At 41.1% G+C, this 57,324-nt stretch carries 62 protein-coding genes (2 of these 62 running past the window's edge); 16 read left to right on the top strand and 46 right to left on the bottom strand.

Annotated features, from left to right (window positions below; genetic code table 11):
* The 3 genes from rlmD (DFR63_RS08250) to DFR63_RS08240 all read right to left on the bottom strand — a co-directional run.
* A protein-coding gene (gene rlmD / locus DFR63_RS08250) for a 23S rRNA (uracil(1939)-C(5))-methyltransferase RlmD (RefSeq protein ID WP_245954165.1) crosses the window boundary here: on the bottom strand, positions 1-1,299 show its 5' portion. It extends 96 nt beyond the left edge of the window; the window shows 1,299 of its 1,395 coding nt (coding positions 1-1,299); it begins with the start codon at positions 1,297-1,299; the stop codon falls past the left edge of the window.
* Between the two features lie 231 nt (positions 1,300-1,530).
* Positions 1,531-2,559: an NAD(P)/FAD-dependent oxidoreductase gene (locus DFR63_RS08245; RefSeq protein ID WP_115885471.1), complete on the bottom strand. Its 1,029-nt coding sequence runs from the start codon at positions 2,557-2,559 to the stop codon at positions 1,531-1,533.
* A 14-nt stretch (positions 2,560-2,573) separates the two neighbouring features.
* Positions 2,574-3,524, bottom strand: a complete 951-nt coding sequence (locus tag DFR63_RS08240; RefSeq protein ID WP_115885470.1) for an ABC transporter substrate-binding protein — start codon at positions 3,522-3,524, stop codon at positions 2,574-2,576.
* A 206-nt stretch (positions 3,525-3,730) separates the two neighbouring features.
* On the opposite strand from DFR63_RS08240, the gene DFR63_RS08235 reads away from it, so the two are divergent.
* Positions 3,731-3,937 carry a hypothetical protein gene (locus DFR63_RS08235; protein ID WP_115885469.1) on the top strand — a complete coding sequence of 69 codons (207 nt, stop codon included), beginning with the start codon at positions 3,731-3,733 and terminating at the stop codon, positions 3,935-3,937.
* A gap of 13 nt (positions 3,938-3,950) precedes the next feature.
* Here DFR63_RS08235 and DFR63_RS08230 read toward each other — a convergent pair whose 3' ends face one another.
* Positions 3,951-5,171: an iron-containing alcohol dehydrogenase gene (locus DFR63_RS08230; protein WP_115885468.1), complete on the bottom strand. Its 1,221-nt coding sequence runs from the start codon at positions 5,169-5,171 to the stop codon at positions 3,951-3,953.
* Positions 5,172-5,369: 198 nt separating this feature from the next.
* On the opposite strand from DFR63_RS08230, the gene DFR63_RS08225 reads away from it, so the two are divergent.
* The 3 genes from DFR63_RS08225 to DFR63_RS12005 are packed head-to-tail and all read left to right on the top strand — an operon-like array spanning position 5,370 to position 6,432.
* Positions 5,370-5,687: a PadR family transcriptional regulator gene (locus DFR63_RS08225; RefSeq protein WP_115885467.1), complete on the top strand. Its 318-nt coding sequence runs from the start codon at positions 5,370-5,372 to the stop codon at positions 5,685-5,687.
* Positions 5,680-6,273: a DUF2812 domain-containing protein gene (locus DFR63_RS08220; RefSeq protein ID WP_162842323.1), complete on the top strand. Its 594-nt coding sequence runs from the start codon at positions 5,680-5,682 to the stop codon at positions 6,271-6,273. Before DFR63_RS08225 ends, DFR63_RS08220 begins: the two co-directional genes overlap by 8 nt.
* 27 nt (positions 6,274-6,300) lie before the next feature.
* Complete coding sequence (locus DFR63_RS12005; RefSeq protein ID WP_281271286.1) at positions 6,301-6,432, top strand: P-loop NTPase family protein; 132 nt, start codon at positions 6,301-6,303, stop codon at positions 6,430-6,432.
* 275 nt (positions 6,433-6,707) lie between these two features.
* Here the strand turns inward: DFR63_RS12005 and DFR63_RS08215 are convergent, their stop codons facing one another.
* Positions 6,708-7,007 (bottom strand): TIGR04104 family putative zinc finger protein, encoded by a 300-nt coding sequence (locus DFR63_RS08215; RefSeq protein ID WP_162842322.1) that lies wholly within the window; start codon positions 7,005-7,007, stop codon positions 6,708-6,710.
* A 14-nt stretch (positions 7,008-7,021) separates the two neighbouring features.
* A complete protein-coding gene (locus DFR63_RS08210) occupies positions 7,022-8,038 on the bottom strand; it encodes a DUF4097 family beta strand repeat-containing protein (protein ID WP_115885464.1) in 1,017 nt (338 codons plus the stop codon).
* A gap of 311 nt (positions 8,039-8,349) precedes the next feature.
* Between DFR63_RS08210 and DFR63_RS08205 the strand changes: the two genes are divergently transcribed.
* Positions 8,350-9,309, top strand: coding sequence for a threonine ammonia-lyase (locus DFR63_RS08205; RefSeq protein WP_115885463.1), 960 nt, complete (start codon positions 8,350-8,352; stop codon positions 9,307-9,309).
* 170 nt (positions 9,310-9,479) lie between these two features.
* On the opposite strand, the gene DFR63_RS08200 is transcribed toward DFR63_RS08205, so the two are convergent.
* The 6 genes from DFR63_RS08200 to DFR63_RS08175 all read right to left on the bottom strand — a co-directional run bounded on the left by DFR63_RS08200 (position 9,480) and on the right by DFR63_RS08175 (position 16,356).
* On the bottom strand, positions 9,480-10,697 hold the full coding sequence (locus DFR63_RS08200; RefSeq protein ID WP_115885462.1) for a DUF819 family protein: 1,218 nt from the start codon (positions 10,695-10,697) through the stop codon (positions 9,480-9,482).
* 133 nt (positions 10,698-10,830) lie between these two features.
* Positions 10,831-11,658, bottom strand: coding sequence for an exodeoxyribonuclease III (locus tag DFR63_RS08195; RefSeq protein ID WP_115885461.1), 828 nt, complete (start codon positions 11,656-11,658; stop codon positions 10,831-10,833).
* Between the two features lie 40 nt (positions 11,659-11,698).
* Complete coding sequence (gene rlmD, locus DFR63_RS08190; protein ID WP_115885460.1) at positions 11,699-13,051, bottom strand: 23S rRNA (uracil(1939)-C(5))-methyltransferase RlmD; 1,353 nt, start codon at positions 13,049-13,051, stop codon at positions 11,699-11,701.
* A gap of 25 nt (positions 13,052-13,076) precedes the next feature.
* Positions 13,077-14,843 carry a 5'-nucleotidase C-terminal domain-containing protein gene (locus tag DFR63_RS08185; protein ID WP_147302212.1) on the bottom strand — a complete coding sequence of 589 codons (1,767 nt, stop codon included), beginning with the start codon at positions 14,841-14,843 and terminating at the stop codon, positions 13,077-13,079.
* A gap of 35 nt (positions 14,844-14,878) precedes the next feature.
* Entirely contained in the window at positions 14,879-15,826 is a 948-nt protein-coding gene (locus DFR63_RS08180) for a diacylglycerol kinase (protein WP_115885458.1), read from the bottom strand.
* A gap of 23 nt (positions 15,827-15,849) precedes the next feature.
* Positions 15,850-16,356, bottom strand: a complete 507-nt coding sequence (locus tag DFR63_RS08175) for a GrpB family protein (protein WP_115885457.1) — start codon at positions 16,354-16,356, stop codon at positions 15,850-15,852.
* A 121-nt stretch (positions 16,357-16,477) separates the two neighbouring features.
* Here DFR63_RS08175 and DFR63_RS08170 point away from each other — a divergent pair, with 121 nt between their 5' ends.
* Positions 16,478-17,230, top strand: a complete 753-nt coding sequence (locus tag DFR63_RS08170) for a hypothetical protein (RefSeq protein WP_115885456.1) — start codon at positions 16,478-16,480, stop codon at positions 17,228-17,230.
* 150 nt (positions 17,231-17,380) lie between these two features.
* Here the strand turns inward: DFR63_RS08170 and gatB are convergent, their stop codons facing one another.
* The 13 genes from gatB to DFR63_RS08105 all read right to left on the bottom strand — a co-directional run bounded on the left by gatB (position 17,381) and on the right by DFR63_RS08105 (position 32,002).
* Positions 17,381-18,811: an Asp-tRNA(Asn)/Glu-tRNA(Gln) amidotransferase subunit GatB gene (gatB, locus tag DFR63_RS08165; RefSeq protein WP_115885455.1), complete on the bottom strand. Its 1,431-nt coding sequence runs from the start codon at positions 18,809-18,811 to the stop codon at positions 17,381-17,383.
* Between the two features lies 1 nt (position 18,812).
* Entirely contained in the window at positions 18,813-20,291 is a 1,479-nt protein-coding gene (gene gatA / locus DFR63_RS08160) for an Asp-tRNA(Asn)/Glu-tRNA(Gln) amidotransferase subunit GatA (RefSeq protein ID WP_115885454.1), read from the bottom strand.
* Between the two features lie 15 nt (positions 20,292-20,306).
* A complete protein-coding gene (gatC, locus tag DFR63_RS08155; RefSeq protein WP_115885453.1) occupies positions 20,307-20,609 on the bottom strand; it encodes an Asp-tRNA(Asn)/Glu-tRNA(Gln) amidotransferase subunit GatC in 303 nt (100 codons plus the stop codon).
* A gap of 71 nt (positions 20,610-20,680) precedes the next feature.
* The gene (locus DFR63_RS08150; protein ID WP_115885452.1) at positions 20,681-21,889 is read right to left on the bottom strand and encodes a CamS family sex pheromone protein; all 1,209 of its coding nucleotides are present in this window, start codon (positions 21,887-21,889) and stop codon (positions 20,681-20,683) included.
* A 3-nt stretch (positions 21,890-21,892) separates the two neighbouring features.
* Positions 21,893-23,863, bottom strand: a complete 1,971-nt coding sequence (ligA, locus tag DFR63_RS08145; protein ID WP_115885451.1) for an NAD-dependent DNA ligase LigA — start codon at positions 23,861-23,863, stop codon at positions 21,893-21,895.
* Between the two features lie 5 nt (positions 23,864-23,868).
* Positions 23,869-26,043: a DNA helicase PcrA gene (gene pcrA, locus DFR63_RS08140; RefSeq protein WP_115885450.1), complete on the bottom strand. Its 2,175-nt coding sequence runs from the start codon at positions 26,041-26,043 to the stop codon at positions 23,869-23,871.
* An 18-nt stretch (positions 26,044-26,061) separates the two neighbouring features.
* The gene (locus DFR63_RS08135) at positions 26,062-26,727 is read right to left on the bottom strand and encodes a geranylgeranylglyceryl/heptaprenylglyceryl phosphate synthase (protein WP_115885449.1); all 666 of its coding nucleotides are present in this window, start codon (positions 26,725-26,727) and stop codon (positions 26,062-26,064) included.
* Positions 26,728-26,900: 173 nt separating this feature from the next.
* Positions 26,901-27,575 carry a M15 family metallopeptidase gene (locus DFR63_RS08130; protein WP_115885448.1) on the bottom strand — a complete coding sequence of 225 codons (675 nt, stop codon included), beginning with the start codon at positions 27,573-27,575 and terminating at the stop codon, positions 26,901-26,903.
* Position 27,576: 1 nt separating this feature from the next.
* Positions 27,577-28,872: an adenylosuccinate lyase gene (purB, locus tag DFR63_RS08125; protein WP_115885447.1), complete on the bottom strand. Its 1,296-nt coding sequence runs from the start codon at positions 28,870-28,872 to the stop codon at positions 27,577-27,579.
* A complete protein-coding gene (locus DFR63_RS08120) occupies positions 28,869-29,081 on the bottom strand; it encodes an NETI motif-containing protein (protein ID WP_115885446.1) in 213 nt (70 codons plus the stop codon). Before DFR63_RS08120 ends, purB begins: the two co-directional genes overlap by 4 nt.
* The gene (locus tag DFR63_RS08115) at positions 29,044-29,700 is read right to left on the bottom strand and encodes a DUF2179 domain-containing protein (protein ID WP_115885445.1); all 657 of its coding nucleotides are present in this window, start codon (positions 29,698-29,700) and stop codon (positions 29,044-29,046) included. The genes DFR63_RS08120 and DFR63_RS08115 overlap by 38 nt, the downstream gene beginning before the upstream one ends.
* Positions 29,701-29,725: 25 nt before the next feature.
* Positions 29,726-30,544, bottom strand: coding sequence for an ammonia-dependent NAD(+) synthetase (gene nadE, locus DFR63_RS08110; protein ID WP_115885444.1), 819 nt, complete (start codon positions 30,542-30,544; stop codon positions 29,726-29,728).
* Between the two features lie 6 nt (positions 30,545-30,550).
* Positions 30,551-32,002 (bottom strand): nicotinate phosphoribosyltransferase, encoded by a 1,452-nt coding sequence (locus DFR63_RS08105; RefSeq protein WP_115885443.1) that lies wholly within the window; start codon positions 32,000-32,002, stop codon positions 30,551-30,553.
* A 187-nt stretch (positions 32,003-32,189) separates the two neighbouring features.
* Here DFR63_RS08105 and DFR63_RS08100 point away from each other — a divergent pair, with 187 nt between their 5' ends.
* Both DFR63_RS08100 and DFR63_RS11650 read left to right on the top strand, forming a co-directional pair.
* Positions 32,190-33,116, top strand: a complete 927-nt coding sequence (locus DFR63_RS08100; RefSeq protein WP_115885442.1) for a manganese-dependent inorganic pyrophosphatase — start codon at positions 32,190-32,192, stop codon at positions 33,114-33,116.
* Positions 33,117-33,175: 59 nt separating this feature from the next.
* Positions 33,176-33,502 carry a hypothetical protein gene (locus DFR63_RS11650; RefSeq protein WP_147302211.1) on the top strand — a complete coding sequence of 109 codons (327 nt, stop codon included), beginning with the start codon at positions 33,176-33,178 and terminating at the stop codon, positions 33,500-33,502.
* Here the strand turns inward: DFR63_RS11650 and DFR63_RS08090 are convergent.
* Complete coding sequence (locus DFR63_RS08090; protein ID WP_115885440.1) at positions 33,490-34,464, bottom strand: nuclease-related domain-containing protein; 975 nt, start codon at positions 34,462-34,464, stop codon at positions 33,490-33,492. The two genes, DFR63_RS11650 and DFR63_RS08090, sit on opposite strands and share 13 nt — an antisense overlap.
* 233 nt (positions 34,465-34,697) lie before the next feature.
* Positions 34,698-34,982 carry an alpha-amylase gene (locus DFR63_RS08085; RefSeq protein WP_115885439.1) on the bottom strand — a complete coding sequence of 95 codons (285 nt, stop codon included), beginning with the start codon at positions 34,980-34,982 and terminating at the stop codon, positions 34,698-34,700.
* Between the two features lie 116 nt (positions 34,983-35,098).
* Between DFR63_RS08085 and DFR63_RS08080 the strand changes: the two genes are divergently transcribed.
* Positions 35,099-35,485 carry a YolD-like family protein gene (locus DFR63_RS08080; RefSeq protein ID WP_115885438.1) on the top strand — a complete coding sequence of 129 codons (387 nt, stop codon included), beginning with the start codon at positions 35,099-35,101 and terminating at the stop codon, positions 35,483-35,485.
* Between the two features lie 2 nt (positions 35,486-35,487).
* Here the strand turns inward: DFR63_RS08080 and DFR63_RS08075 are convergent, their stop codons facing one another.
* Together DFR63_RS08075 and rpmG are read right to left on the bottom strand one after the other, a co-directional pair.
* Positions 35,488-36,360, bottom strand: a complete 873-nt coding sequence (locus DFR63_RS08075; protein ID WP_115885437.1) for a bifunctional 5,10-methylenetetrahydrofolate dehydrogenase/5,10-methenyltetrahydrofolate cyclohydrolase — start codon at positions 36,358-36,360, stop codon at positions 35,488-35,490.
* Between the two features lie 108 nt (positions 36,361-36,468).
* A complete protein-coding gene (gene rpmG, locus DFR63_RS08070) occupies positions 36,469-36,618 on the bottom strand; it encodes a 50S ribosomal protein L33 (protein ID WP_035811226.1) in 150 nt (49 codons plus the stop codon).
* A gap of 242 nt (positions 36,619-36,860) precedes the next feature.
* On the opposite strand from rpmG, the gene DFR63_RS08065 reads away from it, so the two are divergent.
* Positions 36,861-37,790 carry a metal ABC transporter solute-binding protein, Zn/Mn family gene (locus DFR63_RS08065; protein WP_115885436.1) on the top strand — a complete coding sequence of 310 codons (930 nt, stop codon included), beginning with the start codon at positions 36,861-36,863 and terminating at the stop codon, positions 37,788-37,790.
* A gap of 41 nt (positions 37,791-37,831) precedes the next feature.
* Here the strand turns inward: DFR63_RS08065 and DFR63_RS11815 are convergent, their stop codons facing one another.
* From DFR63_RS11815 to DFR63_RS08045, 5 genes are all read right to left on the bottom strand, one after another.
* Positions 37,832-38,002, bottom strand: coding sequence for a hypothetical protein (locus DFR63_RS11815; protein WP_162842321.1), 171 nt, complete (start codon positions 38,000-38,002; stop codon positions 37,832-37,834).
* Between the two features lie 16 nt (positions 38,003-38,018).
* Complete coding sequence (locus tag DFR63_RS08060) at positions 38,019-38,438, bottom strand: (deoxy)nucleoside triphosphate pyrophosphohydrolase (protein ID WP_115885435.1); 420 nt, start codon at positions 38,436-38,438, stop codon at positions 38,019-38,021.
* A gap of 18 nt (positions 38,439-38,456) precedes the next feature.
* Positions 38,457-39,563 (bottom strand): iron-containing alcohol dehydrogenase, encoded by a 1,107-nt coding sequence (locus DFR63_RS08055; RefSeq protein ID WP_115885434.1) that lies wholly within the window; start codon positions 39,561-39,563, stop codon positions 38,457-38,459.
* 1 nt (position 39,564) lies between these two features.
* Positions 39,565-39,891, bottom strand: coding sequence for a TIGR04104 family putative zinc finger protein (locus DFR63_RS08050; RefSeq protein WP_115885433.1), 327 nt, complete (start codon positions 39,889-39,891; stop codon positions 39,565-39,567).
* A 66-nt stretch (positions 39,892-39,957) separates the two neighbouring features.
* Positions 39,958-40,263 (bottom strand): thiamine-binding protein, encoded by a 306-nt coding sequence (locus DFR63_RS08045; protein WP_115885432.1) that lies wholly within the window; start codon positions 40,261-40,263, stop codon positions 39,958-39,960.
* Positions 40,264-40,343: 80 nt separating this feature from the next.
* On the opposite strand from DFR63_RS08045, the gene DFR63_RS08040 reads away from it, so the two are divergent.
* Positions 40,344-40,523, top strand: a complete 180-nt coding sequence (locus DFR63_RS08040; protein ID WP_115885431.1) for a hypothetical protein — start codon at positions 40,344-40,346, stop codon at positions 40,521-40,523.
* Here the strand turns inward: DFR63_RS08040 and DFR63_RS08035 are convergent.
* The 5 genes from DFR63_RS08035 to DFR63_RS08015 all read right to left on the bottom strand — a co-directional run bounded on the left by DFR63_RS08035 (position 40,520) and on the right by DFR63_RS08015 (position 45,421).
* Positions 40,520-41,638, bottom strand: coding sequence for a CapA family protein (locus DFR63_RS08035; RefSeq protein WP_115885430.1), 1,119 nt, complete (start codon positions 41,636-41,638; stop codon positions 40,520-40,522). The genes DFR63_RS08040 and DFR63_RS08035 overlap by 4 nt on opposite strands.
* A 56-nt stretch (positions 41,639-41,694) precedes the next feature.
* Positions 41,695-42,630 carry an ABC transporter substrate-binding protein gene (locus DFR63_RS08030; protein WP_115885429.1) on the bottom strand — a complete coding sequence of 312 codons (936 nt, stop codon included), beginning with the start codon at positions 42,628-42,630 and terminating at the stop codon, positions 41,695-41,697.
* Between the two features lie 69 nt (positions 42,631-42,699).
* Positions 42,700-43,086, bottom strand: a complete 387-nt coding sequence (locus DFR63_RS08025; protein ID WP_162842320.1) for a hypothetical protein — start codon at positions 43,084-43,086, stop codon at positions 42,700-42,702.
* A gap of 32 nt (positions 43,087-43,118) precedes the next feature.
* The gene (locus DFR63_RS08020) at positions 43,119-43,667 is read right to left on the bottom strand and encodes a VanZ family protein (RefSeq protein WP_115885427.1); all 549 of its coding nucleotides are present in this window, start codon (positions 43,665-43,667) and stop codon (positions 43,119-43,121) included.
* A gap of 14 nt (positions 43,668-43,681) precedes the next feature.
* Positions 43,682-45,421 (bottom strand): ABC transporter ATP-binding protein, encoded by a 1,740-nt coding sequence (locus DFR63_RS08015; protein ID WP_115885426.1) that lies wholly within the window; start codon positions 45,419-45,421, stop codon positions 43,682-43,684.
* A gap of 99 nt (positions 45,422-45,520) precedes the next feature.
* Between DFR63_RS08015 and DFR63_RS08010 the strand changes: the two genes are divergently transcribed.
* The 3 genes from DFR63_RS08010 to DFR63_RS08000 all read left to right on the top strand — a co-directional run bounded on the left by DFR63_RS08010 (position 45,521) and on the right by DFR63_RS08000 (position 48,187).
* Positions 45,521-46,420, top strand: a complete 900-nt coding sequence (locus tag DFR63_RS08010; protein ID WP_115885425.1) for an ABC transporter ATP-binding protein — start codon at positions 45,521-45,523, stop codon at positions 46,418-46,420.
* Entirely contained in the window at positions 46,413-47,615 is a 1,203-nt protein-coding gene (locus DFR63_RS08005; RefSeq protein ID WP_115885424.1) for an ABC transporter permease, read from the top strand. Before DFR63_RS08010 ends, DFR63_RS08005 begins: the two co-directional genes overlap by 8 nt.
* A gap of 209 nt (positions 47,616-47,824) precedes the next feature.
* Positions 47,825-48,187 carry a DUF6176 family protein gene (locus DFR63_RS08000; RefSeq protein ID WP_115885423.1) on the top strand — a complete coding sequence of 121 codons (363 nt, stop codon included), beginning with the start codon at positions 47,825-47,827 and terminating at the stop codon, positions 48,185-48,187.
* Between the two features lie 67 nt (positions 48,188-48,254).
* On the opposite strand, the gene DFR63_RS07995 is transcribed toward DFR63_RS08000, so the two are convergent.
* The 4 genes from DFR63_RS07995 to DFR63_RS07980 form a co-directional block, all read right to left on the bottom strand.
* Entirely contained in the window at positions 48,255-48,434 is a 180-nt protein-coding gene (locus DFR63_RS07995; RefSeq protein WP_115885422.1) for a hypothetical protein, read from the bottom strand.
* A 52-nt stretch (positions 48,435-48,486) separates the two neighbouring features.
* Positions 48,487-49,206 carry a glucosamine-6-phosphate deaminase gene (gene nagB, locus DFR63_RS07990; RefSeq protein ID WP_115885421.1) on the bottom strand — a complete coding sequence of 240 codons (720 nt, stop codon included), beginning with the start codon at positions 49,204-49,206 and terminating at the stop codon, positions 48,487-48,489.
* A gap of 9 nt (positions 49,207-49,215) precedes the next feature.
* Positions 49,216-49,821 (bottom strand): pyroglutamyl-peptidase I, encoded by a 606-nt coding sequence (locus DFR63_RS07985; protein WP_115885420.1) that lies wholly within the window; start codon positions 49,819-49,821, stop codon positions 49,216-49,218.
* 633 nt (positions 49,822-50,454) lie between these two features.
* A complete protein-coding gene (locus DFR63_RS07980) occupies positions 50,455-51,672 on the bottom strand; it encodes a DUF418 domain-containing protein (RefSeq protein ID WP_115885419.1) in 1,218 nt (405 codons plus the stop codon).
* 135 nt (positions 51,673-51,807) lie between these two features.
* Between DFR63_RS07980 and DFR63_RS07975 the strand changes: the two genes are divergently transcribed.
* Both DFR63_RS07975 and DFR63_RS07970 read left to right on the top strand, forming a co-directional pair.
* Positions 51,808-52,479 (top strand): response regulator transcription factor, encoded by a 672-nt coding sequence (locus DFR63_RS07975; RefSeq protein ID WP_115885418.1) that lies wholly within the window; start codon positions 51,808-51,810, stop codon positions 52,477-52,479.
* Positions 52,472-53,935: a sensor histidine kinase gene (locus DFR63_RS07970; protein WP_115885417.1), complete on the top strand. Its 1,464-nt coding sequence runs from the start codon at positions 52,472-52,474 to the stop codon at positions 53,933-53,935. Before DFR63_RS07975 ends, DFR63_RS07970 begins: the two co-directional genes overlap by 8 nt.
* 31 nt (positions 53,936-53,966) lie before the next feature.
* Here the strand turns inward: DFR63_RS07970 and DFR63_RS07965 are convergent, their stop codons facing one another.
* From DFR63_RS07965 to purH, 3 genes are all read right to left on the bottom strand, one after another.
* The gene (locus DFR63_RS07965; protein WP_115885416.1) at positions 53,967-55,538 is read right to left on the bottom strand and encodes a glutathione ABC transporter substrate-binding protein; all 1,572 of its coding nucleotides are present in this window, start codon (positions 55,536-55,538) and stop codon (positions 53,967-53,969) included.
* A gap of 100 nt (positions 55,539-55,638) precedes the next feature.
* A complete protein-coding gene (purD, locus tag DFR63_RS07960; protein WP_115885415.1) occupies positions 55,639-56,889 on the bottom strand; it encodes a phosphoribosylamine--glycine ligase in 1,251 nt (416 codons plus the stop codon).
* A 19-nt stretch (positions 56,890-56,908) separates the two neighbouring features.
* Positions 56,909-57,324, bottom strand: the final stretch of a protein-coding gene (gene purH / locus DFR63_RS07955; protein ID WP_115885414.1) for a bifunctional phosphoribosylaminoimidazolecarboxamide formyltransferase/IMP cyclohydrolase. Its footprint extends 1,060 nt past the window's final position; only the last 416 of its 1,476 coding nucleotides appear in the window; its start codon lies off the right edge, out of view; the stop codon is at positions 56,909-56,911.

Raw genomic sequence — 57,324 nt, 5'->3', positions numbered from 1 at the left:
TCTCAGCCATGTAATATCTTCTGCAAATGTTTCCGGGTTGCATGAAACATAGACTACTCTGTCTGTTCCAAGCCTCGCAATACGGCGCATTACTTTGCCGCCTGCGCCCGAACGCGGCGGATCCAGCATCAGAAGGTCAGGAATCCCCCAGGTTTCGAGTATTTCATCCATGCCCCGGCGTGCATCTTTCGCAAGGAAGTAAGTATTATCAATACCGTTATCTGCAGCATTGCGTTTCGCCGATTCAATAGATGATTCAACAATCTCAATACCTGCAAGTTCTTTTACTCTTTTAGCAAACGGCAGGGAGAATGTTCCAACACCGCAGAACAGATCAATCATACGTTCATGGTCTTTCGCATCTGCCATTTCAAGTGCCAGTTCAACCAGTTTTTCCGCCTGAGTCGGATTCGTCTGGAAGAAGGTATCGAACCAGGTGCGGTATTTATATCCGTACATCACGTCATGGATATAATCCCTGCCAAAAAGTAAATGCGTATCTTCTGATTGTGTACGGTCCGCAATGTCTGTATTGACCATCCACATTAAACTTTTAAGATTATTAAATTTTGCAGTCAGTTCTTCAACGAGTTCATCGATTAAAGGTTTTAAGACACCATCCGGCTTATCAGTTGCAAATACTGCCAGCATCATTTCTTCAGTTTCCTGAGAGCGTCTGACCATTAAGTGTCGGAGCAGACCGCTGTGGTCTTCTTTATCATACCCTGGAAGCTCGTGATTACTCGCCCATTTAGACACAACAAGCATTGCATCAACCATTTCATTGTTAGCAATTAAACATGTATTAAGGTCTATAATTTTACGGAAGTTGCCGAGTTCATGCATGCCGAGTTCACCATTTTTACCGAATGTAAACTCCATTTTATTGCGGTATTCAAACGGATGCTCTTCCATGCCTATCGCAGCTTTCACCACAGAATCGTCAAAATTGTTCTTCTCCAGTTCCCGCTTAACTAAGTCGGTTTTCTCTTTCAGCTGAGCTTCGTAGCTCCAGTGCTGCCATACGCAGCCGCCGCACAATTCGAAATGCGGACACGGGGGTGTCACCCGGTCAGGGTGCGCTGTGACTATTTCTTTTGGCAGTACATTCGCGCGTTTTCGGGTCGGATTTGGCACATCAACTGTGACCGTTTCCCCTCTCAGTGTCTGCGGCACAGCAAGGTTCAGCTTACGGGGTTTATGGCCGCCGTGATCACGCAGGGCATATCCCCGGCCAGACCCCTTTTTATCCAAATCATCTATAGTTATTGTAAATGTTTCAATATGTTCATTGTTAATTTTAGCCACTTTTATCTCCTCACACATCTCTTCATTTATATAATTTTACTTATAGACACGAATTGTTGCAAGCAAAATTGATAAAAGTCTAAACCGCTGGCTAGGGTACATATGAGCGTCTGTCATCCCAACCCCAGCACTCGCGGGTACACACGAGACCTGATCATACCAACCCCCGAGGCAAAAACGGCCTGAAAATCTCAAAATACAGATTCTCAAGCCGACTAAACTTTAATACATTATTTTTTTGTTTTTATTTTTAAAACGCTGGTTGTGAGACGACACCATCGCAAACTGATCAGCTTTAGGATCGATGTAAGTTTTCGCATTGTTAACAGCATTGACAGCATCTGCATAAGCTCCCGCAATCAAGTTTACTTTGCCTGTGTATCTGATGCAGTCTCCGGCAGCAAAGATTCCCTCGACATTAGTCAGCCCCGTCGGTTCTGCTTTAACAAAAAAGTCATTTTCAAGATTAAGACCAAGATTATTTTCTCTGAACAGGAGATTTTCCTGATCGTAGCCGTGATTCACAATCAGCTCATCATAGGCATCGCTGGTAGTTTCACCAGTGTGATTATTAGTAATCTCGACATATTCCATCAAATCACCGCCGCTGATTCCAGTGACTTCAGACTTTGTCATGACTTTCACACCATTTTTCTGCAGCCGGCTGACATCCGCCTCATGTGCTGTCAAATCATCGCCCCGGTAGATAATATGAATTTCACGCGCTATCGGCGACAGATCATTTGCCCAGTCTACTGCTGAATAGCTGCCGCCGGTAATGAGTATTTTTTTATCGGTAAACCGTTTAATATCAGGTACTGCGTAGTGAAGATTTTTATTCTCAAACAGATGGGCATTCTCAAGATTAAGTTTGACAGGCTTAATCATGCCTCCGCCGCCGATTGTAATAATCACACTTTTGGAGTAATGCTTATCTCCTTCAGACGTCTCAACCGTAAAGTACTCATCATTACCTTTGTGAATATTAGTCACTATCGTATTCAATACCACTTCAGGTTCAAACGTTAACCCTTGCGCAATCGATTTCTCTATCAATTTCCCAGCTGCCAGCGGCTCAGTTCCGCCGATATCCCAAATCATTTTTTGAGGATAAAGATGCACCTTGCCGCCGAGTTTATCCTGCCCGTCAATTATTTTAGTCTTCATTTCACGAAGGCCCGCATAAAATGCACTGAACAGGCCAGCAGGTCCGCCGCCGATTACTGTGACATCATATATATTGTCCATCATTAAAAATACACTCCTTAGTTAGAACCTAATGCTTCCTCGACGTCCTGAACGATTAAACTGTTTGCAATATAGCCGCTGTACAGCCAGCTGTCTTCCCGAGTATATTCATAAACATTTCCGTTTTCTACAGCCGGAATATTTTTAAATACATCATCTGAAAATGCTGTTTCACTGTCTCCTTCACTATTGCCGATAAAGAAAATATGATCAGCTTCCATTTCAGCCAGGCTTTCAAGAGATGCTTCAATCCACGGCGTTTCATTACCCTCTGAAAGTTCTTCTACCAGGGCAGGTGCACTTAAACCTAAATCGTTATATAATACTTCACCGCTCGACTTATCTTTATTTGAGATAAAGTAAGAATCACCAGTCCACCAGATTGCGACTGCAGTTTCACCGCCGATTTCGCTTTCCAGATCAGCTGCTGTTTCCTCACTGAGTGTATTGTATTCAGCCACTTTCTCTGCTGCTAAATCTTCTTTGCCGAACACTTCAGAAACACGTGTCAGACGGTCTCTCCAATCATCGTAATTGCCGCTTTCAACGATGAATGTCGGCGCAATTTTAGAGTAGCTTTCGTATTTCTCACCTTCTGCGAGGTCCGCTGAACTGAGCAGTATTAAGTCCGGTTCTTCCTGGACAACTGTTTCAAACGGCAAATCGAAAGGCATTAAAGGCAGTCCTTCAAGACCTTCAGCCTGCAGGTATTCCTGAACGCTGTCTTCACCGATTGTCCACTGAGCCGCCGGTGTTTCTTCCAGTGTAAGTAGATCATCTTCAAGATACGTTCCTATAATACGTTCCGGATTTTCAGGAATTGCCACTTCATTTTCTGCATCGTCTGTAAGTACCTGCTCTTCAGATGCACTCTCTTCAGATGCCTGCTCACTTGTATTACTTTCATCATTTGAACAGCCTGCAGCAAAAATTGATATTCCGAGCATTAAAACCGCTAATTTTTTCATCTATTTTCTCCGTTCGAATTTTTATAAGATATTGACACTGATAATCATTATCAATAAAATTTTATGCTTTATGACACACAAAGTCAACTGTTCTTAATAAAAAATATACATTACGATTCTGTAGTAATATTCACTTATCGTTTCGTTTTTCACTATCGTGGTATATAAATAAAAAGAGAAATTTTTGCCGTTAAGGGGATGATAGTATGACTGCATACAGACATCGCGATTTTAATTCCGTTAACCGGTTCATGGCTATAGGCGCCGCAATCGGTATTATCCTCGGAATTATTACAGGTTTAATTTTCGGATACACTGCTTTTTGGATTGCTGCCGGAATCGCACTCGGAATCAGCGGCGGCGCTGCAATTGAAGCATCGATACACACGCCGCCCCGTGAAAAAGAAGGATAGCTCCCTCGAGGAACTATCCTTCTTTTGATTCTGCAGTCATTAATTTTTTATACATTTTACTAAAATCAGCTTTACTGAACATGACCGGTACAGGGTAGAGAGGATTTGCTTCTTTATACGCTGCTGCAGACAATTTCTTTAAATCTTCGGTTTTCAATTCCGGGAAAGATGTCCCGATATTCATTTTCTCATTTAAATCTTTAATACTCGCTATAAATTTCTCTGCTTTAACCGCGTCACTGTCCTCTGTCCCAGTCACTTTTGCAATATCAGCAAGGTGTGCGAGCTTGCCGTGAACCGCTACGCCGTACTCTTCTAATATGTACGGGAGAATCACAGCTACAGTCCGGCCGTGCTGGACATTATACTCAGCACCTAAGGCATGCGCCATGGCATGAATATTTCCCACATAAGCCCGGGTAAATGCCTTGCCTGCAAAATAAGAAGCCCGCTGCATATTCGTCCGCAACTGAATATCCTGACCATTTTTATACGACGGGTATAAGTTGTCATAGATCAGCTCAACTGCTTCTTCGCTCAGCATTTTCGTCTGCTTCGTGTTGCTCCGGTTAAGATAAGCTTCGACAGCATGTGCTAAAGCATCCATGCCTGAATAGGCCGTCATATCCTGCGGCAGTCCGAGGAGCAGCTCTGGGTCTAATACCGCCGCATCCGGCATCAGTTTTGTATCTATAATTGCATATTTCTCCCTGGTTTCACTGTCGGTAATCACTGCGGCGATGGTTGCTTCACTGCCGGTGCCCGCCGTTGTCGGAACAGCAACGAGATAAGGCAGTTTACTTCTCACTTTTAAGACGCCTTTAAATCGTTTAAAATACGTCGTATTTTTAGCTGCAGCGATACCGGTGCCTTTGGCGCAGTCAATTGCCGAACCTCCTCCAAATCCGATTACAGCTTCACAATTCTGCTCGTTAAACACCTTTACCGCTTCTTCTATATTTTTCGTGGTCGGGTTCGCTTTTGTACCTTTATAGATAAAATAAATAATATTTTCTTCGCTCAAACTGTCGAGCATTTTATCGAGCAGACCTGCTTTAACAATGCCTTCATCAGTTACAATCAGTACTTTTTTTATAGTTTCTTCAGTTAATTTAGGTGCCAGTTTTTCTATACATCCTACGCAGTTGATTACTGCCGGCGGCTGCCAGTTCAATAAAGGTGCAGTATTTTTCATTATCCATTGATATGCCCGGCTGTACATTTTAAATAACATAGATATCTTTCCTTCCACACGTTCAAAATAATCCGTTGCATATATTCTATATATCTTTTCCTAAATTTAAGTGAGAGTAAAATGATAAAAAGATTAAATTATCAGCTGATTTTCATAAATAATATACAGTTGACTTTTATACAGTCAGACTATATAGTTGAACTATACAGTTAGGCGATATAGTTAGAGGTGAATAATATGAGACCGAAGCTTTTACCTTTGTCAGAAACAATGCATCTGATAATGCTGGCCTTAAGAAAGCCGCTGCACGGCTACGCGATTATGCAGCTCGTAAATGAAATGTCGGACGGAGAAGTTAATATTGCTGCGGGCACGCTTTACGGGGCCCTGGATAATCTGAAAAAACATCACTATATAGAACTGATTTCTAATCCTGGAGAACGCAGGAAAGTTTATCAGGTTACAGAACTAGGTGAAGAAATACTCGCAACGGAAAATATGCGTTTAAAGAAATTTATTTCCCTTTATGAAAATGGAGATGGTTCAAATGAATAAATACAAATTTTTTCTTGACCCGTTGAAGGTAGAACAGTGGATTAACGAAATGCAAAATAAAGGTTATCGTTTAACAGATATTTCAATGGATTTCATTTATAAGTTCGAAGAAACTTCTGAAGATTATATTACCCGAGTAGATTATCAGGAGATGATGAGCATACCGAAATACGAAGAATACCTCAGTATTCATGAAGAATTCGGCTGGAAACATATTAGAGGTGGACGTTTCGGCTCGATGACACAAGTCTGGTCAAAAAAATCGGACGGCAATGATGAATTGTTTTCGGATCGCGAGTCAAAAATTAATTATTATAAAAGGTATATGAAAATGACAGGCGGACTGGCAATTCTCTTTTTATTCTACTCGATGCTTTTTCTGCCGGACAGCCCCGGAATGATATTTTTAACTCCCGGTTTATGGGATTTAGAAGACATGGAATTTTGGCGAGCATTTCTGTTTGAACTGCCCTTCGCTCTGATGAGAATTCTTCCGGCAGTACTCTTCCCGGTAACGGTGATTATACTTTTCATTGCTTATTACAGAATGGACAAAGCCAAAAAAGAACTTGAACAGGAAAATTAACAATTTAGTATCAAGCAGGATGTCTAAATGAAGTTAAGCAACACTTCCAAGAAATACTATAGCAATACTGTGCTCGATAATATTAACTTTACTCTGGACTCCAACATCACAGGTTTAATCGGTAAAAATGGTGCTGATAACAGTTTACAGTATGGATGAATACGTTTATTAGAGAATACCTGCCCCTCTACTTCCTTCCGGAAGTCACCGGTTCTCATTATTGGTTGTCCGCACACTATGTATCTTCAGCGGCCGGGATTATACTGATTGCAGTAATCGGATTGATAAAAATTCAAAAAAGAGACTATTAATATAAAAAGATCCGTCGAATTTAAATTCGCCGGATCTTTTTCGTATATCTGTGCTGGTTTTGGTAATTTCATAAATATATCAGCCGCTTATATTGATAACAGCTCGTTACATATCCAGTCTTTTCAGATTATATATTCTTTTTTTCCGCTTAATTTGACCAGTGTGATATTCAATATAACTACTGCAATTATTCCAAGCACAATCAATGTTATATGAAGCGGTAAAGGTAGACCGAAAGGAAGCGGCAGCAGCATGGTTACAGGAATAATCATGTTTACGAGGCCTGTCTGTTTTTGCGCTTTTAAACTAAGAAATTGTTCTGCCCCGCAGTAAGGACACTTTACAGAACCTGACAGGCCTTTAAATACTCCAGCCTTATCTTTAAACGTCCATTCCGTCTGACATTTCGTACAGCGTGCCAAATTAATCTCCCCTTTTAAGATAATGTTATTTTAACAGATCCCATTTCACTCATATATTCCGCCCTGTACAGCTGCTTTTCTATTTTTTTATCTGCCAATGCATCTTTTACTTTGCCGACATTTGCCCGTGCCACTATTTTTGTATATTTCGGTTTCTTGCGGTAATTTACACTGACTGATCCCATCTTGCTGAGCGCTTTCAAATCGCTGTCCGGCGTCAGATTATTCAGCGCTATTTTTCCGAGTTCCGTAAGTAAATCGTACCTTTCCGATTTTACTCCTGCAACGGTCAATTTACCCATTTCTGTATTCATGTACAGATTGCTGAAGTCACTCGATTCTATTTTCAAGGCGCCCATCTCCGACTGAAATTCTCCGTAGTTCCCCGTCAGACCTGCAGCTTCTACTGCGCCTTCCTTTGTTTTTATTTTAAATTCCTCTGCTTCGATATCATTGACAGTTACTTTGCCGATCTGATTATTCACTGTCAGTATATCGAGATTCTCTGGCCAGGTAATTATTAATTCATCTTTTTTCAGCTGTTTTCTTTTTTTCATAAAATCAATAATTGTATTAAATTTCACTTCGCCTGCTGAGCCTGTATGATATATTGTCAGCTGATTATTGTCAGTTTCATATTCCAGTTTCCCCTTACGGGTATAGCTTAAAAATTTAATACTGAGCTTCTTTCCTTTTTCAATTTTGATATCGGTGCTCTCTCCGCTGATTGTCAGCTGATTGATGCTGAAGTTTTTCAAGTCTGAGGCAAAACTTCCTGTGACAGGCTGCAAACCGGTTTTTCGAGTCTCCTGCTCAGGTTCTGCTTCTTCTTCAGCAATTTCTTCTGCGATAAATTTCTCAGCTACTTTTTTGGGTTCTCCTAATATTTTTAAAAGATATTCTTCAGTATCCCCGAGCTCTATCGCTTTTTGTATCTGCATTTCAAAATCTTTTACAAGCTCCTCACGCCGATTATCCGGCAATACATCAAGTTCTGTTTCCAGTTCTGTTATAAACTCGTTTAGCGACATTTAATTCCCCTGCTTTTCAAATTTACCGTATCGGTTATTAATCTTTAATATCATTATGCATGTCCTTCATCTTGTTCTCAACATTCGATATTTCAAATACACATTCCTTGAGAAGCGTCATCTACTCTATTATTCTTTTAACTCTTCTAAATCCATTGACGGCTTACGATCCACATACATATAAATACTCCTAAACTTTATCTATTAGTATCATTATAAGTGGAGTCAGATAATATTACCAAACATCATATATTTATATTTTCTTCTAATAGAGTTATTATTAAGATAATCATACAAAGGGAGATGCACATATGACTTTATCATTATCAGATATCAAAGCAGCGCGTGAACGTATTGCGCCTTATGTTATTAAAACCCCGCTTCTCAGACTTCGTAATCTTGAAGAAACACTCGGCTGTGAAGTGTATGTAAAATTAGAGAATATGCAGCGTACAAACGCTTTTAAACTTCGCGGTGTGATGAATACAATACTTCAGCTGACAGATGAAGAACTGGAACGCGGTGTAGTTACCTCATCTTCAGGAAACCATGGCCATGCGGTTTCTTACGCTTCAAAATTATTAGGCATTAAGGCGACAATCGCTGTTCCTGATACTGCTCCGCCATTCAAACTTGAAAAAATTAAAGAATATGGTGCTGAAATTATTCCGACAACTGTGGAAGAACGCTTTAAATTACAGGAAAAATTGGTAGAAGAACACGGCTATACGCTGATCCCTCCTTTTAATGACTACCGTGTAATGGCGGGCCAGGGCACAGTCGGTCTTGAGATTTTAGAACAGCTCCCGGATGCAGATCACATATTCGTTCCTGCAAGCGGCGGCGGTTTAGTCGGCGGCATCGCAACAGCTGTCAAAGAATCGGCTGATCATGTTAAAGTACACGGCGTCGAACCTGCCAATCTGCCTAAGTTCGCTGCAAGTTTAGAAAATAATGAGATTACACAGGTGGAGAATAAAGGCACAATCGCAGACGGCCTGGTCAGTATTATTCCAGGTGAGAAGAACTTCCCTATCGTGCAAAAATACGTGGATACATTCTATACAGTCAGTGAAGAAGCAATGAAAAAAGGACAGAAATTGCTGCTGATGGAAGCAAAAATACTTGCGGAAATCTCTTCTTCCATCGGGATTGGCGGCGTTCTTAACAAAGAGATTGAAGTAAAACCTGAAGATAAAATCTGCTTTGTTATTACAGGCGGAAACCTTGGTTTTGATCAGCTCACTTATATTAGAGATACAGAATATTAAATTTTATATATAACAGCCGGGGAATCTAAAATAATAGATTTTTCGGCTGTTTTACTTATCTTTTCAGTCCTCTCTCCCTTTCAAACTGCTGTATATAAGCAGCGGCCATACAATAATATGAAAATTCATCCGTAAAAAAAAGAATCTCCGAAGAGATTCTTTAAAGTTTCTTACATTAATGATGTAAACCACAATCCAAGTGTCGTTCCTATATAGTTGCCGATAATATAACCCAGTGTCCCGATAATCAGTATCGGTCCGACGAGTTTCGTCCAGCCGCGTGAGATAGCCATTGCCGCTGCTGTTGTCGGTCCCCCGATATTCGCATTTGATGCGAGTATAATCTCTTCCAGATTAAATTTAAACAGCCGTCCGAAACCAAATGAAATCAGCATATTCACAAATACAATAATTGCAGCGAACACCAGTATTAACGGTGCATTTTGCAGTATTAACGGAATAGATGCAGGAATCCCGATGACCACAAAGAAAATATATATTAAAAATGTGCCGAACTCCTGTGAACCGCTGATTTTCTCAAAGTATTTTGGAAATATTGCAACAAGAAACAAGGTTAAAGTCGTCAGCATTAAATAATCATCACCGATGATACCTCGTAAAATACTTAAGAAAATATTGCTGTTTTCAGGAATTATATTTGAGAAGAATTCAGCAAGACTGAAGGACACGGCAACAATTACAAATGCTGTCCCGATAGCAGACGCGATATCGGTTAGAGATATCTCTTTACGTTCCCAGTAACTCGCCGCCTGATTCCCGCTGTCGCTATTCTTCTCAAGCTCATCTATATGCGGAGTAGAAAATTTATTCTTGAAAAAGTTCATTGCAGGTATGGAAATGAGCACCAGAAAATATAAAGCCATCAATAAATTATCCGCCACAACAGTAGATGACACAGTCCCCTCTGCGACATCGAAGCGTGTCGCCATAGCTGCAAAGTTTACGCCTCCCCCTGTGTAAGAACCGCTAAGCATCGCCGCAATAAGGTTTACCTGAGGTATTATGTCTTTAAATAAGAAGAATGCAGTAATTGTCCCTGCCACTGTTCCTATCGTGCTGATTAAAAATATTATAAGCACACGCTTACTTTCCTGCCACACTTTCACGATATTGGATTGAAACAGCAGAAGCGGTATAGCAAGCGGTACAACGTATGACCATACTGTATCGTAAACCGGTGATTCCAGCGGTATAACACCGAGGTTACTTAACAGCATCGCCCCGATTAGTGCAATGATTGCTCCTGATAATTTCGACGCCCAGCTGTACTTTTGCTCAAGTACAATCGCAACAGCAGCCCAGCCTATCAAAATAGCCCACAGCACCCAGTAATTCTCAGGATGTATCAGACTTGTTACTTCCTCCATGATATCTCCCCCTTGTATTAGTTAATCTTATTTTACTCCAGGTTAATTTTAATTAACAGATAATTATAGATATAATAACTAAGAAAAAAACTGTACATCAGCTTCTTTAAAAGCAGATGCACAGTTTTACAGCTTATATTTCTACTTCAAGCAGTACAGGAGTATGATCCTGTCTCGTGCCAGAATCAATCATTACTGATTTAGTGACTTTTTCGGCGATACGGTTACTTACCAGCCAATAATCAATTCTCCAGCCTGAGTTATTGATTTTGCTCGTTTTTGCACGCTGAGCCCACCATGAGTAAATACCTGTCACATCACCGTGGATATGCCGGAAAGTATCTGTAAATCCTCTGTTTAAAAGATTGGTGAATCCCTGACGTTCTTCATCCGTAAAACCTGCAGAACGGCGGTTGCCTTTTGGATTTGCCAAATCAATTTCCCTGTGAGCAACGTTGAAATCACCAGTTGCAAATACCAGTTTGTTTTTATCCAGTGCTTCTAAATAATCTGCATATTTTTGATCCCATACCTGACGTTCATTAAGTCGTTTCAAGGCGCTGCCCGCATTCGGAGTATACACCTGGGTAATATAAAATTCATCGAATTCCAGTGTCATCATGCGCCCTTCTGCATCCATTGGCTCCGGCGCCCCGATTTCAGGATACGATACTTCAGGGTTCAACTCTGATTTATACAAAAACATCGTTCCAGCATAACCTTTACGCGCAGGTTCTACCGAGCTCCGCCAAATAACTTCATAATCCGGAAATACTTCTTTTAAAATTTCAGCATGTTTTTTTGTTGGTCCTGCCGCCGATAATTTAGTTTCCTGAATCGCAATGACATCAGGATTACGTTCCTGAAGTGACTTTAATACATTCCGTGATAACGACGCTCTTGCCGAGTCACTGGTTAAGGCAGCGTTTAACGAGTCGATATTCCATGAGATAAACTTCAAAATACTTCCTCCTAATAGATTACGTCCGATCTTATATATCTTATTGTTTTTCAAGCACAGTAACCGCTTCAATATGTTTTGTCTGCGGGAACAGATCAACCGGTGTGACTTCTGATGCTTTAAAACCTTGTCTCTCCAGGTACTTCATGTCTCTCTGCAGTGTGCTCGGATTACATGAGATGTATACAATCTTCTTCGGTGCAACTTCTATCAGTACATCAAGGAACTCTGTATGACATCCTTTTCTCGGCGGGTCGACGAAGACAACATCAGCGCTGACGCCCTCTTTAACGAGTCTCGGCATTACTTCTTCTGCTTTCCCTAAATAGTAGTCCGCATTATCGATGCCGTTCAGTTTCGCATTTTCTTTAGCATCTTCAACTGCACTTTCAACAACCTCAATTCCGATAATTTTGCTGACACGGTCCGATGCAGCGAGACCGATTGAACCGATACCTGAATACGTATCAATAATCGTTTCATCTCCGCTTAGGTCGGCCATATCAAGACCAAGCTGGTAAAGCTTTTCAGTCTGTTCATGGTTGACCTGATAAAATGAACGATCGCGTATTTTAAATGATTTTCCAAGCAGCGTATCTGTAATGTAATCATGACCAAGCAGAACGATTGAACGCTGGCCGAATATCACGTTTGTTTTTTCATCGTTAATATTCTGCACAATACTTTTCACATTCGGAAATGTTGCTTTTAATGCTTTCACAATCGATAAAAATTCGTTTCTCTTGCCGTTCGTAATAAAGACTACCTGCACTTCGCTGTCATCGCTGTTTGAACGGATTACGATATGACGCAGCAGTCCCTGATGTGATTTCTCTTCGTAAATCGATGTATTCTCTTCAATCAGTTTATCTTTTATAAACAGCATAATGTCATTATGAATATGCTTTTGAATATAGCAGTGTTCAATATCAACGATATCGTGTGACCGCGGTTTATAGAAGCCCATTACCAGCCGGCCGTCAATTTTCTGAACGGGAATCTGTGATTTATTGCGGTAGTATAAAGGATCCCCCGTTACCGTATCGTTAATATGAAGGTTCAGTCTTGCCTGCTGATTAATATTCTGGGCAACGACCTGACGCTTAAATGATGCCTGTTCGGCATTATTCATGACCTGTATCTGGCAGCCGCCGCACCGGAAGTAATATTCACAGGGTGGTGTCTGACGGTTCGGTGAGGTTTCAAGAATGTTTAAAACTTTGCCGAAAGCGTACTTGCTGTTTACCTTGACCGCTTTAAATTCTACTGATTCACCTTTTAAAACATCCGGCAGAAATACCGGATAGCCATCAACTTTAACTATCCCCATGCCTTCATGGGTATAGTCCTCTACGACTGCTTTATAATTATTATTTTTAGTTACTGCCTTCATGTTAAAACCTCTTACATCATTAATTTTAAAGCTTTACGCTAAATATACTGAAGCCGTCGCCGCAGTCTTTTAAATGTTCTACCGGCACCCCGTTTGTATATTCCGCCGCCGCTGTTGCTGTCGTAAATTTATATGTTCCATGCGGAATAATCGTCATCGGATTATGATATTCAAAAGTCTCTCCGCTTTTTATATACTCTGTCACAATATCCCGTACTGAAATATCCGATTCATATAATATTTCAGCATCTCGTAAAAATGGCGCATATGCTACCTTATAGTTATTTGCCGGCACGATAAATTCATCTGTATCTTTGATTCGCTTACCTTTGTACGATATTTTAATCACACGTTCCGAATCATTAAGACGGTGTGCTGAACTGACATAGCGTGCCGGTTTTGTTATATCAAAAGTATAATCCAAATCAAAAAATGTATCGAAATTGTAGCCCGGGAAACCGTAGCGTGAGTTATTCGGCTGCAATATTTCATCGCCTTCATAATCATTGAACGAGGAAGCAGCCCATTCAAGCCACTCTTTCAGTACTTTACCCGTGATTTTAATAATCAGCAGCGTATTTGCATGCTTGTATATATCAATACTGTCTGCGATGGTCATTTCTCCGGCAGGAATAGCAGTATAATCCTGAGGCCCGTCACGCCCTACTTTTACTGCGGAGTTAAAACCGATAATCGGTAAATTGTTCTCGTTCAGCGCCGCCCGCTCTTTTGCAAACCATACTGTTGCTTCAGAGACAAACTGCACACCGCGTGATGGGATTACTCTTGTAAAGTAAGTAGTCAGCGGATAATCTGTTTTGCCGATTGGTATATTTAAATAAGCCAGCACCTGTTCATGTTTTTTTTGGTAGTCTGCCAGTTCATCATCTTTTAAAATGATGTCTTCTGCGCTGATTAAACTGCTGTCTGCCTGCCTGACCTTCCAGACACCCGAGCCGTACTCCAAATCGAAATTGAGCACACCAAGATGACTTGCAGATACACCCGGCTGAACCATTGGTATCTTATTGAATGTTCCTGTATCAATATCAAGACGGTCATCTGAAATCAGCAGATCGCCGCTTGGAAACACATCGTGAGTGTGACCGAAAACAATACCATCTATATCTTCCATCATAGCCATTAAGACTGCCTGGTTTTCACCAAGCGGTGTTAAATCGTCATCTGCCTTACTCATACCTGTATGAGATAATAATATAATAATATCAGCGCCGCCCTCTTTCAATTGCGCTGTTGTTTCTCTGACCGCTTCAGTCATAGGCTCTGCTTTCACTCTGCCTTCCAGATGGAATTTATCCCATTTTAAAATTTGGGTCGGCACAACACTTAAAAATCCAACTTTAAGAAGGCCGTCAGCGGTTTTGATTTCTTTAATATAACTGGCTCTTATCATTGATTTTAAAGGATCATCCAGAAAATCCACGTTTGAATTCACTATCGGTACAGTAACTTGATTATAAAATTCATTTAAAAAAGGCAGACCAAAATTAAATTCATGGTTGCCTAATCCAATAACATCGTACATCTCATTAATAATACCCGGAACAAGAGCCCTGCTGCGGTTTACACTGTCATATTCACTCCAGACATCCCCCTGAAGCAAATCGCCGTTGTCGGCCGTAATAACAGCTTCGCTGCCGTTCATCGCTTTATATTTATCTATATAAGTCTTGAATTTTAATAATGCATTTTCTTTCGGTTCATTATCAAAATAATTGTACGGATAAATTGCGCCGTGCACATCCGTTGTTGCAAAGACCGTCAGCTTCAAAATATTCACCCCAAAATTTGATATGTACTCAGAACTTACTCGTTTTCTTGATTTAAAAGCTTATAATCATTATCTTCACTGTACAGCTCATTGTAAAACTCATCGGGCACTCTTATTTTTAAAAATTCTTTTAAATTTTTAAAATGGGCAGGGAGCACACCGCCAAATTCACCATCCAGATTCAGCTGCACTTCGTCAAATGAAGTAATTTTCACATCCCGGGCTTTATAATAATGTACTTTAGGATGTTTTAAATGCTCTCCCCGCGTTGCGAGAGACAGTATATGACCAAATTCCGCAAGATTGACATGTTCGAGAATCAGGAGAGTAAAATAACCGTCATTTAATTTTGCATTCGGCACCAGTTTCTCAAAGCCGCCGATGGAATTTGTCAGACCAAGCAGAAATATCATCACTTCGCCTTCAAACAATTCATCATCATACTCAATACGTAAATTAATACTGCGCATCTGGGGAATCAGTTCAATACCCTTGACGTAATACGCCAGAGAACCGATAACTGCTTTCAGTTTGCTCGGTGCTTCATAGGATACTTCCGTAATTTTTCCGCCGCCTGCAATATTCATAAAATATTTGCCGTTCATACTGCCAAGATCCACTTTGCCTGTTCTGCCATTTAAAATAATGCTGACTGCTTCATCAATATCATTGGAAATTTTTAGAGCCCGGGTAAAATCATTGACTGTTCCCATTGGAATTATGCCAAGTTCCGGACGTTTATCGTATTCTGCGAGACCGTTAATAACTTCATTAATCGTACCATCCCCTCCGGAAGCGACGATTAAATCAAAACCCTGTTCACATGCAAAACGCGCAGCATAAGTTGCATCGTTTGGTCCCGTAGTTGCATGAGTACTCGTAATATAGCCCGCCTCTTCAAAACGTTTCAGCACCGCAGGCAGTTGGTCTTGAAAACTTTCTTTGCCGGCAGTAGGATTGTAAATTATTCTCGCTGTTTTCATAAATATCTCCTCTACATATGAAATTATACGCTCGTCAAATGATCTCTTTCTTCCTTAATCATTTGAAAGAGACGATATTTACGTTCATCGTATTCGGCTTCAGTCACTTCATTTTTAAGAAGTGACTTTTTTAATTTTTTATAATGAGTGAAGTACTCGCCTTTCATCAGCATATGCTCTGTGCATATTAATATATCGTTTTTCTTATAGCTTGTACTGCTCATAAATATCATATTTATATTCTGTCCGTCGACGACTTTTCGCATCACCATATCATCTTTAAAATAATCGGAGAAATGATTGACATGAACATATCCTTCAGCAATTAAAATATCTGCAAGATTCCGCACGTCATCATATGATTTAACGATAAAAAGAATATCCATATCGCAGTTATGAGGAATTTGAGTGAACTTTGATGAACCGATATGATGAACTTCAATAATAATGGATTTGAAAAAGTTTAAAATTTCAAAAGCCTGTGCTATATATTTATCTTTAATATTTATATTTAACTTATTTATACTCATACAATCATCCTAAAATAATGTCTTACTTCCGCAATTCATGTATAATATTATTTAAAAGTATTATGTTGCCAACATTATATCATATGTAATGCTTTCAGATATTATTATTTGAGGAGATACCATGAAAAAAGCTTTAGTGATTATACTATTTTTATTGTTTGCTGCCGGAATATATTTCAACTTCATGCATACCGGATCAATTTCTACGGATGAATCCACTGAAAACACTGCCGGTAATACAGAAGATGACGAAAACGGACAGCAGGAATCAGACAGCACATCACAGGAAGACAGCAGCGAAGAAGAAGCGGATGATAGTACAAATGGTTTAGTATTCAACGAAACAGCTATTCAGGAAAAATATGACGAACGCGTGAGCAGCAATGAGCAGCTTATTATCGATGTACTGCTTCCGGCACACTACAGCGGAGACTTTGCGGAACGTTTGAACCAGCAGTTCGGTTCAAATACAGTTCAGCTTAACCAGATCGATTTGCCGGCCAATACAACTGCGATGAATGAGCTGACAGTTAATGAAAACAGCGATATCGTTATTATCGATGCACTGCAGATTGCAGATTATAACGATGAAGTCCTGCCGGAAAGAAACTTAAGAAATCTAACTGATGCATATATGGACCTGTATAACACTGGCAAAACAGTGATTATACTTGGGAATCCCAATGCCCATGAACATGAAAACTTACAAGCTGAACTTGAAAACGATGCTGAGTACTTCTTAGAAAATGATTATTTTTATATCGATAATCAGGATGAGATAACAGAAAATCCTTACGATTACGATAACGAACAGATTAATCCTGCACTGGAAGATGAAATGATCAGCAATATTACAAATTATCTGCTGCAATAATTTTAAAAAGGAACCGGAAAAATTCCCGGTTCCTTTTTTTATTTTCTTTTATCCCGTTATTATCGAAGCCACAATGGCCCGGCGGCAGCCAAAAAAATCGCACCTGCCTCCAAAATGGAAGTACAGGTGCGATTTTTAGTTACATATACTTTATCTCTTATTAATTTCTTCAAGAAGAATCTGGTTAACCATTTTAGGGTTAGCCTGTCCCTTTGATTTTTTCATAATCTGTCCGACTAAGAAGCCTATTGCACGGTCTTTACCATTTTTGTAGTCTTCGACTGACTGGTCGTTGGCATCGAGTACTTCTGTTACCATGCCTGTCAGCACTGCAGGGTCTGAGATCTGTTCCATGCCAAGATCTTTCGCTACCTGTTTCGCTGTGCCGCCTTTTTCAATCAGTACGGAGAATACTTTCTTCGCCTGTTTGCTTGAAATTGTACCGTCTTCGATAATATTAATCATGCCTGTTAAGTTTTCGGCAGTTAATCCTGTATCATCGAGTTCAGTGTTATTTTTGTTGAGATACTCATTAACGTTACCCATTAACCAGTTCGAAGCCAGTTTAGGGTCTGCTTTATGAGTTTCAACCATGTCACTGAAGAAGTCGGATATTTCTTTTCTCATCGTCAGAATTTCAGCGTCGTATACAGGCAGATCATATTCATTAATGTACTTCTCGCGAAGTTCATCCGGCAATGTCGGAATGCTGGCACGTACGCGTTCTTTCCATTCATCGTCGATATGCAGATTCATTAAATCAGGTTCCGGGAAGTAACGGTAATCATCCGCGCCCTCTTTAACACGCATCAGCACTGTTTCACCTGTTTTTTCATCGTAGCGTCGTGTTTCCTGTTCGATTACACCGCCTGATAACAGCACCTGCTCCTGGCGTTTCACTTCATACTCAAGACCTTTTCTTACAAAGTTAAATGAGTTTAAGTTTTTAAGTTCTGTTTTCGTACCGAATTCCTTCTGTCCTACAGGTCTGATTGAAATGTTCGCATCACATCTGAGTGATCCTTCTTCCATCTTCACATCGGATACGCCTGTGTACTGAATAATCGATTTGATTTTTTCAAGATATTTGTACGCCTCTTCAGGTGTTCTGATATCCGGTTCTGAAACGATTTCCACTAAAGCTGTTCCCTGACGGTTTAAATCGACTAATGAATAGTCTTCCTTATGAGTTGATTTACCGGCATCTTCTTCAAGGTGAAGACGTGTAATACCGATTGTTTTCTTCTCACCGTCGATTTCGATATCCAGTGAACCGTGTTCTCCGATCGGTTTATCAAATTGTGAAATCTGATAAGCTTTCGGATTATCCGGATAGTAATAGTTTTTTCTGTCGAACTTCGTATCTTCTGCAATCTGCATGTTTAGTGCCATCGCCGCTTTCATACCGTATTCTACTGCGGTTTCGTTCAGCACCGGCAGTGTACCCGGGTAGCCGAGTTCCACTACAGAAAGATTCGTGTTCGGTTCATGTCCGTAATGCAGAGGGGCATTAGAAAATATTTTTGAATTTGTTTTTAATTCAACGTGAACTTCAAGTCCGATAACTGTTTCAAAATGCATTTTACTCCGCCCCCATCGTTAGATTTTTAAGTTCTTCATGCAGGTTGTATACTGTTTCAAACTGATACGCTGCATTATAGATTTTACGTTCTTCGAAGTGGTTGCCGATCAGCTGCATGCCGATAGGTCTGTTGTCTTCTGTAACTCCGCATGGAATGCTTAAAGAAGGCACTCCTACAAGATTCGCAGGAATTGTTAAAATATCATTTTTATATTCTTTCGTACCTTCGATTTTAACTTCATCATATTTATGTGCAGGTGTCGTCGTTGTCGGCCCAATAATTAAATCGTAATCCGCTAAAATTCTCTGCACATCGTCAGATACTAAACGGCGGAGTTTTTGCGCTTTTAAGTAATAATCATCGTAGTGACCTGCACTTAATACGTATGTTCCAAGTAAGATACGGCGTTTTACTTCATCACCGAATCCTTCTCCGCGTGATTTTTTATATAGTTCTTCCAGAGTATTCGCATTTTCTGAACGGTAGCCGAAACGGATTCCGTCGAAGCGCGCAAGGTTGGCACTGGCTTCACTTGAAGCGATTAAGTAATAAGAACTTACCACATATTGAAGATTCGGCATTTCCACTTCTTCAACAATCGCTCCTAAAGATTCAAAACGTTCTTTAGCTTTTAATACTGCTTCAGTTACAGATTCATCAACATCGTCGCCGAGGAATTCTTTAGGCAGTGCAAGTTTCATGCCTTTGATATCTTTTTCGATACCGCTTAAGAAATCAGCATCCTGGTTTCTGGCACTTGTCATATCATTGCTGCTGTCCTCGCCTGAAATCAGTTCAAGCACTTTAGCGTTGTCACGTACTGTACGTGTCATCGGTCCAATCTGATCAAGAGACGATGCGAATGCGACAAGACCAAAACGTGATACTCTTCCGTAAGTCGGTTTCATACCGACGATACCGCAGAAAGACGCAGGCTGTCTTACTGAACCACCCGTGTCAGTACCGAGCGCATAAGGAACGAATCCTGCTGCTACTGCTGCAGCCGAACCGCCTGATGAACCGCCTGGTGAGCATTCTAAGTTCCAAGGGTTTTTAGTCGTCTGGAAGTAAGATGTTTCCGACGTTGATCCCATTGCAAATTCATCCATATTAAGTTTACCCATCAGGATAGAATTTTCATTTTTAAGTTTAGTCATTACTGTAGCATCATAGATCGGTTTAAAATTATGCAGCATGCGGCTTGCGCATGTGGTTAAAATATCTTTAGTAACGATATTATCTTTAATTCCAGCAGGAATACCAAACAGCGCACCCTCCATCTTATCTTCTTCCTGAAGACGGTCGAGTTCCGCCGCCGTTTCCAATGCCTGTTCTTTAGTTAAAGTAATAAAAGACTTGATCGTGCCGTCATATTTTTCGATTCTGTCAAAAAGAGCACCTACTACTTCAGAAGGTTTGATCTCTTTACTGTGAATTTTACTGTATAGTTCTTCTACTGTTAATTCATTTATATTCACGATTATTAACCCTCCTTAAATCATTCTAGGTACTTTGAATTGTCCTTCTTCTGTAAATTCTGTGTTGCTGAGCGCTTCTTCCTGTGTTACAGGTTCCCCCGCCTTATCTTTACGCAGTGAGTCTGAAGTTTCCTGCTGCAGCTGCATTGCATGTGTCATCGGTTCTACATCCGATAAATCCAAGTCATTCAAGCGCTCCGAGTGCGCAACAATACTTTTAATTTTTGTCGATAAATTTTTAAGTTCTTCTTCATCTTTAATTTCTATCTTAGATAACTCAGCCACACGCTGAATTTTCTTTAAATCTAATTCTTCCATGAATGACCCTCCTTCTATAAATACAACATTTAAAGTTTACCAAAAACCGGGGCACTTTTCCATGCGCTTACTTATTCAAATATATAAAGATTCGCTTCACTGTCGCCTTTACGTGTGATTACGCTGTAAACCTGCGATTTATCTTTAATTTCCACTTCGATATCCGTACCTGGGAAATGTTCGTTCACGAGGTCTCTAACGAACTGAGACATCCCAATCATTTCACCGCGGCTGTTATATTCAATCGGTATTTCGACTGTCAGCGTATCGAGGGTGCCATCTCTGAATTTCCCTCTGCCGACAGAAGTGGTAAAGCTCTCAAAATAAGACGATAAATCCCTGTTGAAGTTTTGGTATTCGCTGTTCGCCTCTTCAGAAATTTCCGCAGCTTCGCTCGACGGCAGCAGTAAGTTCTGTACATCGATATCTGTAAATGACTCAATCGTATTTTCACCCGGTGCTACAACAGCCTCTGATACAAAGTTCCCGGGCACAATATCCGTATCACCTGATTGAATGAAAATTGCAAAGACAATTTCTTTATCGGCGTACTGATCATTGGCACGGATGCGCGTCAAAATTTCCGCTGCCATTTCCTCGCCTTTTTCTTCTACAGTCTCAAGATCCAATGCACGTTCCTGTGTCTGTCCGTACTCTTCTGTCTGATAATAATGAACACTGTTCATGGCGAGACCGATAGTGATGCCGTCAAATGAAAGATTGCCTTCCTCATCCTCTGTCATGTAATTTTGTTCGAGTATATGGGACAGATAAAGCGGCGCTTCTTCCGCGATAACTTCAGGATCTGTTTCGCCGTTGGTCGAAGGATTCAGTCCGAGATTGCTGAAGGCATTCGTACTGAGCAATTCTTCATCATCCATATTCTCCAGCTCTTCATTCGTGTATTGACGGCTTAAATAGCCTCTGATCATTTCTTCTGAAATAATCTGTCCTTCGCGGAAAATATATTCATTTGTAGGAAACACATTCTGGCTAATGGAAAAAAGTCCTTTTTCAAATTCTTCAACATTATATGAAGATACTAAATTGGCACTCGACAGGCCGCGGGCCGGCGACAGTTCATACGGTACAACAGAACGGTAAAATTCTTCACTGCTTGAAGTAAGCGTGGCATCCTGCTCCTCAATCTGCACGTTCGACACTTCATTGTCGAGCGCTGAATCACCCATCTGTTCAGTGATTTCTGCTTCATTGGCACCATCGCAGGCTGCAAGGAGCAGCAAGGCTGCGCCTGTGAGTAATATCGATTTAAACTTCATAACTCATTGCCCCAATTTCTCAATAAATTCTCTTTCATTCCATACAGTAATACCAAGTTCATTCGCTTTTTCAAGCTTGCTGCCGGCGTCTTCCCCCGCCACAACTACATCTGTATTTTTAGACACACTGCCCGTTACTTTGCCGCCGTAAGATTCAATACTCTCTTTAGCTTCACCGCGGGTCATTTCAACCAGCTTGCCGGTCAATACAAATGTCATCCCGTCAAACACGGTTCCGGACAGCTCTTCTTTTTCCTCTGTAAGATTAAGTCCCGCTGTCTCAAGCTTATTTACAAGCTCGATAAAATCTTCATTCTGTGTATATGTCACGATTGAATCCGCGATTTTATCACCGATTTCCGGTATTTCAATCAATTGTTCTTTCGTTGCATTCAGAACTTCTTCCATCGAACCGTATTCTTCTGCAATCAGCTTTGAAGCTTTTGAGCCGAGAAAACGTATGCCGAGACCGAACAGCAGCTTACTCAGCGGCGCTGTTTTCGATGCTTCAATTGCGTTCAGCAGATTGGTTACTTTTTTATCTCCCATGCGTTCAAGTCCGATTAAATCATCATACTGAAGTTTGTACAAATCAGAAACATCTGTAATTAATTCCGCATCAAACAGCTGGCGCACTACTTTCTCGCCGAGACCGTCAATATTCATCGCTCCGCGGGAAACGAAGTGGATGATACCTTCTGTGAGCTGTGCCGGGCACGCCGGATTAATACAGCGAATTGCTACTTCATCTTCTAAATGTACTGTGTCGTGACCGCATGACGGGCAAGTTGTCGGTGCTTCGTACACTGCCTGATCCGTGCGTTCTTCTTTTAAAGATTTAACCACTTCCGGAATAATATCTCCCGCTTTTCGAATAACAACCTTGTCACCGATGCGGATATCCCGTTCTTCTATCAGTTCATGGTTATGCAGTGATGCACGTCCGACTGTCGTACCTGCTACTTTTACCGGCTCCAGTATCGCTGTCGGTGTAATAACACCGGTACGTCCCACTGTCAGTTCAATATCGAGTATTTCCGTCACGACTTCCTCCGCCGGAAATTTATACGCTATTGCCCAGCGTGGTGATTTCACTGTATAGCCAAGCTCTTCCTGAGTAGAGAGATTATTTACTTTAATGACGATACCGTCTATTTCATAAGCGAGTTCCGAGCGGTGCGTCGTCCAGTAATCGACATACTCAATGACTTCATCAATACTTGTCATCAGTCTGCGCTCTTTATTCGTTTTAAAACCCAGTTCATCGAGTTTGTCGAGAGCGCCGCTTTGACTTTCGGCATCGAGTGCTTCCGGAGATGTAACACTATATAAGAACACCGATAAATTACGTGCTGCCGCAAGTTTCGGATCCAGCTGTCTTAAAGAGCCTGCCGCTGCATTTCGCGGGTTCTGGAATTCCTGCTTTCCTTCTTCAGCTCTCTTTTCGTTCAGATTTATAAATGAGCGTTTCGGCATATAGGCCTCGCCGCGCACTTCAAAAGTTAGATCCGAATCCACAGTCAGCGGGATTGCATGAATTGTCCGCAGATTTTCTGTAATATTTTCTCCGACCGTTCCGTCGCCGCGGGTGGCGCCGCGGGTGAAGCGTCCTTCTTCATAAGTCAGCGACACTGCGAGCCCGTCGATTTTAAGTTCACACATATATGTAACCTCGCCGGCGTTATTTCTGACACGCTGGTCAAATGCTCTTAAGTCTTCCTCATTAAAGGCATTTCCGAGACTCAGCATCGGCAAGCTGTGTTCAACCTTTTCAAAACCGCTCAGTATTTCACCGCCGACTCTGACTGTCGGCGATGTGTCTGTTTTGTATTCCGGATACTTTCCTTCCAGTTCGATCAGTTCATGGAGCAGCTTGTCGTACTCCGAATCCGGAATCGACGGATTGTCTTCGACATGGTATTCGTAATTATAGCGCGTGAGCAGCTTTTGTAATTCGCGAATTCTTTCTTTCATTTATATCAGTCCTTTTTTTCAAGCGGTGCATAGTTGGCAAGCAATCTTTTCGGTCCTGCAGTTTTAAAGACAATATCGAGTTCCGTATTGTCCCCTTCTCCTTTAACCTGTGAAACAATACCTTCTCCGAAGGCTTTGTGGGAAACCTTATCACCAACATTAAAATTAGTGCCTGTATTTGTGTTTATAATACGCGAGCGTTTTTTCGGTCCGCGTGAAAAAGATGAACCTTCGCTGCTGCTGCCTGGCATACTGTTTGAAAAGACGCTTGACGATTCCAGCAGTTCTTCCGGTATTTCACTCAGGAAGCGGCTCATCATGTTACTCTCGGTTTTACCGTAAAGCATGCGCGATTCCGCACGCGACAAGATTAAATGCTCCATTGCGCGCGTCAGGGCCACGTACATCAATCGTCTTTCCTCTTCCAGTTCCTGATCATCGAACTGCACGCGGCGCGATGGAAAGATGCCTTCTTCGAGACCGACGATAAAGATTACTTTAAACTCAAGTCCTTTTGAGGCATGCATTGTCATCATTGTTACACCGGCGGTATCATCCATGCCGTCCTGATCGGATACAAGGGCCATATCACTCAGGAAGTTAAATAAATTATCATCCGCAACAGGATTGTCATTATCGAATTCTTTTGTTACTGTCTTGAATTCCTCGAGGTTTTCAAGCCGGCTTCTGGCCTCCAGTGTTTTATCGGAACTCAGCATATCATGGTAGCCTGTATCAGCCAGCACTTCATCAACGAGTTCCGTCATTGTCAGATACTTCGATTTTTCTTTTAAATTATCCAGCACCTGAAGGAGTGACATCAATTTCCCTACAGTTTTCGCCGGAATACCCAGGAAGTCCGCATCGCGGATGGCATCATATATGCTTGAATTTAATTGTTCTGCATGAGCCCGAAGCTTATCGATTGTCTTCGTGCCGATTCCTCTTTTTGGAACGTTGATAATACGCTGGAAGCTTATATCGTCAAAAGGATTCTGAATGACTTTTAAGTAGCTCATCAGGTCTTTAATTTCCATTCTGCTGTAGAACTTCGTTCCGCCGACCATTTTATACGGAATACTCGATTTGACAAAAGCATCCTCAACCGCACGCGACTGGGCATTCGCACGGTACAGTACAGCCATCTCGCCGTAAGAATACTTTTCAGAAAGCTCTTGCACTTTCTGGACGACCCGCTGCCCTTCCTCACGTTCACTGAACGATACATTCACATCAATTTTTACGCCGTCACCTTTATTGCTTCGCAGGTTTTTCGGTTTGCGCTCTGTGTTGTTATCGATCACGGCGTTCGCCGCATCCAGTATCGTTTTCGTCGAACGGTAGTTTTCTTCCAATTTGATAACTTTTGCTTCCGGATAATCTTCTTCAAAATTTAATATGTTCTGGATATCCGCGCCGCGGAATTTATAAATCGACTGGTCCGAGTCGCCGACGACGCAGATGTTCCGGTATTTAGCAGCCAGCATCTGGACAAGCTGATACTGAGCGTGGTTTGTATCCTGATACTCGTCCACGTGAACATACTGAAAACGTGTCTGATAATAATTCAGCACGTTCGGCTCCTTGTGAAACAGTTCAATTGTGAGCATAATTAAATCATCAAAATCGAGAGAACTGTTGCGGTAAAGAATTTCCTGATAATCTTTGTAAATCTCACTGTAAAGCTCATCCTGAAAACCGCCTGCTTCTGAAATAGCCTGTTCCGGTTTGATGAGCTGATTTTTATAGTTTGAAATAACTGAGAGAATGCTTCTCGGATTATGCTGCTTTGTATCCAGGTTGCGCGTTTTTAAAATATCTCTGACGACCGACTGCTGATCGAGCGGATCCAGAATAGAAAAACTCGTGTCATAGCCGAGATAGCTGATATCACGCCTCAATATCCGTACACACATTGCGTGGAAAGTAGAAATCCACATCTTTGATGCATCTTCTTCAATTAATTTATCGACACGTTCGCGCATTTCTTTAGCGGCTTTGTTCGTAAATGTAATTGCCAGTATATTGTAGGAAGGCACCTGCTTTTCATCGAGCAGATAAGCAACCCGGTGAGTCAGCACGCGCGTTTTACCGCTTCCCGCACCTGCCATAATTAAGAGCGGGCCTTCCGTCGTTTTAATTGCTTCCAGTTGTTCTTTATTCATCGTAGATAAATCCATTATAAAAACTCCAGTTTATTAAATGATAGTTTCTAATGCCTGCCGAGCATCGTCGTAAATAATATTGCCGACAACTATTATATCGCTGACGCTGTCCATCTCTGTGGCCGTATCTTTTGAGACGATGCCGCCGCCGTAAACGATGGTTGCGTTTTCCGCTGCTTCATACGCTTCTTTAACCAGCTCCCGGTCGCCGAAGACGCCGCTGTACTCTATATATATGTAATCCATTTTGTATAACTTATCGAGCATATGAATCATCGCGATAAATTCTTCGTCATTCACAGAATGGCAGTTTGCATGTTTAAACGCTTTGCAGTCCTCGTTCATTATAATATAAGGCAGGAGTGAAATACTGTCGTAATCGATAAAGTCATGATACTCCATCAGTGCACGCACCAGCATGCCGTGTGTAAAAGTGACATCATCCGTATTAATTACCGTCGGCACAAAATAATGATCAAAACCCGGCACAGCCGCATCGGGATGAGGGATTTCAAGTGCTGCAGGAACATCATAGTTTCTTATGCGCCTGAGCAGCTCTGAAACATTTTTTTCAGTGACGTTATCAGTACCGCTGACCAGCAGTAGATCCGTGCCGGAATGCACAATTTTTTCGAATGTGCTGCCGCTGATTTCTTTAGCCGGATCCAGTTTAAATATATGCTTTGCATGTCGCATCATAAGACCATATCCTTTATAAAATTCATAAGATGATTATATCATTTTTAACCTCCAAAAAACATTAAAGGAGGAGGATGGAAGTATAAGCTTTAAAAGATAATTTTAAAGTGAATATAAAGAAACCCGTACGCCGGCTCTCCCTCGGAAAGCTTGCATACGGGCTGATATGTTATTTAAACCAGATCGAAGTATTCTTCAAGTGTCAGGCCGCTTTCATATATAGCGGGCGCTTTATCTCCGACATACCTTAAGTGCCACGGCTCGTACATATAACCGGTAATATTTTCTTTGCCTTTCATGTAACGGATAATAAAGCCGTATTCATGTGCCACATCTTTCAGCCACTGAAATTCGGGCGTATATTCAAAAGACGTCTGGAGCAGCACTGCACTGTCATAAGAACCGACATCGACAGCGAGTCCTGTCTGGTGCTCGGAATGTCCCGGCTCCGCGCTGTACTGATCAGCTGCTTCTTTGCCGTCCCGCGCCACATAGCTGTTATACAATTCTGCCTGGTAGTCGTAGCTTCTAAAACCGCTTACCAGTTCAAAATAAAGTCCTTCTGCCTCGGCATCTTCAAACATTTGAGTGTATGCCTCAATTACTTCAGGCTGCATTTCAGGATTATAATCCTCAGGCAGCGGTATTTCCTTATTTACTATTAACACGCCGTCTGCATAAGTCACACCGTCGACGACTTCAATGTTAACCGGGATGTCCAGATCGGTGAAGGTCAGCGGTTCATAAGCTTTCGTATATCCCGCCGCTTCGATTTCCTCCGGTGCGCTGCTGCATGCTGTCAGCAAAAATGCCATGAGTACTGTGATTAATAATCTTGATACTTTCATCTTATTCCAAACCTGCACGTTTAAATATAGTATCGACACGGCTCAGATGGTGGTTTTCATTAAAGCACTCATCCAGCTCTTCTGCCGTCAGCACTTCCTGTATACGCTCATCTTTTCCAGCAAGCTCTCTCAGAGGTACTTTAGTTTCCCATGATTCCATGGCTTTCGGCTGAACTAAGTCGTAAGCTTCTTCGCGTGACAGTCCCTTGTCGATTAAGGTCAGCATAATCTGCTGAGAGTATACAAGACCGAAAGTTTTGTCGATGTTGGCCTTCATATTTTCAGGGAACACCGTCAGGTTTTTCATAATTCTGCCGAAACGGTTCAGCATGTAATTTAAAGCAATCGTCACATCCGGCAGCATAATTCTTTCTGCAGATGAATGTGAAATATCACGCTCATGCCACAGAGGTACATTTTCGTAGGCGGTTGAAACATAGCCCCGGATGACGCGGGCAATTCCCGTCACATTTTCACTGCCAATCGGGTTGCGTTTATGAGGCATGGCACTTGAGCCTTTTTGCCCTTTCGCAAATGCTTCTTCTACCTCGCGTGTTTCTGTTTTCTGCAAGTGTCTCACTTCTACAGCAAACTTCTCAACTGATGTTGCAATCAGTGCCAGCACCGCTATGTAGTGAGCATGACGATCGCGCTGCAGCGTCTGAGTCGATACTGGTGCAGGCGTCAGGCCGAGGTGTTTACAAACGTATTCTTCAACTTCCGGCGGAATGTTGGCAAAGGTGCCGACCGCGCCGCTCATTTTACCGACTTCAATTTCTTCGCGGACATCTTTAAAACGTTTCAGATTCCTCACCATTTCCTGATGCCACAGAGCCATCTTAATACCGAAAGATGTCGGTTCTGCATGCACGCCGTGCGTGCGTCCCATCATGAGTGTATGTTTATGTTCGCGCGCCTTATCAGCTAATATCTCGATAAAGTTATTTAAATCCTGCTCAATAATTTCGTTTGCCTGTTTCAATATGTAGCTCTGGGCAGTGTCGACAACGTCAGTAGACGTCAGACCGTAGTGAACCCATTTCTTTTCTTCTCCTAAAGTTTCCGAAATCTGGCGGGTAAACGCCACAACATCGTGACGCGTTTCCGCTTCGATTTCTTTAATGCGGTCCACATCAATACGGGCATTGGGACGGATGTTTTTTACTTCGTCTTTTGGAATGACACCGAGCTCCGCCCATGCTTCTGATGCAAGAATTTCAACTTCCAGCCACGCATCAAATCTGTTTTCTTCTGTCCAAATCTTCGTCATTTCTTCCCTTGAATATCTGCTTATCATTTTGTCTCATCCTCATTCATTAATTTGCCTTCAAACATAATCTCCTGATGCGAGACGGTAATCTCGCCGTTTTCTTCTTTGAAAACGGGCTGTTCGAATCTTCTTACCGGCTGGTAGCCTTCGGCTTTCATCGCCGCCAGCACATCCGTAAGCGACCCGTCTTTTTCTACTTTAAATTTCTTTTTTTTCGGTTTTTTGTGCTGTGTCATGAACCTCACCCTGCTCCTGTGCTTCATATACTTCTTCAAGTACTTCTTCAACATTTTCCGGCTGGTAATTGCTCATCTTGCGTCTGCTGAGCCCTTTTGTCCAGAAGCCGCCGTGAATATTTTTCGGTTCGTGCGAAATGATAAACGCCCTGTCATCGAGCTCTATAATTGTTTCGATCAGTTTCCGTTCATATTTTCTCGGAGTTAAAATCTGCATTACCGTACGCTGGCCGTCACGCCCGTACTGATGACTGTGCGTTACTCCGTAGCCTAAATTGCGCAGGTCGTTCGGCAGATCGATGTCTTTTTTCGCCGCAGTCACATTAACTACAGTGTAGCCGAGCGCCAGCTTTTCTTCGATTTTCGTGCCGACCAGTATCCCGACACCAAATCCGAGCGCGTAAGCGACAATATTCTGAGGACGGTCCAGGTTGTCGAGCACCAGCCCGAGGCCGATGACGTAAACAAATGTTTCCAAAATACTGAAGGCAGCCGCGACGAAGCGGTAACCTTTCAAGGTCATTATGGTCCGCATCGTTAAAAATGTAACGTAGATAATATTAATTACGAATATAACTAATATCATCAGCATGGGATTATCTGAAATTGCCTGAAGCATAATTTAATCTGTCCTTCTTTCTGTTTTAAACTGGTAAATTATAGCGATTATAAGGTAAATCGCGTTTGTGCTGTGACTGGTAATATAAGGTTTTAATTCTGTCATATGCTTCATCAGGCACTGTTTTTCCTTCTAAGAAATCATCGATATGATGATAGGTCACGCCAAGTGCTTCTTCATCGCTTAAGAGCGGTTTATCATCTTCGAGATCTGCTGTCGGAATTTTTTCGTACAAATGAGCTGCTGCGCCAAGATATTTCAAAATGTCGCGTCCCTGGCGTTTGTTGAGGCCGGTCAGCGGTGCAAGATCAGCTGCACCGTCGCCGTGTTTCGTATAAAATCCTGTCAGCGCCTCCGCTGCATGATCAGTTCCGAGCACCACACCGCCGGTATGGGCTGCGATAGCGTACTGCACTTTCATGCGCTCGCGGGCCTTCCCGTTTCCTTCCACAAAATCGCTCAATTCGTAGCCGCTGTCGGCCAGCGCCTTAACACCTGCATCAACGGCTTCTTTAATATTGACTGTTGTTTCAACACTCGGGCTGATAAATTCCATCGCATCGCGCGCATCATCTTCATCGCGCTGTTCACCGTAAGGCAGGCGCACTCCGTAAAATTTAATACTGTGCCCTTCTTCGTTCAGCTCATCAGTCGCCAGCTGCGCAATTTTGCCGAGCAGGGTAGAATCCTGGCCGCCTGATATACCGAGTACAAAACTTTTTATAAAACTGTATTTTTTAACGTAGTCTTTTAAAAAATTAATTATTTCGCGGGTTTCCGCTGCCGGGTCAATCTCCGGTTTAACGTGCAGTTCCTCTATTATGTGCTGCTGCAGTTTATCCATAGCAAATCACTCCAATATATTATTTGAAAGTTCTTCTATGAGATTATTTTTGACATTCCATAATTCAGCCGATAAATCCACCGGATATTCCTGCGGGTTTAAGAAACGTTTCGTTTCTTCCCAGATTGTATCGAGGCTCTGCCGGCAGTTTTCCTGCATTTCACCGACAGACGGAGAAGTGTAAACAACCTTGCCGTCGATAAAAATATCCTGAAGCAGTTCAACAGGCTCAAACGATTTAACCAATTTCCGTTTCATCGTATGCACCGGATGGAACATTAACAGCGGCTCTTCAGGATTAAGGACTTCATCGTGAAGTGCAATATAATCTCCTTCTGACATTCCTGTTTCCTTATTGATGATACGGTAAACTTTCTTCTTGCCGGGCGTCGTCGTTTTTTCAACATTGCCGGAAATTTTTACCCGGTTCTGCCATTCGCCTGCTTCATCCTGAATCGCTGCAAGTTTGTATACCGCGCCGAGCGCCGGATTATCATAAGCCGTAATCAGTTTCGTACCGATTCCCCAGCCGTCGACTCTGGCACCCTGTGACATTAAAGATAAAATTGTCACTTCGTCGAGGTCGTTCGAAACGATGATCTGCACATCTGTATAGCCTGCATCGTCGAGCATCTTGCGAGCCTGTTTCGTTAAATATGCAATATCGCCGGAGTCAATTCTGATTCCTTTAAAGTTAATTCTGCTGCCGAACTCATCTGCCACTTTAATAGCAGTCGGTATGCCTGATTTCAGTGTGTCGAAGGTGTCTACTAAAAATACACAATCAGTATGTGTTTCTGCATATGCTTTAAAGGCATCGTAATCATTTCCGTATGCCTGCACCATTGCGTGAGCATGTGTCCCGCTCGGTTTCAAGCCGAATAATTTCGCTGCCCGGACATTACTCGTTCCATCAAACCCGCCGATAACAGCGGCGCGTGCTCCCCATAAAGCGGCATCGAATTCGTGAGCGCGGCGCGTGCCGAATTCCATTAAATTGTCGTCCGGTACAAGCTGTCTGATCCGGCTTGCTTTTGTTGCAATCAGCGTCTGAAAGTTAACGATATTAAGCAGCGCTGTTTCAATCAGCTGAGCTTCAACAAGTGTCGCTTCAACCTGCACGAGAGGTTCATTATTAAATACAGTCTCCCCTTCAGCCATTGAGCGGAGCGTTCCCGTGAAACGTACTGTTTTTAAATATTTTAAAAATTCATCACTGTAACCGAGCGTACTTAAATATTCGATGTCGCTGTCTGAAAAGTGCAGGTGCTGCAGATAATCGATAATATGTGTTAAGCCGGCAAATACCGCATAGCCGTTTTCAAAAGGCATCTTCCGGAAATACACGTCGAAAATTGTCTGACGTTCATGTATACCCTGTTCAAAATACGTTTTTGCCATGTTGATCTGATATAAATCCGTGTGCAGCATGAAGCTGTCATCCTGATACTGATACATACATCCATCTCCTGTGCATTTAACAATTATATTTGCTTTAATTTTATCATATAAACTTATTGTATGAGCGCTTTGAATGCACTATTATATACTGACTTTAAAAACTAAGATATAGATAGATAAAAGCAGTAATGTTAAAATATAATCATATATATTTTTAGTACAAAGAAAAAGGAGACAGACAGTAATGACACAAAAAATATTCGGTCACCAAAATCCTGATACAGATACAATCACATCAGCACTTGTAGCTGCTGACATTGAAACTCAGCTCGGCAACGATGCAGCACCGTACCGCTTGGGTGAAATAAGCAGTGAAACTGCATACGCACTAGAACACTTCGGTGTGGAAGCGCCTGCTTTATTAAATGAAGTCGGTGCAGGCGAAGAAGTTATTTTAGTCGACCACAATGAAAAACAGCAGTCCGCCCCCGGCATTGAAAACGCAACGGTGACAAAAGTATACGACCACCACAGAATCGCAAACTTTGAAACAGAAAGCCCGCTTTACTACCGAGCTGAGCCGGTCGGCTGTACAGCGACAATTCTGAACAAAGTTTACAAAGAAAATAGCTTAACAATCTCGAAAGAATCAGCAGGCTTAATGCTGTCTGCAATTATTTCGGATACGCTTCTGTTCAAATCACCGACAACGACAGAAGAAGACATCGACGCAGCATCTGAACTTAAAGACATTGCGGGTGTTGATCTGGAAGAATACGGCCTTGAAATGCTGAAAGCCGGTGCATCAACTTCCGATAAAACAGCCCGTCAGTTAATTACAGGCGATGCGAAAACATTCGACATCGGTGAAAAGAGTGTGCGAATTGCGCAGGTTAACGTCGTTGACGTAGACGAAGTATTCTCACGCCGCGAAGAACTCGAAATCGCTATCAACGAAGAAATCGAACGCGACGGCTACGATCTGTTCACGCTCATCGTGACAGACATTTTGAACTCCAACTCAAAAGTACTTGCCTTAGGCCCTGAATTCTCTTCGGTCGAACGCGCATTTGATGTTGCACTGGATGAAAATACAGCAGTCCTAGAAGGCGTTGTCTCACGCAAAAAGCAAGTCGTGCCTAACATTACAAAAGCATTATCTGATTTATAATAGTAAATGGATGAATGAAACCCGCCCTCGTGGCGGGTTTTTTGTATATTTGGGGAGGGGTGGCGCTAGTAAACGTCGTCGTCCCTTCAAACGACAACATCCAGACACGGGTAAACGTCGTCGTCCCTTCAAACGACAACATCCAGACACGGGTAAACGTCGTCGTCTCCTCAAACGACAACATCCAGACACGGGTAAACGTCGTCGTCTCCTCAAACGACAACATCCAGACACAGGTAAACGTCGTCGTCTCCTCAAACGACAACATCCAGACTCAGGTAAACGTCGTCGTCTCCTCAAACGACAACATCCAGACTCAGGTAAACGTCGTCGTCTCCTCAAACGACAACACTCAGACACTAAAATATAAGAATCATTCTCTATAATTCTTATATTTCGAAGTATAGTCAAGGTATTTCATTGCCTCGTTAAAATCGTAATATTTAAAAGTATACTCTGTACTTTTTCCTTTCCTGTTTTTATAGCAATACTTCTCAAATGCTCTCCTCACGACTTCCGTATGTAAATCATCACCAATTAATGTCATCAATCTTTTTTTAGTCATACTTTCTCCATAAAACAAATATTTATAATCACTCATTACACGGAGCATATGAGTTTCATTTGACTCTTTTGCGCCGCAGCTTCCACACTGACGATGGTAACGAGCTTTCAAAAGATTAAATTCTCCACATTTTCCGCAGTACAGCCCTTTACGTAGTTTGTCTATATCAATCTGCGTTTTAAAATACATATTTTCACCGATGCTGCTCTCGATTAGCTTTACAATTGCTTCTGCCTTTGCACCAATATTTTCATACCGGAAACTGCGGAAATATTTTTTCAAGTTGGAACGCACCACAATTTTCCCCCATACCTTATCGTCATCCGTTGTCATTCTGAAGTCATCATTCGGAAAAACAACTTTCCCGCTTACATCAAATGCCGGTCCTCTGCCTTCACTGAGTTTCAACAGTTTATTTACCGCTCGGGTTATCTGCGTAATTCCGTCATCCGATAGTCGACGTGAACCATTGAACCACTGTTCCTTCTCATACCGGTAGTCACCGCAATAATTTTTAATTTCATTCACAACTGCACCACTGTCACTAACTATAATACTGTCGTACTGTGCCAGGGAGTTTTCTATTTTCAGATAAACATCTCTAAGAATGTATACATGTTCATGTCCGACTGAATTAAATATTTCATCATATAAAGTTTCTCCTTCATAACCACGTTCAGCCATTTTCATCTTAATCTTATCTTCCGAACCCAAAGCCATCCTCCTGCTCAATGCCCGGTAATGCAAAAGAACCGGCGGTGTGTTTCTGCTGTTTAAATACATATAATTTCCTCCTTTTAAAAAAGATCCTTCTACCCTATATATAGGCGAAAAAGCCGTTTTTCTTTTAAAAAAGTTACTTAAACACAAAAATAGCAAAACTGGTTTACTTTTTACACAAACATGCCTGCTTTTGACATTTTATCCCAACAAAAAAACCTCTTAAACTGAAGTCTCCCAAACATTTTCGACAACAAAAAACCGGAACCTTCCCGGTCCCGGTGTCTCCCACAAATCTATTCAAATATTCTCATCAGCACACTCGTTTTGCCTTCCTGTAGATACTTTTTAGAACATTCATCTCTGATGTCATATTCCAGTTCATGCAGCGCGTTGCCGAATGACATTTCATCTATCCAGTTTGTCAGATCGGCCTGATCGTAACACGATGGAGCGACAATTTCCTTATTCGTATGATCGACAATAACGCGTGTTGTGCCGCTTGTTTTATCTACTAACGGGAGCAGCAGTACAGCAAGTACAATTACTGTAATAATTCCCCATACTATTTTCTTTCTCATCTGGTTTCCTCACTTACTTTTTATATCCTCTTTAACTTACCATAAATCTGCAGCTTGAAAAATCGAACGTATGTTCGTATAATAAAAACTAAGAGTCAGGAAAGAAGGGATTTGTTATGAAGTTCCGCAGCTATCCTTCTGAAAATTCACAAGGTGATATACCCGAGGGGCGCGGCATGGTTAAGTGGGCGCCTTTCGCAACTATGCCCGAACAGTTTGAAAATATCGGCAGACTGATGGACAGCCAGTCGAAAATCAAACGTCCTGTCTTGTCGGATGACCGGCTGGATGAGATTGAACACATTCTGAAATATGCAGTGAAAGAAAGGCTGCCTGTAAGAGTCGACTACTATTACGACGGAGGCCGCTTCAGTATTTCTCTTCATATTATAAAAATAGACCAATGGAGCATGATGCTCATTGGTCAAATTTACGATACTGAAGACTTCATTTTCGTGCCGTTTATCGATATATTGGATATATTTATATTACCCGCGGGCTAATCTTATTTTTCTAAGAATAATACCGGTTCTTTCTGATGTTCTGTTGCTTTCACAAGATGGTATGCGAGAACTGTCGTTGTAATAGCACCAATCCCCCCCGGTACCGGTGTAATGAATGAGGCTTTGTCTTTTACAGCTTCATAGTTTACATCTCCGACCATCTTGCCATCTTCTGTAAAGTTAATGCCGACATCGATAACAACGGCGTCGTCTTTAACGTGTTCCTCATCAATCAGGTTAATTGCACCGGCCGCGCTGACAATCACATCAGCATTTTTACATTTTTCAACAAGATTGTCAGTGTAAAGGTTGCAGGTTGTTACCGTTGCTTCCCTGTTCATCATTAATAATGATAAAGGTTTTCCGACCACTGCGCTTGCACCGACAACTGTAACGTTCTTGCCTTTTAAATCAACTTCATAATAATCGAGCATATTCATAACTGCTGCTGGTGTACACGGTTCCAGGCGATCCGGATCGTTTGTCAGTACTTTGCCGAGATTTGATGCTTTCATACCGTCGATATCTTTAAACGAGTTCATAATTTCAGCAACGCGTTTCATAGGAATATGTTTTGGCAGCGGCTGCAGCAGCAGAATACCGTTAATTGCGTAGTCTTCATTTATTTCTCTGAATTTAGTTAAAAATACTTTTGTCGAAACATCTTCCGGAAAATGGTACTGGGCTGTTTCCATCCCAAGTTTCTCAAAACGTTTTACCGCAGCATTCTCATAGGAAATTGAATCTGATAAGTCTCCGATTCTGACAAATGCAACTTTAGGTTTAATACCGTGTCTTTCAGAAACTTCCAGTGCCTGTTTAATTTCCTCAGATAAGTGTGCTGCCACTTTTTTTCCGTCCATAATTACTGTCATTAAAAGCACTCCCCTTACTTTTTCTGGTTAATTACCCATCGATAATTGTACCATATTTAAAACAAATATAAAAAAAAGCTATCATCCAAAGATGATAGCTATAAGAAATTATTTAGTTTCACGGTGAAGTGTGTACTTGTTCAATCTAGGGCAGAATTTCATCATTTCGATACGCTCTGGATTGTTTCTTTTGTTTTTCTTAGTGCTGTAGTTGCGATCTCCGCATTCTGTACAAGCTAATGTAACGATTACTCTCATTTCTGTCGCCTCCTTCATTAAGTTAAATCGATATTAAATGATAATATACTCGAATCAACTGGCCAGTTGATCATCCACGCACATAGATGATTGGTATATACTTTTGTAAATCACCTTATCTATTTTACTAGCAGACCGGAAAAATTTCAAGTCTTTCTTATTCTAAAATATACAGTTGCATATCTTCATATATTCGTATATAATTTTAAATCGTAATGATTACGATAAAAAGAGGTTTTCCTATGAAGAAATTATTTCCTGCTTTACTTTTATTATTAATACTTGCCGCCTGCAGTAATGACCAGACGAATGAGGAAGATGGCGAATTAACTATATATACAACAGTATTTCCGCTGACGAGCTTTGTCGAGCAGATTGCAGGCGACACCGTAAACGTAAAATCCATCTACCCGCCGGGCGCCGATATGCATTCATATGAACCGACACAAAAAGATATGATGTCCTATTCCGATGGCGATTTATTTATAACAACCTCAAACGATCTCGATCCGGTCGCAGCGAGTATCGCAGAAACGGTCAGCGGCGATACCGAAATCATTGAGGCAGCAGCTGATATTGACACAGAAGCTTTCCTTGAAAGCCACCATGAACATGATCATGAAGAAGACTCGCATGACCACAGTCATGGCAGTCTGGACCCTCACCTCTGGCTCAGTCCGAAACTCGCAGCAGAAATGGCGGAAACTGTAAAGATTGCCTTGGCTGAACATAATCCTGAATCCGCAGATATCTATGAGGAGAACTTTAAAGTTCTGAAAAATGATATCGAAGAAATAGATCAGGAACTGACAGCAATTACAGAAAACCCTGTTAATACAGACGTTTATATTTCGCATGAATCAATAGGCTATCTCGCCCATCAGTACGGTTTTCATCAGGTCGGTATCAGTGGTCTTAATAATCAAGAGCCGTCACAGCAGGAACTTGCTGAAATTATTGAGAACATCAAAGCTGAGAATATCCCCTATATCCTTTACGAACCGAACGTAGTATCGAGCGTCACAGACGTCATCCGCAGTGAGACAAATACAGAACCGCTCTATTTTAACAATTTAGAGTCACTGACATCTGAAGATCCTTCCGATGCGACATACCAGTCGATGATGAAAAAAAATATCGAAACGCTCGATAAAGCACTCAACAGCAAATAAAAAATCTCCTGAGAAACTCTTCTCAGGAGATTTTTTAACATTTACTCTTTGCCGCGGTATAAATCGTGTTTAATATTCTCTGTAAACTCGCGGATTTCGTCTACATCTTTTTTAAGTATAAATGCCAGTACAACTGCTGCCACAGCAGTTAACGCAAATAAGATTACAAAAGCTTTAAATAACACGCCTAATAAACTCTTAATAAGTTCCACAGCAATCCCCCCTTAATTAACACTTTCCTACTCTATTCCCACTTTTTTGTTTTATAATCTCAATTGCAGGAATATCTGCAGGCGCCCAGTCCAGCTTTTCAATTTCCAAAGGATTTACCCATTTCATCTGAACATGTTCCAGCAGACGGATTTTCCCTGCAAGTATTTTGGCATAGTATGTCGTCAGTTCGACAATGCCAAAATCGTATTCATATACTGTCGTCGTAATCTTTTCCCCAATACTGATATCGAGTGTCATTTCTTCGACCAGTTCGCGTTTTAATGCATCCGCCGGTGTTTCCCCGTCCTCGATTTTCCCGCCGGGAAATTCCCATTTCAAAGCTAAGTTTTTTCCTTCAGGCCGCTGTGCACATAAGATAGAGTTATTTTCATCTTCTATTACTGCACCAACAACTTTTATATATTTTTTCGTCATAATAAAACCTCCGGATGCTTACTTTGTTTCGAGCATCTTAATAATTTCATCTTCAGATAATTGAGCCAGATTATTTTTATAGTTCCCTGCTGCCAACGTCTGGCGGGCAATTTCCGGAATATGTTTACGGTCGATGCCAAGTTCTTCAAACGTCACGCGAAGACCCAGGCGTTCCTTCAATGCATTTAATTCATCGGATAATTCTTCAGTATTTTTAAAGCCCAGCTGAATGCTAATTTGATCAATTCTGGAATCGGCTTTTGCATTGTGCAGAATCCACTGGTCGAGGCTGAAAGCGCACGCTTCAGCATGCGGAATGCCGAACTCCGAAGTTAAATAGTAGCTCATCGCATGGGAACCGCTCGTTGCAGTCTGGCTGAAACCAATACCCGCAGTAGTACTCGCAAGTGCCATATTTGACCGTGCTTCGGCATTTGCTCCTTCGCGCCAGGCTGTTTCGAGATTATCAAAGGCAAGTCTCAGCGCAGTCACTGCGAGTCCGTCGGAAATCGGATTATTGTTTACCGCACCGATTGAATCGAGCGCATGGCAGATAACATCAATACCTGAAATTGCCGTGACAGACGACGGACACGTATATGTAAGCTCCGGGTCTACAAGCGCAACTTTAGGATACAGCACTTTGCCGCTGATAGATGTCTTGATACCTTTTTCTTTATCGCTGATTACGCTGAACGGTGTCACTTCTGACGCTGAACCGCTCGTTGACGGCAGTGCAATCACCGGCAGTGCCTCAATGATATTTCTATCCTGGATAATTGTTCTTGCATCCACGTTTTTAACAATTGCTGCAGCTGCTGCTTTCACGGCGTCCATCGTTGAACCTCCGCCTGCTGCAATCAGCGCTTCAGCACCGTGTTCGTTAGCAGCATTGATAATATCATCTACGTTGCCGACCGTCGGATTTTCTTCGATATCTGAAATGACCGCTTTAATTTGACCCGGCAGGAGTGATTCGAGCAATTCAGCAATACCGTTTTTCACCTGCGAGTTTGATGCAGCTACAACGTACGACTGGTAGCCGTATTTCTCTAATACTGTATCTATTGTCTGCAGCACACCGGCACCGAAGTGCACCTCTGCAGGATTATTAAAAGTAAACATTTTATTTCCCCCTTGGTTTATCTTTTACATTGTACTCATATCGTTTAAAACGCACGGTCAGCGGCTGGAATAAAAGTAAATAGAGCAGAAACATTATAAAACTGATTAACAGAGACGGCACAATCGGCCAGCCCATCAGCGGAATTAAGATAAAGATAAACAGCGCCACACTGAGAATCGCGATATAATCGTATATAATTGATAATGTAGACGGCTCAAGATATTCTTTGCACTTTGCACATTTAATACGTGTCCGCGGTTTCAGGGCATAACCGAGCAGTTTTTCCTTGTATGTCCATTGGTGTTTACAATACGGACACTCTCCCATGACATCACCTTACTTTATGTTTTCTTAGCGTAATTATAACAAAAAAGAAGAGCGCGTTCGCTCTTCTTATTCATCATCTTCAAATTCATAGTAATCTTTTAAAATATCTTTAATGCTGTTTTCTTCTTTGGACTGCACGAGTTTTATATTAGTTGTAACGTGGTCGCAGCCCTCGTTTGATAAATGAGCATTTATCTTTTTAACTAAGTTAAACAGTTCGTCGATGCTGCCTTCAACTGTCGTTTCCTGCGGACCGACAAAATGCGTTAAACCGCAGCTTTCAATCAGCTCGATTGCACTTGTCGTATGCGAATAAAGTTTAGCATCGCCCGGATGATACGGCAAAACCTGAATACTCATCAAATAGTTCATTTAAATCTCTCCTCAAAATCTTTTCTGTTACCATTATGATACTATACATTATAGAAAACAAACATTTAGAGGTGACCGTTATGTTTAAAATAAGCAAAGGTTTAAATATTATTTTAATTGTCATAGCACTCGGTATGATTTATTACTTTGCACAGGATTTTCTTAGTCCTTCATGGAACATTCCCTTAGTTATCCTGCTGCTGGTACTCGGTGCCGCATCGATTATTTCCATTATTAAAAAGGAAGAACCCGATGATTAATCCAGGTACGGTACAATATCGACCTGGTCACTGTATGATGTCATATGCTCTTCCACATCACCGTATACATCATCCATTCCCATATCCGCCAGCGGATGAAGATAAAAATCTTCATACTCATTGCTGTCGACATAGGTCGGCATAAAGCGTACCGCTTCAATATCAGTTTCGCCGCCCGACTGTTCAACGCTCACTTCCAAAATTCCGCCGAGCCGTGTATTTAATGACTGCTGGGCGCTGAAGAAATTCGACATTGAATAGGCAATAACTGCTTCTGATCCATCTTCTCTTTCATAATGCTCGATAGGCTGCAGCGTGTGCGGGTGCGATCCGACAATAATATCAGCACCTGCATCTGCCATCGTGCGGTATTCAGGCACATGCTCTTCGCGCGGGAATTCATCGTATTCCACACCCTGATGGTAGCTGACAATCAGCACATCCACCTTCTCTCTTAATGCTTCAATATCCGATAGAATTCTCGGCATATCGATAATATTTACTAAATACTCCTGACCTTCCGGTACAGGAATGCCGTTTGTTCCATATGTATAGGCCAAGAAGCCGACATCTGTGCCGTTTACATTAAAAATCCTGTCGCGGTTCATATCTTCTTCACTGATGTTTGCACCGACATAATCAATGCCGCGTTCAGTTAAGTTTTCAGCTGTAGCGAGTACTCCATCAGTGCTGCGGTCAAGCGTATGGTTATTAGCAAAGTTTACAATATCCGCATCAAAGTAACTCAGCAGGTCCGCAACTTCTTCCGGCGCGTTAAACGTCGGGTATCCGCTTAAACCGAGTTCTTCACCGCCGATAGGTGTCTCCTGATTCATAAACACCAGATCCTGCTGCTGCAGATAAGGCGCAACGCTCTCAACACGGGATGTAAAATCGTAGCCGTCCTGTGTCTCGACATCTTCATATAAATAGTCGTGAATCAAAATATCTCCCGTCGCGGCAAAAGTAAATGAACTGTCCAGATACTGACTCAGATTCTCAAAAAGCGCTTCTTTATTTATGCTGTTAAATTCTTTAGTGCGGGCTTCCAGCGGCTCTTCATCAGAACCTCCAAATATGTTCAAAAATAATAATACCGATAAAATTATTTTCATATTATTCCCTCCGTAAAATATTTCCCTGTTTTCGGTCAAATTAAAAATCTTCAAAACTAATCCGCATCGGCCTCATTTACTTTATCAACAATATACTTTGTCTGCTTTCTGACAGATATTAAATCATTTGTAATATAATCATCACGGTTTAATAAAATAACGTGTGCTGCCGGAATGCCGAGCGCTTCAGAAAACTGCTGCTGCAGTGCTTCATCTGCTGTATTTTCCACGTTCACAAAGATATAATCCGTTTCAAATGCATTGAAATTTTCCGGCTGCTTTACATCGAATAAATTTTCCTGCAAGTCGTTTTTCGCTGACTCATCCATTTGAAAACCTAGCACATCGTACACAGCTTCTGTACCGTAGCTCATATATTCATTATATAGAAGATAGCCGTCTGCGTGTTCTACAGCCACAAGTGCCTGTTTACCATCGGCCTGTTCATTCAATTCACGTTTCAGCACCGTTGTCTCAGCTTCCCACTCATCACCAATTTTGTTCGCTTCGTCTTCTTTATTTAAAATGACCCCTAAATAATACAGCTGCGTCAAATATGCACGCGGACTGAAAGGACTCATAATCCCCGACGAATAAGTAATTCTGATCGACGGAGCGATTTTCTGATATTCCTCAAAGTATTCATCCGGCGAGTATGTAACAATTAAATCCGGTTTAATTTCTTTAAGTGAATCCAAATCTCCAGGTTCAAGATAAGTCACTTCTGTGCCGAAGGCATCTTCTACAGTGCCGTTATTTTCCAAGCCTTCATTGACACCGCTTACATCAAAACCTAAAAGAGCGGCATTGCCGGGATCAATTGTACGGAACAGCACAATGCTTTCAGGGTTTGCCGGAATATCAATTTCATTCGTATCCTCGGTTGTAATCCGTCTTGTTTCTCCATCTTCTGATATATCAATTTCTCTAAAGCTTGAACAGCCTGTCAGCAGCAGCACTGCTGTCAAAAGTATCATAATTTTTATTTTCATCTCGTCACCTTCACTATTTATACCGTCATTATACACATAAAAAAAGCCGGGGGATACCCGGCTTTTTCTTTAAGCAAGTGCTTCATTTCTTTCAGCAGCTTCAGCATGCTGTGCTCTGTATTTATAATAAAATTCGAGAAACTTATCAAGCTTTCCTTCGGAAATACTTTTTATGCTGACGAGCAGCTTATCATTCTGCCAAAGATGAAGGATATGTCCCACCATCAGCAAGTCCTCAACTGTTACCCGTGTAATATCTTTGAAGCTGATCTCCTCTACGCAAACCATATCATGATCTTCCAGGTTCATAAATAATCTGTGAGTTGTCGCAACCAGTGATCCGTGGTATGTACTTTTCTCTCCCTTAAAGTACTCCACTGATCCTACTAAAGCCGGACCTACTACTTCTCTCGGCAGTAAATTTACACCTTCAATGTGTTTTAATTTGTTGTACATAGACAACATCCCCTTTATTTGATGTTATTTATCTATTTACCACCAAAGAGAGCGTAATAAACATCTTTAAATTTTAAAAATATAACACCGAGTATCACACCGGTAATTCCGCCGAGAGTATTTAAAATAACGTCATCAATACTCGTAATTCTGCCAATTGGAAGAAGATACTGCATCGTTTCGATAAACACCGACAGCAGCGTGCATAAAATTGTTGTCAGCAGCTCTTTTCTGATAATAATATACAGAAAAAATGCTGCAGGAATAAATAGGACAATATTCATCAGCACGCTGTTGATTAATGCTTCTGTCGTGGCAAAATACCACATTTCTTCTATGCTTGCAAAAGGTGTCAGTTCAGTGATATCACTGTCGTTCGAAGTCGGCATCATGGTCACGAGAAATATACCGACCAGGCTCATTGTCAGTCCGATGACCGATAAATACTTAATTTTTTTAGAAATTGAATCCAGGTGATATCCGTGCTTTATGTTAATCATTAACGTAATAACCGTAATCAGCATGAAAATCATTATAAATATCGGAATCACCGGATGAAATGCTTCAAATAAAATACCCATAAAATATAATGCCTCTAATCTTCTCCAAATTGCTGTTCTGTAAATGCTCTGTACATATCGTGCGAAGCCATCAGTTCTATGTGGGTCCCTTCGCCTGTTAATTGTCCGCTGTCAATAAAGTATATCTTATCTGAATTAACAATGGTCGACAAACGATGTGCGATTACGAGAACCGTTCTGCCTGCCATGAGATCATTCAATGCTTCCCCGACGTATTTTTCAGACTGCGAATCGAGACTTGCTGTCGCTTCATCCAGCATTAAAATTTGGGGATTGCGTAAAAATGCCCGTGCGATGCCGATACGCTGGCGCTGGCCGCCTGAGAGTTTCACACCGCGTTCACCGACTTCTGTCAGGATACCGTCCGGCAGTTCATCGATAAATTCACTGGTATAGGACTGTTTTACTGCACGTTCTATATCCTCGTCAGTGTATTCACCAGCTTTTAAGCCGTAGGTGATATTGTCTTTAATGGTGCCGGAGATAATTGCGCTTTCCTGGGCAACATAGCCGATACCGCTCCGGTATTCACTGAGAGGAATATTTTCAATACCTATATTATCGATGGTAATACTTCCGCTCCAAACGGAATAATAGCGTTCAATAAGAGAAAATATTGTGGATTTCCCGCTGCCGCTTGGACCGACAAAGGCGATTTTCTGGTTATTTTTTGCGGTAAAAGAGATGTTTTCAAGCACTGGTGTATCCTCATAACCGAAAGATACATTATTAAACTGAAGCGTCTTATAAGCCAGTGACACATCTTCCAGACTGCCAGATTTTTCATCACCCATTTCCAGAATGCCCATAATTCTTCCCGTTGCCCCGAGTGCTTTATTGTATTCGGTAAAGAACATGGCAAACATGGTCATCGGCATAATAATCTGGAATAAATATAATAAGAAAGCAACCAGTGTACCGATTGTCATCGTTCCGTCAGCCACCCTCAGTCCTCCGTAACCGATGACCAGTATAATGACAAACATCATAATCGTATACATAATCGGCGATAAGAGAGCATTGATGACTGCCTCTTTCATGCCGTATTTATAAAGCTGCCCGATACCCCTGTTACCCTTTTGCTGTTCATAGTTTTCTGCGTTAAATGATTTCATTAAGCGAATTTCGCTCAGCGTTTCCTGAATGGCACCCGTAAAGGCGGCAGTTTCATCCTGCAGCTTTTTTGATACTTTCTGCATGCGGCTGCCGAGCGGCATAATAACCGCGATAGATATCGGAAGCGACACGAACATTATTAAAGTCAGTTTCCAGTCGAGGAAAAATAAAATAATGACTGAACCTGCTACACTCAGCACACCGCTGATTAACTGAGGAAAATGACTCGTAATCAGATTTTGAATAATACTTGTATCGTTAACGACCCGGCTGACAGACTCGCCGCTTTTTGTTTTATCGAAATAACTGACTGGCAGCTTAAGAAACTTGGCCCAGACCATTTCCCTTAAACTCCGGACAACGGTCTGGCCTATTTTTGCAAGCATGTAGTAAGAAATACCGTCTATGACTGCACTGCCTAAAAATACACCGGTAATTAATATAACGAGAGGCATAGTAATTAAGTCAGTATTGAATCCGTCGATAAACATTTGTGTTAACAGCGGAACAATCAGCGAACCGGCAGTGCCGATCAGCGTCAGCAGGACACCTGTGAAAAACAAACCTTTTTTAACGTTAGTACTTTTAATTAAATTAATAAATTTTTTAAACGATGCTTTTTCTTTATTATTATTCAAGTTGCGGCTCCTTTCATAATTGCACTTTTATATTATAACGATTTTTTTCTGTTTAAGCATTATGGTAAACTTACTTTAACAAATTAAAGGGGGAGTATTATGGCTTTGGAAATGACCGATCTTACAAAAGTGTTCGGAGAACAGACTGCTGTGGATTCGATTAACATTAAAGTTCCTGCAGGAAGCATGTACGGTTTTCTCGGCGGAAACGGTGCTGGAAAAACGACGACCTTCCGCATGATTCTCCAGCTGCTCACACCCACATCCGGTTCAATTCTATATAACGGCAAGAGCATCGGCTATCATATGACAAATCAAATCGGCTACCTGCCTGAAGAACGCGGGCTGCATCCCAAGTTAAAAGTATCTGAACAGGTACTGTATTTAGCCGAATTAAAAGGCATGTCAAAAAAAGATGCGGATAAAGCTTTGGATTACTGGCTCGAACGCTTTAAAGTAACAGAAAATAAGTTTAAAAAAATCGAAAAACTGTCCAAAGGGAACCAGCAGAAAATCCAGCTGATTGCTTCTATAATACATAACCCCGAATTAATCATTCTGGATGAGCCTTTCAGCGGTCTCGATCCAATTAATGTTGAGATACTGAAAGACGCGGTAAAAGATTTAAATGCACAGGGTTCCACTATTATTTTCAGTACTCACCGCATGGAGCATGTTGAAGAACTGTGCGAAGAATTATGTATCCTCGACCGCGGCAAACAGATTGTCAGCGGCAATATCGACCAGATTAAACAAGACTTCGGGCAGAAGGAAATCATTATTGAAGGCGAACATGATATTGCCTTTATCAAAGATATACCTGGTGTACTTGAGATGAAACAGATAAGAAATAAATCGGTAATAAAAATTGCAGATGAAAAATATGCCGAGGATATTTATAACCGGATTACCGATATTGGTTTCTTTAAAAGATTCCAGGTCAACGAACCTTCTTTAAATGATATCTTTATAGCGAAAGTAGGCCGTGACTATGAATAAATTTATGACGACATTTAACCTTACTTTCTTTTCAAAACTTAAAGCCAAATCGTTTTTAATCACAACACTGATTATTATAGCGGGGATGTTTATCGCTTTTAACCTGGATAAAATTATTGGACTGTTTGATTCGGATGATGAAGAATTAAGACTCGAAGTTGAGGCGGATGAAACATTCCTATCGGTATTCGAACCGACACTCCAGTCTTACGATGAAACGATTGAAATCGCCGGCGAAGATGGCGATGCAGTACTCGACATTGTAAATACCGATCCGCTGGAAGCCGAGCTCCGGATGAATGAAGAAATCTCATCATCCCAGGAAGAAAGTATTAAGCTTGCTTTAAATGAAACAAACCGTGCTTATGTACTTCAGACACTCGAGCTCTCGGAAGAGGAAATTTCCCGGATGTATGAAGAAGTACCGGTCGAATTTTTAGTGGCGTCAGATAATGAATCAGGCAATTTCGAGGCAGCTGATTCAGATGAGACAAACATCCTGAATATGATTATTTTCTACTTCTCGGTTATCCTGATGTTTATTATCATTCTGAACTACGCAAGCCAGATTGCGACAGAAATTGCGAATGAAAAATCTTCGCGTGTCATAGAGATGATTGTATCGAGCATCCGCCCGACACAGCATTTAATGGCAAAAGTACTCGCTATGATTTCTGTCAGTGTTATCCAGGTCGGCCTGATTACAGGCGGCGGCCTGATTGCATTTTACTTTTCTGATACATCCGCCCTTCTCGACCAGTTCGGACTCGAGACGAATGATCAGACTTTAAAAATTGTAGTTTACTGTATTATCTTTGTTATTCTCGGACTGATTCTTTACCTGTCAGTTGCAGCTATGCTTGGTTCATTTATTAACCGGATGGAGGATCTCCAGCAGGGATTGATGCCGGTAACCTTCCTCAGCATGATCGGATACTTTATCGCACTCGGGGCCATGTCGTTTGCAGATAACATTGCAGTAACAATTACAAGCTACTTCCCATTCTTTACACCCTTCGTTATGCCGCTCCGCCTGCTCGTTAATGATACAGGACATATGCCGATGATAATTGGTATTCTAATTATGATAATTACGATAATTATCGCACTGTCTCTCGCAGGCTTCGTCTATAAAAGAAGTGTCTTGTCGACAGAAAGCGGCATTATCAAAAACATTAAAAGAATTAAAAAATAAGCATTGCATTGACCTCCCTTTCATCGAAAAGATGAAAGGGAGGTCTTAATTTATTATGTATTATTGTGCAATATATTCTTTAAAAGTAAATTTCTTTTTATTTTTAAAATATGCATAAATTTCACATCCAAAAAAAGTTTCAAATACTCATTGACAAAGCATTTTAATGTTGTATCATGATGTAGACGAAAAACAAAGGAGTCCTGAATATGCAAGTAGAATTAACAAGATTTAGGGTGAAAAAAGGTAAAGAAGAACTGGTCGATCAATGGATGGAATTTTTAAATGAACATATGAACGATGCCCTTCTTACACTTGACGGCGAGAAAATGTTTGTGGAAACAATTATGAGAGACACTATGGGTGCTTACGATTATCTTTACTGGTATTCTATTCAGGCAGATGACGGTGACTCTAACTCGGAAACTGAAAGATGCATCGATAGAAAACATCTTGAATTCTTTAGTAAATGTATCGACAGAACATACCGTCCAAAAAACTTAAGAACAGAAGTTGTGATGATTCCTCAGCGAATTAAAAAACAAATCGAAGAAGCTGCGGAAGAAGTTTAATATATGAATACAGCCGAAAACGTATAAAAGGCACTGAAATCTAATTTTAGAATTCAGTGCCTTTATTTTATTGCTTCTCTTTCTCTTCTGCCCGAAGCGCTTTTAGACTGTAGAGAATGTAATAGCCTGCAAAAATTACCGCCACAAGCTGCAGAAACCAGTTCACTTCGACCATCGTATTCGCGATAATTAAAAATATGACCAGCATGGCAGCTGTATATATCATTTTCTGTTTATGTTCATTCATAAAAAATACTCCTAACACATATGTATTAGAAGTATTATCTCACAATTTAAATTTATTCACCAATCGCAGCAGCATCTGCAATGATGGTTACATCCTCATGATTATTTAAAATAGAAGCCGGGTTATTTTCAGTTACTTCGCCGCTTAATAATGCATTCAGCGCTTCTTTTTTATTTTCACCATAAATAAGTATAACAATTTTTTTAGCTTTCATAATTGAATTCAAGCCCATGGTAAAAGCCTTAGATGGCACGTCTCCAAGATTGTCGAAGAAACGCGAGTTATCCTCAACAGTCTCCGGTGTTAAATCAACAACATGCGTCAGGGAGTCAAAAGATGTACCCGGTTCGTTAAATGCAATATGTCCATTGCGTCCGATACCAAGGAGCTGTACATCAAGACCCGCTTCATCGATTGCCTGTTCATAGGCTTCAACTTCTGTTTCAGCATTCTCAGCTTTGCCGTTTAATAAATGAATATTTTCTTTTGGAATCGAAACATGATTAAAGAAATTTTCATGCATATAATATGAATAACTCTGCTCGTGGTCTTTATCGAGTCCTACGTATTCATCCAGATTAAAAGTAGTAATATTGTTCTGATCAACGTCGCTGCCATTTAACTTTTTAATCAGTTCCATATAAGTGCCTTCAGGTGTTGAACCAGTTGCGAGGCCAATGACAGGTTTTTCATTTTCTTTGATAACATCAAATAAAATATCAGATGCTTTCTTGCTCATTTCTTCATAAGTGCTAACTTTTACTAACTCCATAATGTCCTCCTAATTTGACTGCAGGTTTTCAATAATAATATGAACTGCGCGGGTAATATCTTCCTGAGGCCAGCTCGGCACACGCTGTGCGATACCAATTTCATGACTCGGCGGCACGTGCACAAAACCTGCCGGAATATCCAGCTTCTTATGCTGCAGATAATACAGCTCGCTGTACATTAAATTGTTGCACAAATACGTGCCTGCTGAATTCGAAATATTTACAGGGATATTTTCGTTCAATAACGCAGTTTCAAGCTGCTTTAACGGCAATTTTGAAAACAAGCCGTCGGCGCCATTTTCATAAATTTTTTCGCCATTCGGTTTAAAACCAGTATTATCTTCACGTCCGTCAATTGTATTAATCGCAATGCGTTCAAGATGAACACTTGAAATACCGCTTGCGAGACCTAAAGAAACCACCGCGTCAGGCTCGACAGCCTCGATATCTCGTTCGATTAACGAGTTGATTTCCTTAAACGCTACAGGGTAAACCCTGCCGATAATTTTATAATCTCCGATGATTTTACCTTCGAGACTTTCGACGGCAGCCTGGGTCGGATTTGTTTTAAATTTTAGAAATGGTTCATAGCCCGTTAACAGTAACTTTTTCATAGATTATCATCCTTTTTATATTACTTCGTAAATAAAGTAATAAGTAAATAAATAGTAGCATAAAACCCGTAAAAAGTGTGAAATTTCTGTGTTGTGGAACCGATTTTTTTGTATATTCTCATAGACTCAGGCGCATTCCATTTCCGGTTTATCCGGTTCATGACAACGACATGCTGTCGGAAGTCACAGTGACGGGACATGCATACAAAATCGCTCTTATATTTAAATTTACTGCTTCGCATGCACTTCCAGTTCCCTGTTGTCATTCCAGCACGCTTGGTTCACAACACCGAACTTCTGTTGTAAACCGCCAACATAAAATGCACCTACACTTAATTGAATATAAGAGAAGGTGCATTTCTGTTATTGAAGTATTTTATAAATAACATCCGCAATATATGTTTCCAACAATGCAGCTGTTATTATTATTGGTAATACTAAAAGAATATAAGTTTTAACTGTTGTTATACTTTATTCATTCCTTCTTCAATTCAGGAGTCCGATCATTTAAATTGCTCATTATTCCATGTATATCCGGATTGATAATAAATGCTATTCCAGCTGCAGCAATCGTTATAATTACAGACAGTATTGAAAATTTACATGCTCTTTTCAGTATCTCGGTCAATTCGATTACTCTTCTGAACTCTTCATATCCCGGCTCCACTTTTTCTTCCGGAAATTCATATATGTCACTGTCCTGAGTAAATATTCAAGCGGACCGTATGTGAAGTGTTTTAAATACCAGACTGCCAAAATCATCTGCAGTATATAAAAGACGATAAAAATCACTGCGCTCAACGCAAACATATCTGATCCGAACATTCCAAATCCATAGCCGTAGAATATAGTTGTTCCTATTAAACTCTGCATAATATACATTGTAAGAGACAATTTCCCCATGCTTTTCAAGCCCGTTATTACCTTGCTGTTCTCATGGAACTGATAGATATATTTTATTAAACTCATCAGACCAAATGAGAGTACAAGAGCGAACATAAAATTAAGTGAATAGGCGATTTCTTCATTCTCCATCCAGTGAATTGATGATTTTAAAATAATACTTACCGGTATTAAGTAAATAAAAATTTTCGAGCTCCAGAAATGATTTGCATTTTTACTGAACCATCCTGCTTTCGATAAATATACACCTACTGCGTAAAACATTGCCGGCATTAACATTCCTAATAATACAACCAGTACTCCGGCACCGTCCATAGCTTCCATTTTTTCAATGAAAAACGGATCTTCAAGACTCTGTCTCGCATCCAGAATTTCTCCGTAGTTTCCGCTGCTGTAAACTTCAGTTAATGACGACATATACTCCTGTTCATCTTCCGCACTGACAGCAGGTCCGGTATTTTCCACCGGTTCTGCCGGCAGGAAAAATGATGCTGCAGTTATTAAGATAAGACCTGCAGCAAGCAGGATAGTCACTATTCTAAAGAACCATTTTGGCAAGCTGATAAACGGTATGAAAATAATCATAGCGATTCCGTACGCAAGAAGAATATCCCCTTCCCATATAAAATAACTGTGAAGGAGACCGAGTATAATAATTCCGCCAGCGCGGCACAGCAGCTTAAACCTTTTCCATTTCATTTCTTTATTTTTCATAGACTGAAATAGTTTATCCATTGAAAAACCAAATAAAACTGCAAATATCGGCAGGAAACTTCCTTCAAATATTACTTTAACTGTTTTAAAGATAAATTCATTTATTCCATTTAAATCATAGTATTCCATATGATCTTTACCAGACAAACCAAATTGAAATATCAGCAGGTTTGCCATAAATATCCCCAGTAAACTGAAGCCTCTGACAGCATCAGCACTTTCTATTCTTTTCATAATTTTCACCTCATTCTAATTATAATCATCTCCCTTTAATTGAACTTTAACTGCAGCTTAAATCTTTCTTAAATCTGGACAATTTCTATAGTTATTTTTACTGGTTGCCCCTACAATTATAATGAGGTGATATATATGTCCGGAAGAATACTCGTAATAGAAGACGATAAAGATATTCAGGAACTAATTAAACTGAGCTTATCGACGCAAAACATCGGCAATATTTACATGGCGGATAATATAGATGATGCGAAGAATCTGCTCTTAAAGAATGATTTTCAAGTTGTTCTCCTGGATTTAAATTTAAAATCAGAAAATGGCTATCAGCTTTTAAAATACATGAACTTAGCAATTACAAAAGTATTAATTGTTACAGCCAAAGATACAGAATCGGATGTATATAAGGGATTTGAACAAGGAGCCATTGATTATATCAAAAAACCGTTTGACCCGATTGAACTCGCCTACCGTGTAAAAGCTCATATTGATCCCGTCCCTGTATTGAAGTTCGGTACTTTATCAATTAACAGATTCACAGCAGAGGTGTATAAAAATGGTAATCCGGTCCGTTTAACTGCGAGAGAATATGATCTCCTTCTTTGTTTTGCATCTCATAATAACCAGATACTGACAAAAGATCAGCTGTACACCGCAGTTTGGGGATATGACGTTTTCGTCGATGACAACACTTTGATGGTTCATATACGAATGCTGCGCAAGAAAATTGAGGCTGATCCCAACAATCCTTCTTTCATCCGCACAATCAGAGGCAAAGGATATATTTTCAGAGGTGGCGAGAATGAATAAACGATTTGCTTTTATATTCATCAGGTACATATCTCTATTTGTTGCTCTAAGTTTTCTCGTCATTTGTGCGGGTTTAATAATTTTTTTTACGGCCTTCAATTCAATTTTCTCTTCTTCAGTCGACAAACTCGAAGCAGGTGATTTAATTTACGCTGTCGAGGAAACTAACGGGCATTACTCTTTCAGTGACAGTTTTCAAGAAGGGCTGGAGGAAAACGGGTATAGTGCTTATCTCGTTAATGATGACGCAGATACTCTCTATCCAAATATAAACTACAATGTGAAAGACACCATATTAGATAATTTATCAAATGTGATTGCACTGCCTTACAAAAAGGGCGAACATCTTATTATGATTAAAGAAGGAGAAAATAATACTCCTGACATTAATAATAGAGAAGATATCGATACATCCCGTCTGATAGACAGTTTATATACACATAATTATAACCGTTATAATTATCATATCGAAAATGGCAGCCTCCTTTTTTTTGAAAGTATGACTCAGCATGATTATGCATATACAGATGAATTTACCGATGAAGATATCAGGCTGTTCAAATTAATCGGCATTCTTTTTATATTAATTCCCTTGATTGTAATTGCTTTGACAATTATTATGGCTATAGTACTCACACGTAAACTCAGCCGCCCTTTATTCTTCTATGCTGACTGGCTGACTCAGCTTTCAAAAGGGCTGTTATACAAACCGAGTTCTCTGCATAATCGCCGGAAAGCTCAAAAGATGTACAGGGAACTTGATGCTGCTGTTGAATCACTGAACACGCAGCTGCTCAATGACCGGTTATACCAGAACCAGATTGACTACTATCGAAACCGGTGGATGAGTCAAATTTCCCATGATCTTAAATCTCCGTTAACGTCTATTTACGGCTATGCGAAAGTGATGCCGCACTTCCCGGATGATCAGAAAAAGTATACTCTATTAATTTCTGACAAGGCTAAGTATATGGAAAATCTAATCGACAGTTTAAACAGCAATTTTAAACTGGAAACTGCTCAAATGGAAATCGATAAAGATATGTTCTCATTGACAGGAGCTTTAAATGAAATAGTCAGCACTATCGGTTACGATAAAATTAATATCTCTGCCGACCTTGACGATGAACATTATTACGGCAACAAACTGTATATTGAACGGATGTTTATCAACCTGATAGAAAACAGTCTGGATCACAATAAACTTAATCCTGATATAGATATATATTTAACCGATGAAAACAATGGGGTTTGTATACACTACAAAGATAACGGTAAAGGTATGGACCACAGTTCTGCAGAAAACCTTATGAAGAATGGTGTAACTTCTAAAAATAATAGTGAAAATCACGGCATCGGTTTTTCTGTTATTAAAGATGCGATAGAGTTCCATAATGGTTCGTTTACTGTCTTACCGTCAGAATCAGGCGTGCATTTCAAAATTTATTTATATTAAAAAATCCCTCCGGCTGGAGGGATTTTCTATGCTATTCCAAGTCTTTAAGATAAGGGAAACTGCTCGGGTACTGGTAGTAGCCGTCCAAGTCAGAGTTAATTCCTGTTAATAGTGTCGTATGGAAGACCGGGATTAGCGGCTGCTCGTCTATAATAATCTGCTGTGCATCTTCGTACATCTGAAGACGTGTTTCTTCATCCATTTCTACACGCGCATTATCCAGTAATTCATCAACTTCCGGATTGGAGTATCTCGTTCTGTTTCCAGGTGCGCCTATATTATCCGAATGGAACATCGGGTATAAGCCGTAATCCGCATCGAGCGTTACTGTTCCCCAGCCGCCCATAAACATTTCATGGTCCCCGTTCGCTGTATATTCCTGGTATGCTCCCGCTTCCATTAGAGAAATTTCCAAGTCCACACCGATTTCAGATAATACTTCCTGCATATACGTTGCAACGTCCTGATGTGTTCTCGAATTCAGTACAACTTCCGCTGTAAATCCTTCCGGATAATCACTTGCTGCAAGGTATTCTTTTGCCTGATCAAGGTCGTACTCAATTGGCTCTAAATTTTCACTGTAGCCATGTACTGTCGGGTTTAGCGGTGTTTCCGCAACTTCGTGAATGCCCACTAAAATATTTTCGATAATCGCATTTTTATCGATTGCAGAGGCAATGGCCAGGCGGACATTTTCATCATTAAATGGTTCCTTTTCCGTGTTAAATCCTAAATACGTCATGTTTGCACTCGGGCGCTGCTGAACTTCGCTGCCTTCGTTTGCATCAACCTGCTGAACATCATTCGGATCCATCGGATAAATAATATCCGCTGTGCCTGATGTTAACTCAGCAATACGGGACTGGTCTTCCGGTACTGCTCTGAATGTAATTGATTCAGGTTTAGCAGGCTCTCCCCAGTACTCTTCGTTTCTTGTTAATGTAATGTGTTCACCTTCATTAATCTCTTCAAATTTAAAGAATCCTGTCCCCACCGGTGTACGGTTAACTTCAGTCAGCGGGTTGCCGCCTTCTTCCATTTGAGCATAATCTGCATCGATGACTTCTTTACTAATCATATGTCCGCCAGGATGCGCCAGGTGAGCGGGCAAGGCTGCAAATGGTTCGTCTGTATGTATCTGAACCGTGTAGTCATCAATAATTTCCACTTCCGAAATTTCAGTAAACAAGAAGGACAATGGTGACGCAACTTCCTCATCGCGCACCCGGTCAAGGTTAGCTTTTACCACTTCTGCATTAAAGTCACTGCCGTCATGGAATTTAATCCCTTCACGAAGTTTAAATTCCCAGGCTGTATCTGAAATCTGTTCATAACTTTCAGCAAGCCCCGGCTCCAGTTCCAAATCCTGATTTAATTTTACAAGCGTTTCGTAAATATTAGTCATCACATAAAGTGAGTAACCATCGTTTGCCGCATGCGGGTCAAGTGAGTTCGGCAGGGCCATAATACTGAAATCAATTGCTTCCCCATTCCCAGAGTCTCCTTCTGTTTCCGCCACTTCTTCTTCTACGTCACTGTCACTCGTGCAGGCAGCAAGTATTAATACAAATGCTGCCATTAACAGCATTGATAATTTCTTCATCATTCTTCCTCCAATTTCCTTAATGCATATTATTATACTATGAATTGGTTGCAGACACCATACAATTTTAAAATAAAAAACAGGAGAAATAATCACCTGTTTATACGCCGCGTTCTCCAATATCTTTACGATAAAATAACGCATCATTATTAAATTCAATCTTTTTAGTATTATTATATGCAGTCTGTTTAGCCTCTTCGAGTGTGTTTCCGCGTCCTGTTACAAGCAGTACTCTGCCGCCGGCAGTTTCATAACGGTCGTCTTTAAGATGATTCAGCCCGCTATTAAATATTTCATCTTCCAGCTCATCAGGAATAATAACCGAAGCACCCTTAACATAATCTTTCGGGTAACCTTTCGATGCCAATATTACACCGAGCATAGAGTCGCTGCTGAATTGCAGCTCGTAAGACTCTTTATTTCTGACCGCTTCAAGCACATCGATAAAATCCGATTCAAGAAGCCCCAGCAGCACCTGAGCTTCCGGATCACCGAATCGTGCGTTAAATTCAATTGTTTTAACACCGTCTTTAGTAATAATAGCCCCGAGATACATCACACCGAAGTAATCCAGTCCTTCTTTTACCATTGCATCTGCCATCGGCTTAACTATTTTGCTGACAGCTTCCCTGATTACATCAGAACCAATATGAGTTACAGGCGCATAGGCACCCATACCTCCCGTATTCGGTCCCGTATCTCCGTCATACGCCCGTTTATGATCCTGGGCTACAATATTGAACGGCAATGTGTACTCTCCGTTTACGAGCACCATTAAGCTGAACTCCTCACCTTCAAGGAATTCTTCAATGACAACTGGATTATCTTCACCTTCGGCAAACATTTCTTTTAATGCATCGAGCGCTTCATTTTCAGTCATTGCCACAGCAACACCTTTGCCTGCAGCCAGACCGTCTTTTTTAATGACTATCGGTGCGCCTTCTTGTTTAACGTACTCTGCTGCTTCGATTAAATTCGTAAATGTCTGGTAGGCTGCAGTCGGGATGTCGTATTTAAACATAATTTTTTTGGCAAAAGCTTTGGAAGACTCGAGCTGTGCTTCCAGCTTTCTCGGTCCGAACACTTTCACTCCCGCAGCTTCCAGTGCATCAGCGAGACCTTCATTAAGCGGGGCTTCAGGACCGATAACTGCCCATGTAATGTTCTCCTTTTTCGCCAGTTCAACAATCCGGTCAATATCGGAATCTTTAATATCGCTGTGTACGTCAGCATATTTCTCTATACTGCTGTTGCCGGGTACTGCGTGTATGTTTTTTGTATGCTTTGACCGGCTTAAAGCTTTCACGAGAGCATGCTCCCGTCCGCCGCCGCCAATTACTAATACATTCATTGATTTCCGTCCCCCAGTATTAATGTTTGAAATGACGCATTCCCGTAAATACCATTGCGATACCGTTCTCATTACAAAAATCGATTGATTCATTATCGCGTTTTGAACCGCCGGGCTGGATTATTGCTTTTATTCCGTACCGGTGTGCATTTTCCACTGTATCCGGCATCGGGAAGAACCCGTCGCTTGCGAGAACAACATTGTCTCCAAGCTCAATTGCTCGTTCCGCTGCAATTTTCAGGGCGCCGACACGGTTCATCTGACCGGCGCCGATACCGACTGTCTGTTTACTGTTGGCGAGGACAACCGCATTCGACTTCACATGTTTAGATACTTCCCAGGCAAGTGCCAATGCTCTCAGCTGGTCTTCATCAGGTTTCTGTTCTGTAACATATTCAAGAGAATCTTTATCGAGTTTCCCTGTATCACGCGATT

Origin of the sequence: Jeotgalicoccus halotolerans, from assembly GCF_003387165.1 — a bacterium.
In the GTDB taxonomy this organism is placed as follows: Bacteria; Bacillota; Bacilli; order Staphylococcales; family Salinicoccaceae; genus Jeotgalicoccus; species Jeotgalicoccus halotolerans.
Note: the sequence above shows the minus strand (reverse complement) of the source record. Positions and strands in the feature narration are given on the sequence as shown.

Bases quoted from the DNA above. Each gene is read 5' to 3' on its own strand.
- DFR63_RS08245 (WP_115885471.1), bottom strand. From the start codon at position 2,559: ATGATGGACAATATATATGATGTCACAGTAATCGGCGGCGGACCTGCT.
- DFR63_RS08240 (WP_115885470.1), bottom strand. From the start codon at position 3,524: ATGAAAAAATTAGCGGTTTTAATGCTCGGAATATCAATTTTTGCTGCA.
- DFR63_RS08235 (WP_115885469.1), top strand. From the start codon at position 3,731: ATGACTGCATACAGACATCGCGATTTTAATTCCGTTAACCGGTTCATG.
- DFR63_RS08230 (WP_115885468.1), bottom strand. From the start codon at position 5,171: ATGTTATTTAAAATGTACAGCCGGGCATATCAATGGATAATGAAAAAT.
- DFR63_RS08225 (WP_115885467.1), top strand. From the start codon at position 5,370: ATGAGACCGAAGCTTTTACCTTTGTCAGAAACAATGCATCTGATAATG.
- DFR63_RS08220 (WP_162842323.1), top strand. From the start codon at position 5,680: ATGAATAAATACAAATTTTTTCTTGACCCGTTGAAGGTAGAACAGTGG.
- DFR63_RS12005 (WP_281271286.1), top strand. From the start codon at position 6,301: ATGAAGTTAAGCAACACTTCCAAGAAATACTATAGCAATACTGTGCTC.
- DFR63_RS08210 (WP_115885464.1), bottom strand. From the start codon at position 8,038: ATGTCGCTAAACGAGTTTATAACAGAACTGGAAACAGAACTTGATGTA.
- DFR63_RS08205 (WP_115885463.1), top strand. From the start codon at position 8,350: ATGACTTTATCATTATCAGATATCAAAGCAGCGCGTGAACGTATTGCG.
- DFR63_RS08200 (WP_115885462.1), bottom strand. From the start codon at position 10,697: ATGGAGGAAGTAACAAGTCTGATACATCCTGAGAATTACTGGGTGCTG.
- rlmD (WP_115885460.1), bottom strand. From the start codon at position 13,051: ATGAAGGCAGTAACTAAAAATAATAATTATAAAGCAGTCGTAGAGGAC.
- DFR63_RS08180 (WP_115885458.1), bottom strand. From the start codon at position 15,826: ATGAAAACAGCGAGAATAATTTACAATCCTACTGCCGGCAAAGAAAGT.
- DFR63_RS08175 (WP_115885457.1), bottom strand. From the start codon at position 16,356: ATGAGTATAAATAAGTTAAATATAAATATTAAAGATAAATATATAGCA.
- DFR63_RS08170 (WP_115885456.1), top strand. From the start codon at position 16,478: ATGAAAAAAGCTTTAGTGATTATACTATTTTTATTGTTTGCTGCCGGA.
- gatB (WP_115885455.1), bottom strand. From the start codon at position 18,811: ATGCATTTTGAAACAGTTATCGGACTTGAAGTTCACGTTGAATTAAAA.
- gatC (WP_115885453.1), bottom strand. From the start codon at position 20,609: ATGGAAGAATTAGATTTAAAGAAAATTCAGCGTGTGGCTGAGTTATCT.
- DFR63_RS08150 (WP_115885452.1), bottom strand. From the start codon at position 21,889: ATGAAGTTTAAATCGATATTACTCACAGGCGCAGCCTTGCTGCTCCTT.
- ligA (WP_115885451.1), bottom strand. From the start codon at position 23,863: ATGAAAGAAAGAATTCGCGAATTACAAAAGCTGCTCACGCGCTATAAT.
- pcrA (WP_115885450.1), bottom strand. From the start codon at position 26,043: ATGGATTTATCTACGATGAATAAAGAACAACTGGAAGCAATTAAAACG.
- DFR63_RS08135 (WP_115885449.1), bottom strand. From the start codon at position 26,727: ATGATGCGACATGCAAAGCATATATTTAAACTGGATCCGGCTAAAGAA.
- DFR63_RS08130 (WP_115885448.1), bottom strand. From the start codon at position 27,575: ATGAAAGTATCAAGATTATTAATCACAGTACTCATGGCATTTTTGCTG.
- purB (WP_115885447.1), bottom strand. From the start codon at position 28,872: ATGATAAGCAGATATTCAAGGGAAGAAATGACGAAGATTTGGACAGAA.
- DFR63_RS08120 (WP_115885446.1), bottom strand. From the start codon at position 29,081: ATGACACAGCACAAAAAACCGAAAAAAAAGAAATTTAAAGTAGAAAAA.
- DFR63_RS08115 (WP_115885445.1), bottom strand. From the start codon at position 29,700: ATGCTTCAGGCAATTTCAGATAATCCCATGCTGATGATATTAGTTATA.
- nadE (WP_115885444.1), bottom strand. From the start codon at position 30,544: ATGGATAAACTGCAGCAGCACATAATAGAGGAACTGCACGTTAAACCG.
- DFR63_RS08105 (WP_115885443.1), bottom strand. From the start codon at position 32,002: ATGTATCAGTATCAGGATGACAGCTTCATGCTGCACACGGATTTATAT.
- DFR63_RS08100 (WP_115885442.1), top strand. From the start codon at position 32,190: ATGACACAAAAAATATTCGGTCACCAAAATCCTGATACAGATACAATC.
- DFR63_RS08090 (WP_115885440.1), bottom strand. From the start codon at position 34,464: ATGTATTTAAACAGCAGAAACACACCGCCGGTTCTTTTGCATTACCGG.
- DFR63_RS08085 (WP_115885439.1), bottom strand. From the start codon at position 34,982: ATGAGAAAGAAAATAGTATGGGGAATTATTACAGTAATTGTACTTGCT.
- DFR63_RS08080 (WP_115885438.1), top strand. From the start codon at position 35,099: ATGAAGTTCCGCAGCTATCCTTCTGAAAATTCACAAGGTGATATACCC.
- DFR63_RS08075 (WP_115885437.1), bottom strand. From the start codon at position 36,360: ATGACAGTAATTATGGACGGAAAAAAAGTGGCAGCACACTTATCTGAG.
- rpmG (WP_035811226.1), bottom strand. From the start codon at position 36,618: ATGAGAGTAATCGTTACATTAGCTTGTACAGAATGCGGAGATCGCAAC.
- DFR63_RS08065 (WP_115885436.1), top strand. From the start codon at position 36,861: ATGAAGAAATTATTTCCTGCTTTACTTTTATTATTAATACTTGCCGCC.
- DFR63_RS08060 (WP_115885435.1), bottom strand. From the start codon at position 38,438: ATGACGAAAAAATATATAAAAGTTGTTGGTGCAGTAATAGAAGATGAA.
- DFR63_RS08055 (WP_115885434.1), bottom strand. From the start codon at position 39,563: ATGTTTACTTTTAATAATCCTGCAGAGGTGCACTTCGGTGCCGGTGTG.
- DFR63_RS08050 (WP_115885433.1), bottom strand. From the start codon at position 39,891: ATGGGAGAGTGTCCGTATTGTAAACACCAATGGACATACAAGGAAAAA.
- DFR63_RS08045 (WP_115885432.1), bottom strand. From the start codon at position 40,263: ATGAACTATTTGATGAGTATTCAGGTTTTGCCGTATCATCCGGGCGAT.
- DFR63_RS08040 (WP_115885431.1), top strand. From the start codon at position 40,344: ATGTTTAAAATAAGCAAAGGTTTAAATATTATTTTAATTGTCATAGCA.
- DFR63_RS08035 (WP_115885430.1), bottom strand. From the start codon at position 41,638: ATGAAAATAATTTTATCGGTATTATTATTTTTGAACATATTTGGAGGT.
- DFR63_RS08030 (WP_115885429.1), bottom strand. From the start codon at position 42,630: ATGAAAATAAAAATTATGATACTTTTGACAGCAGTGCTGCTGCTGACA.
- DFR63_RS08025 (WP_162842320.1), bottom strand. From the start codon at position 43,086: ATGTACAACAAATTAAAACACATTGAAGGTGTAAATTTACTGCCGAGA.
- DFR63_RS08020 (WP_115885427.1), bottom strand. From the start codon at position 43,667: ATGGGTATTTTATTTGAAGCATTTCATCCGGTGATTCCGATATTTATA.
- DFR63_RS08010 (WP_115885425.1), top strand. From the start codon at position 45,521: ATGGCTTTGGAAATGACCGATCTTACAAAAGTGTTCGGAGAACAGACT.
- DFR63_RS08005 (WP_115885424.1), top strand. From the start codon at position 46,413: ATGAATAAATTTATGACGACATTTAACCTTACTTTCTTTTCAAAACTT.
- DFR63_RS08000 (WP_115885423.1), top strand. From the start codon at position 47,825: ATGCAAGTAGAATTAACAAGATTTAGGGTGAAAAAAGGTAAAGAAGAA.
- DFR63_RS07995 (WP_115885422.1), bottom strand. From the start codon at position 48,434: ATGAATGAACATAAACAGAAAATGATATATACAGCTGCCATGCTGGTC.
- nagB (WP_115885421.1), bottom strand. From the start codon at position 49,206: ATGGAGTTAGTAAAAGTTAGCACTTATGAAGAAATGAGCAAGAAAGCA.
- DFR63_RS07985 (WP_115885420.1), bottom strand. From the start codon at position 49,821: ATGAAAAAGTTACTGTTAACGGGCTATGAACCATTTCTAAAATTTAAA.
- DFR63_RS07980 (WP_115885419.1), bottom strand. From the start codon at position 51,672: ATGAAAAGAATAGAAAGTGCTGATGCTGTCAGAGGCTTCAGTTTACTG.
- DFR63_RS07975 (WP_115885418.1), top strand. From the start codon at position 51,808: ATGTCCGGAAGAATACTCGTAATAGAAGACGATAAAGATATTCAGGAA.
- DFR63_RS07970 (WP_115885417.1), top strand. From the start codon at position 52,472: ATGAATAAACGATTTGCTTTTATATTCATCAGGTACATATCTCTATTT.
- DFR63_RS07965 (WP_115885416.1), bottom strand. From the start codon at position 55,538: ATGAAGAAATTATCAATGCTGTTAATGGCAGCATTTGTATTAATACTT.
- purD (WP_115885415.1), bottom strand. From the start codon at position 56,889: ATGAATGTATTAGTAATTGGCGGCGGCGGACGGGAGCATGCTCTCGTG.